A 57,671-nucleotide genomic window follows, 5' to 3' on the forward strand; every position below is an offset into this window, starting at 1 on the left:
TTTGAACATTCCAAGAGCGATGTTATTTCTTTAGAAAAGAAAAAAATCATTGATGGAAATATTTTTTCAGCTGGGACTATTTATTTTGACAAAGTAATGCTTCCAACAGATTCGCAGGAAGTCTTTATAGTTGATGATTCATCAATATTCTATGTCGTCGACGGACGACCTTCAGAAATTCAAGATGGCAAATGGCTAGTAAATATTGACGGTTTATATAGTATTAGACATATTGCCCGTATTCCAGGAAATAAGTTAAGGATCACCAATGATACCATCTCATTTGATTGTGATAAGAATGATATTACGCAATGTGGTCGTATAATTAAAACTATACTCTAACGGTGGCAACATGGAAGAACGTATTTTTAAAATCATTGAGATCATATTAACTTATGCTTCATGGCCTATATTAGTAGGTATTCTTTGTTTTCTTTTTCGCAGTCAGATAGCAAGTCTTTTTGAAAAAATACTTGTCTCAAAAAATCTCAAACTGAGTACACCAGTAGGTAATTTTGAAGGTGAATTCGAGGAATCGACTAAAATTCAAGACGAAGTAAAATCAACTGAACCAGAAAGCATTGAAACAAATAATAACCCCTCTAACTGGTGGTATTTGGATGTAACCAAAGCATTAAATGAAAATGACGAAGACAAAGCAAAGCAACTTTTTGAGGATTTTATCCAATTAAATAAAAACACTGTAGATTACAATTCAGAACATTCATTTTTTCTTTATAAGCTTTATGAACATAACCAATCTGAATCCGTACTCAAAGAAATTCAAAAAATAATCGAAGCAAATAACATTTATGAAGATAAAAGAAGTTATATTAACAGCTATATAATGTGTTTAGATTATACAGAGCAATACAAAAGAGCCATTGATTTTCTTGAAAAAGAAATAGAAAGAATCAGCGATCATAGAGGTAAGGTATATTTAACCATTCGATTATCTAAATTATATGTTTCAGATCTTGATTTATTAAGTGCAAAAAAAATAATTCTCCAAGCAATTAGTTATGCCTCTAACAACCAAAAAGAAAACCTCAACAATCAACTATATTCCTGTTATGTTCAATTAGCTGCCATTGAAAACAAAGCTGGTAATAAAATTCATGAGGCACTCTGTCTCGATAAAGCATTAGAATACGACCCAACTAATAAGGAAACTTTGTTCTCATCTGCTTACGCTTCAATTGGTTCAACACTTGATGCAATACAGATATCCAACTATAAGCAACTACTGAATCTTGAGCCAGAGCATGGTGCAGCGCTAAATAATTTAGGTGTCACAGCAGGAAATTTGAGTTTAAAAGGAATTTCGACTAATTTATGGAGTTCATCTAGCAAAGCTGGTTTTTCGCTAGCGATGGTTAATCTTGGCTTCATCTTGCTGGAATGTGGATATCTCAAAGCAGCAGAAGAAATGGCAAACGAGGCTTTGAAGGTTGAAAAACCTCATGAAAATGTTCATCAGTTGTTAACAAAAATAAATAAAGAAAAGGCTAGTGAAGAGAAAAAATGGAGTGAGGCAATAGCTTATTCCAAGAAATTACAAAAAGATCTTAGGTTATATGTTTATTATTATTACAATGAGCAAAGCCTCATTCCTAACATTGATTCATGGATTGATGGAAATGGTAAAGAAGTTAAATTAACAGTTATAGGTCAAATATATAAATTTGAATGGATGGATGAATCCCTTGAAATTAATTACACCGCTTCAAACACACACGGTACAGTCAGTGGATTCTATTCTAAAAAAATAAAAGAAGAGTCTCGCCCATCCCCACTTCTTGGGCTTAATCAAAAACAGAAATCAGTACAATGCTATGGTTATTTTGATGATAAAAACAACCACATGGTTATTTTTTCTCCAGAAATCAACGATGAAACCTATATAAATTTAAAACCGAAAAGGTAAAGTATGTTTGTTTAGCAAATAACAAACATTTGCACTGTATGTTTATACAGCTAAAATAACCTCTCACACTGTGGGAGGTTTAACTTGTCAATCAGAAAACAAGAAAACGGAAAATGGATATGCGAATGCTACCCCGCCGGGCGTAGCGGGCGACGTGTCCGTAAGCAGTTCTCCACCAAAGGTGAAGCATTGGCTTTTGAACGCCACACTATGGAAGAAACGGAGGCTAAGCCCTGGCTGGGTGAATCGGCAGACCGTCGGACGTTGAAAGATATCGTTGAACTCTGGTTCAAACTGCACGGCAAATCCCTTACCGCTGGCGAGCATGTTTACGACAAACTACTCTTGATAGTCGATGCCCTCGAAAATCCTCTCGCTACAGATCTAAGTCCCAAATTGTTCGCACATTACCGCGATAAACGCCTGACGGGTGAAATTTACTTTAGCGACAAGTGGAAGAAAGGTGCCAGCCCGGTAACTATCAACCTTGAGCAAAGCTACCTTAGCAGCGTTTTTAGCGAACTGGCCCGACTAGGTGAATGGACAGCGCCGAACCCTCTGGAGAACATGCGCAAATTCACCATCGCAGAAAAGGAGATGGCATGGTTGACGCATGAACAAATTACTGAGCTTTTGTACGACTGCAACCGCCAAAGCCTCCTGCTCGCTCTGGTCGTTAAAATCTGTCTGAGCACCGGAGCACGCTGGCGCGAAGCTGTGAACCTCACCCGCTCCCAGGTCACAAAGTACCGAATCACATTCGTCAGGACCAAAGGCAAAAAGAACCGCAGCATTCCGATCAGCAAAGAGCTGTATGAGGAAATAATTGCCCTGGACGGCTTCAAGTTCTTTACCGACTGCTATTTCCAGTTTTTATCTGTGATGGATAAAACCTCTATCGTGCTACCGCGCGGGCAGCTTACCCACGTCCTGCGCCACACGTTCGCTGCTCACTTTATGATGTCAGGTGGAAACATCCTTGCCTTGCAGAAAATCCTGGGTCACCACGACATTAAAATGACCATGCGCTATGCTCATCTGGCACCAGACCATCTTGAAACAGCCCTGCGATTCAACCCGTTGGCTACCCTGCCAAGTGGCGACAAAGTGGCGACAGCGGTTGGCAATACCCCGTAATCGTCACCTCTCACCACCAAACTAAATTATTGATTATCCTGCAAGTCTTTGTTTTTATTAACCCATTGACATAAATGGGTTTTTTGTTGCCTGAAATTTACCACATTTAAAATCAATCAATTACACGACCGCTTTCCCATGCCTGGCGACAAAATGGTGCCTGCGCTAAAACCGGTCGCAGAAATCTGAGTTCCTTCCCTCTGATGTTTTCGCCCTCTTCACTTCTGAACACCCTCGATTCCTGGTCGCAATCGCGACAAGACTGACTACGGCTATAATTAAAATTCCAACGACAGAAAATAATTTCGAATGTGCTTTTTCGGATATCGAAGTGATTGCATGTATAAAACGTACAACTGTTTCATATTGATAGCGTAAAAGGATTTAGACATGATTTTATTTCTCGTTTTTGTGCCCTTGTTAGCCTTACTTGCTCCTGTCCTGGCAGTCGTTCTGGTCCAAAAAAACAAAAAACATAAGACAGAGATTGATGCCCTGACAGTCAGCAATATAGCCCTTTCGAATCAATTAAGTGAGAGCCAGGAAAAGTTAGCGCAGGCCATACGTGAACTCTCTGAATGCGAAGAAAAAGCAGCCCCCGTGACCTTGCCCTAAAATCAGCGACTGCAACATAACCTGTTGCCCACCTGCGCCCGCTTGCATGATGCGGGTTATTGCCCATAATTTTGAATGGGCAGACGGGTGATGGGATAACGCAATGTTACTTGAAGGCAAAATCGCTGTCATTTTCGGGGGTAGCGGCGCAATTGGCAGCGCGGTTGCGCATGTAATGGCGCGTGAAGGGGCGCAGGTGTACCTTGGCGCACGCACCCAGACTCGCCTGGATCGTGTTGCAGGTGAAATCCGCGCCGCAGGAGGAATGGCCGGGACATTTACCCTCGACGTACTCGACGAACAGTCTACCCTGACGCACACGGCGCAACTGGCCCAGCAGGCCGGCGGCATTGACATCGTGGTAAACGCCACCGGCTTTAACCACAATCAGGGAAAAGGAATTACAGAATTATCACTGGCCGAATTCATGCAGGGTATAAGCCCGTTTCTGTCTGCATACTTCAATATATCCAAAGCGGTCATTCCCCATATGGGGGGTGAGCGTGCTGGAACCCTACTCACGGTCGTTGCCCCCGCAGGCCCGATGGCGGTGTCGGGTCACTCCGGTCACATTGTCGGTTGCGCAGGGACAGAAGCGTTCACCAGAGCGCTGGCCAGTGAAGTTAGCCCGAGAAATATTCGCGCTATCTGCGTGCGTTGCCATGCGATTGTCGATGCGGTACAGGCAGGCTCTTATACCCGCGACGTGTTTATGCCAAAGGCGCAGGCGATGGGATTATCCGTAGAAGAGTGGGTAGCGGGCGCGGCGCAAAGCACGATGCTCAAGCGGCTGCCAACACTTTCGCAAGTGGCTGAGGTGATGGCGTTTCTCGCGTCGGATCACGCAAGCGCGATGACCGCAACGGTGGTCAATATGACGGCGGGTGCAACGCTCGACGGATGAGGCAGCTGAAGTCGCCTCACTTCTCCCCTGCGATTCGCTTTACCATCACCAGAATATCTTCTCGCGCGAGCGGCGTGGTGTCTGTCACGAAATGTAGAGTCATACCTTCTAAAAATGCGTCCAGCGCACGGGCGGTAACAGGATCAAACCACTGCTCCAGAGTGCGCTGACTGCGCTGCATCCAGTTCTGCATCACCTGTTTTAAGGCTGGCTTACGGCTGGCAAATGCATACAGCTGGTACATCAGTTCCATGTTGTCCGGCGTTGTGACCCGTGAGCCGTAAATCATGTCGGTAATGGCATTGCAGGCACCCTGCGCATCATTCACTTCATCAAAAAAGGCCTGGTATTGCTGCGACATGCTTTCGGTAAAACCGCTAAACGCCTCCATCAGAAGATCATCGATGCCTGAAAAGTAGTAAGTCATTGACCCCAGCGGCACCTGCGCGATAGTGGCGATTTTGCGATGCGTCACGGTATGAAGACCATACGTCACTATCGCGTCCAGCGTGGCCTGAATGATTTTTTCTCGCCGGTTTGGATCGTTTGCACGTCGCACACTATTTCCTCTCATTCCATTTATGTACAAATGTACACAAAGTTGTTAGTGTTGTCTTCCTTCTTCTCTTTTTTGGCTTGAATTCATGACCGCCAGTTCATCACGCAGGGCATTAAGACGCCGAACCTGGGCTCTGTTTATGTTCTTTTTCATACCAGGGTTGCTGATGGCGTCCTGGGCGACGCGCACCCCCGCCATCCGGGACATTCTTTCTATTTCAACGGCGGAAATGGGGGCGGTACTGTTTGGTCTTTCGATTGGATCAATGAGCGGTATCCTGTGTTCGGCCTGGCTGGTGAAGCGATTTGGTACACGCAACGTTATTCAGATAACGATGTCATGCGCGGTTGTGGGAATGGCCATCCTCAGCATTGCGTTAGGGCTTACCTCCCCGCTGCTCTTTGCGCTGGGTTTAGGTGTTTTTGGTGCCAGTTTCGGTTCTGCAGAGGTTGCGATCAACGTCGAGGGCGCGGCGGTTGAACGCGAATTAAACAAGACCGTCCTGCCGATGATGCATGGCTTTTATAGTCTGGGTACGCTGGCAGGCGCCGGTGTGGGCATGACGTTGACCGCATTTGGCGTACCGGCCACAACGCATATTTTGCTGGCTGGCATGATAGCCATTGCACCTATTTTTATCGCCATTCGGGAAATCCCCGATGGCACCGGTAAAAACGCCGCAGATGGCACACACTCGGCTGAAAAAGGACTGCCCTTTTACCGGGATATCCAGCTGTTGCTTATTGGCGTAGTGGTACTGGCGATGGCATTTGCGGAAGGGTCCGCCAATGACTGGTTACCATTGCTGATGGTGGACGGGCACGGATTTAGCCCAACGTCCGGCTCTCTGATATACGCTGGTTTCACGTTAGGAATGACCGTTGGGCGCTTCACCGGCGGCTGGTTTATTGACAGATATAGCCGCGTGGCGGTAGTGCGCGCCAGCGCGCTAATGGGGGCAATCGGTATTGGTCTCATCGTCTTTGTAGATAGCGCCTGGGTGGCTGGTGTCTCTGTGGTTCTCTGGGGGCTTGGTGCCTCGCTCGGCTTCCCATTGACGATCTCTGCCGCCAGCGATACCGGCCCCGACGCCCCGACGCGCGTCAGCGTAGTCGCCACCACCGGTTATCTCGCCTTCCTCGTCGGGCCGCCCTTGTTGGGATATCTCGGCGAACATTATGGGTTGCGTAGCGCCATGCTGGTCGTTCTGGCATTGGTGCTGCTGGCGGCGCTGGTTGCTAAAGCGGTCGCTAAACCAGAAACAAAAACGCACACTGCGACGGAGAATGGTTAATGGGTATCAAGTTAATTGCGGTAGATATGGATGGTACTTTTCTGAGCGACCAAAAAACCTATAACCGTGACCGGTTTATGGCGCAGTATCAGCAGATGAAAGAGAAAGGGATCCGTTTTGTGGTCGCCAGCGGCAACCAGTATTATCAGCTCATCTCTTTTTTCCCTGACATTGCCCACGAAATCGCCTTCGTTGCGGAAAACGGCGGTTGGGTGGTGAACGAGGGAGACGATGTGTTCAACGGTAAATTGCCCAGCGCCGATTTTCATGCGGTGGTTGACCATTTGCTGACGCGCCCGGAGATGGAAATTATCGCCTGCGGTAAAAACAGTGCGTACACCCTGAAGCAGTACGACGATGCCTTAAAAGAGATGGCGGCGATGTACTACCATCGTCTTGAATTCGTCGATAACTTCAGCAATATCAACGATATTTTCTTTAAATTCGGCCTTAACATTTCCGAAGAGCGCATTCCTGAACTGCAGGCTGAACTGCACGAGGCTATCGGCGATATCATGGTGCCGGTGCATACCGGTTACGGCAGTATCGATTTGATAATCCCAGGCGTACATAAGGCCAATGGCCTGCGTCTGCTTCAACAACGTTGGGGTATCAACGATGATGAAGTCGCCGTCTTCGGCGATGGCGGTAACGATATAGAAATGCTGCGCCAGGCCGGTTTTAGCTATGCGATGGAGAATGCCAAAGAGGCCGTGGTCTCCGCCGCTAAGTACCGTGCTGGCTCAAACAACAAAGAGGGCGTGCTGGACGTGATTGAAAGGATACTCCGCAACGAGGCACCGTTCTCGCACTGATCGGCGAGCGCCCTGCTTTGCATGACCGACGTTTCAAACAGCCAGCCTGCCGGATCCCCTCCGACAGGCTGGTGATTATCCTTCTCGTGAAGCGCCTACCTGTTTATCTTTCAGGAAGATAAACATAAGGATCAGCCAGATAATCCCGTTTGCCAGATTAAACAGGCTAAACAGGCCGTTTCCACCGCCCAGATAAGCATATTTGCTCACCTCGATACCGACGGTAAAAATCAGCATCTGCAACATACCCATCGCGGCAGACACGGTGCCTTTGCTCATGTCGCTGGCAAACAGAGTCAAACGCACCAGCCCCGCGTTTGCCACGCCAATACCAAAGGCATAGATACTGAGGCCCGCCGTCATCCACAGATAGGCATGAGATGAGACGACCGTCGCCGCAGCCGCGAGAATCAGCCCCAGCATAATCGGCCAGCCGCCCATGATAATTAACGAACGAACCGTCCGTCTGGCCGTCAGACGCGCCAGCACCAGGTTCCCTGCGATGAGTGCGCCAAAAATAGGAACCTGTAGCAGACCATATTCATAACTGCTGAGCTGTTCGCCGCTAATGATAATAATGGGAGACTGTGCGATCCATGCCAGCAGAGGCAAACTGACAAATCCCAGCGCCAGCGCGCCTGCCACAAAGCGCACGTTCTTTAACACCAGATTGTAATCCCGCCACAACTCTTTCAGCGAGAGTTTTTCGCCTATCCGGGTTGCCGTTTCCGGCATGGCACGCTGTAAGCCGAAAAAGGCGAATGCCGCCAGTACGGCAAACAGAACGAACATGCCTTCCCACGGCAGCACATGCACCCACGCGGCCCCGACGAGAGGCCCCAGCAAGGGCGCAATCAGCGCCACGTTGGCCATCAGCGCGGTAATCTTAATGCACACCGCCTCTTCAAAAGATTCCTGAATCGCGGCATAACCCACGGCGCCGATGAAACACAGGCTTATCCCCTGCAAGAAGCGCAGAAAGGTAAATTGCTCAATGTTTTGCGCCAACAGTGTGGCAAGGCAGGTGACGATGAACCACACCACGCCCGCGAGCATCACCGGGCGACGGCCAATACGGTCCGACAGCGGCCCTAACAGCCACTGCAAAAACATGCCGCCCGCGAGATAGGCGGTCATTGATGTCGGCACCCAGTCAATTCCGGCCTGGTATTGTTCCACAACCGCCAGCATGCCGGGCTGGATCATATCGTTAGCGATATAGGTGGAGAATTCGTAGAGCACCAGACAGAGAGGGAAAAGCAATGCCTGACGACCGAGTCGGGCGCCAGAAGATAAACGGTTTTGCATGCAATCTCTTCACAAATGAAAAATCGCGCAAAGTGTAATGAAAGCGCGTCTGCGGATATAGCAAATTATGCGCGTTGACCGCAAATAGCGCACATTTTTACAGAATGTCGATTAGCATCTGTTTCCTTTAAGCTTAATTTAAGTTGCTACCGCTATGATGTTGTCGGAACTCTGTTAATTACCCTGAGATGACGCCTTTAAGACAATGCCGCTTTACGGTTTTTAGCAGGGCTTTTATTCTCAGCCAGGCACGGGTCATTTACATGGCTGTCCTTTATTCACCTCATTGCGCTAAGTCTGAATGTTATGCTGGAAAATATTAATACTTCGCTGTTCTCTTTGATCAACGCCACCCCCGATTCCGCACAGTGGATAATTGAACTCGCCATTTTCATTGCCAAAGATTTGATCAGTATTGTGCCGTTGCTGGCGATGATACTTTGGCTTTGGGGGCCGCGAGAGCAGGTCTGCGCCCAACGCCAGTTAATCATAAAGATGGCGATCGCCCTAGTAGTCAGTCTGGCCGTCTCCTGGGTCATGGGGCATCTGTTCCCACACGATCGTCCGTTTGTCGACCATATTGGCTATAACTTCCTGCATCATGCCGCAGATGATTCGTTTCCCAGCGATCACGGCACGGTGATTTTCACCGTTGCGCTGGCATTTTTGTTCTGGCACCGGATCTGGTCAGGTGCCGTGTTGATGGTGCTTGCAGTGACAATCGCCTGGTCGCGCGTTTACCTCGGCGTGCACTGGCCGCTGGACATGGTCGGCGGTTTACTGGTGGCGATGATCGGATGTCTGAGCGCACAGATGGTTTGGCAAAAATATGGCGCGTCGCTCTATCGCAGCCTGCAAACGTGCTATCGCATTTGCTTTGCGCTTCCCATCCGAAAAGGCTGGGTGCGTGACTAATCTTACCAAAAAAGAGTAGTATTAATCGCCCTGCGCCGTGCAGGGTGATGACTTAACTCTCCAGGGGAACTATGGAAACACGACGCGACGAGCGTATTGGTCAATTGCTGCAAGCCTTAAAGCGCAGCGATAAATTACACCTAAAAGAAGCCGCGACCCTTCTGGGCGTATCTGAGATGACCATCCGTCGCGATCTGAACAATAAAAGCGCGCCCGTTGTATTGTTGGGCGGTTATATCGTTCTGGAACCCCGTAGCGCCAGTCACTATTTACTCAGCGATCAGAAATCCCGTCTGGTCGAAGAAAAACGGCGCGCGGCGCACCTGGCAGCAAGCCTGATACAACCGCACCAGACGCTTTTTTTCGACTGCGGCACCACCACGCCGTGGATTATTGAAGCCATTGATAATGAACTTCCCTTCACCGCCGTTTGCTATTCGCTGAATACCTTTCTGGCGTTGCAGGAAAAACCATTGTGTCGCGCCATCCTGTGCGGTGGAGAATTTCACGCCAGCAATGCCATTTTTAAGCCGCTCAATTTTCAGGAAACCCTGAATAACCTGTGCCCGGATATCGCCTTCTATTCTGCTGCCGGCGTGCATGTCGGCAAAGGCGCAACCTGTTTTAATCTGGAAGAGTTGCCGGTGAAACAGTGGGCGATGTCGATGGCGCAGTACCACGTTCTGGTCGTGGATCACAGCAAATTTGGCAAAGTGCGACCGGCGCGAATGGGGGAACTAACCTGTTTTGATACCATCATCAGCGACTGCCGCCCGGATGATGAACTGGTCGATTACGCGAAAGCGCAGCGCATTAAACTCATGTATTGAGGCAATATTTACCGGATGGCAGCAAATGCCGCCATCCGACATTACGGGGATTACGCGAACCAGCTGCCAAACCATTGATGGAATTTCATCATCACAAAATCCCACATCCGGCTAAAGAATCCGCCCTCTTCCACCGCTTCCATCACCATCAACGGGCGCTGTTCAATGGATTTTCCGTTAAGCTGAAAGTCGATGGTGCCCACCACCTGGCCTTTCTTCAGCGGCGCCGTTAACTGCGGTTCAGTCAGGGTAAAGCTCGCTTTCAGATTTTTAAGCTGTCCACGCGGGATCGTCACCGAACCGCCTTCACCCGCCCCCAGGTTCACTTCGCTCTTATCGCCAAACCAGACGCGCTGCGTGACAAACGTGGCATCCGGTTTAATTGGCGTCACCGTTTCAAAAAAGCGGAAGCCCCAGGTCAGTAATTTCTCCGATTCATTAAAGCGAACACGGTCAGTTTTCGTCCCCAACACCACGGAGATCAGGCGCATATCGCCCTGTGTTGCGGAGGCAACCAGATTGTAACCAGCGCCTGCCGTTGTCCCGGTTTTCATTCCGTCGACATTCAGATTGGTACTCCACAACAGACGGTTACGGTTTGGCTGGCGAATTTTGTTAAACGTAAACTCTTTTTCTTTATGAATCGCGTACTCTTCAGGCACATCGTGGATCAAGGCTTTTCCCAGCAGGGCCATATCTCTGGCGGTACTGAACTGTCCTGGCGCATCCAGGCCGTGTACCGTCTGGAAGGTCGTATTGGTCAGGCCAAGTTTTTGCGCATACCCATTCATTAATCCGATAAACGATTCCTGGCTGCCAGCAACATAATCGGCGAGGGCAATACAGGCATCGTTACCGGACTGAATGATAATGCCTTTGTTCAGGTCAGAAACCGCCACCTGATCGCCAGGCTTAAGGAACATCACCGATGAGCCACGCAATGCCGGGTTTCCCGTCGCCCAGGCATCTTTCCCCACCGTCACCATGTCCGTCAGCTTGATTTTTCCGGCCTTCAGCGCCTGTCCGACCACGTAGCTGGTCATAATTTTAGTCAGACTGGCAGGGTCGAGTTTCTCATCCGCATTACCTTCAGCCAGCACTTTCCCGCTGGCGTAATCCATCAGGACCCATGCCCGCGCATCAACGCTCGGCGGCGCGGTTGTCTGCTCGGCCGCCTGCAAGGTCGGCGCAAAAAGGAATAATAGTGCTGAGCCCGCAGCAAGGCTGCGAAGAGAAAAGGAGTATTGCTTCATAAATGCCACCCGAGTATCCATTCCAAAAAAAACACGTTACATCACCGTGTTACAAGTTTGGTGAGTAATAACGCACTTGCGAGCTTAAAGAAACCGTAACCAGGTAAAGTTTTTAAAGTTTATGCAATAACGCCCCGCTACGCTGCATTCCACACGATTTTTTTACAGGCTGTTGCGTAAATATTAGCTTTATTTCACCATGTACTCGGTCAGACGCCGACGCAGCCCTAAGGCTGTCCAATCAAATTAAGGGGTTACTATGATTACGCTGTGGGGAAGGAACAACTCGACTAACGTAAAAAAAGTGTTATGGACGCTTGAAGAGCTGGAATTACCCTTTCAACACATTCTCGCCGGAGGTCAATTTGGCCTCAATCATGACGCTGAATATCTGGCCATGAATCCCAACGGTCTGGTGCCGCTACTGCGTGATGATGAAGCCAACCTTGTGCTGTGGGAATCCAATAGCATTGTGCGTTATCTGGCGGCACAGTACGGGCAAAACCGGTTGTGGGTAGACTCCCCGGCCCGACGCGCGGAAGGTGAAAAATGGATGGATTGGGCAAACCAGACATTGAGTCCGGCGCACCGCGTCATCCTGTTTGGGTTGGTCAGAACCCCGGTGGAACAGCGCGATCCTGCGGCCATCGACGCCAGTGCGAAAGTATGCGATGGCCTGTTTGGTATGCTTGACGACGCGCTGGCTACTCAACGCTGGTTCTCCGGTAACGAATTTGGCGTGGCCGATATCACCATCGCACCTTTCGTCTATAACCTGTTCAATGTCGGCCTGACCTGGACACCGCGTCCGAACCTTGAGCGCTGGTATCAGCAACTCAGCGAACGTCCGGCGTTCCGTAAAATCGTGAGGATCCCGGTCAGCTAAACGGCATCTGTCAGCGGGTTAGTCTGTGAGCCACAGGCTAACCCGGCGTCTGAGGGCATCACACGCTACGTTCGCGGACTCACTCTGAGTAATTCCCCGTCGGACTCATCGGTTAACACATATAAAAAGCCGTCTGGCCCGATGCGGACATCGCGAATGCGTTGTCTTCGCTCCCCCAGGATACGTCCATCTTCCGTCACCGTATTCCCATTGACCGTCATAACAATCACATTCTGCTCTTTTAACGCCCCAATGAAGAGTTTTTGCTGCCACTGCGGGAATCTGTCGCTGTTATAAAAAGCCATGCCACTGACGGCGGGTGAGTGCTTCCAGTAAAAAATCGGCTGCTCGGTCCCCGCCACTATCTCCCCTTTCGCTTCCGGGATTTTAAAACCACTGTAGTTAATTCCCCAGGTTGCCAGCGGCCAGCCGTAGTTTTTGCCTTTTTCCGGAATATTGATTTCGTCCCCGCCGCGGGGACCATGTTCATTCAGCCAGAGCGTATTGCTCCACGGGTTCATTGCCATCCCCTGCGGATTACGAATGCCATACGCCCAGATTTCAGGGCGGGCCCCATCTTTGCTGACAAACGGGTTATCGGGCGGGATTTTTCCCTGATCGGTCAGACGTACCACTTTGCCCTGCAATTTATCCAGTTCCTGTGCAGTAGGACGCTGATTATTTTCCCCTAAGCCAATAAACAGATGCCCTTTGCCATCAAACACCAGGCGTCCGCCAAAATGGTTTCCGGTGGAGAGTTTCGGCATTTGGCGAAAAACGGTCTGGAAGTTCTCAAGACGTTTCAGGTCTTCGCTGAGTCGCCCATACCCCACCGCCGTGCCCGCATTATCGTTTAGATCGCTTTCCGAAAAACTGAGCCAGACGCGGCGTGACTGTGCAAAGTCTGGTGCCAGCGCCACGTCCAGCAATCCCCCCTGCCCATGCGCCCACACTTTTGGCACTCCCGTCAGCGGATCGGAAAGCCCTTTGCCAGCTTGCCAGTGCCGCAGTTGGCCGCCTTTAAGCGTAATCAACATGCCGCGATTGTCGGGTAAAAAAGCCAGCGACCATGGGTGATCAAGTTTGGTTTGCAGCACGTCGACCCTGACTGCGGATGGCGCGGCATTGCCAAGCATTGAGAACAGCAATAATGGGAGTAACCAGCGATGAGATCGACGCATAACGCCTCCTGTAGGGCTATGCGTTAAAGCGTAGTCAGCGAGAAGACGTGCAGAATTATTTTTACAAAAACGGATGATAAGGGGGAGTTGCCTCCCCCCTGCTTAGACCTGTGCCAGCATGGAATGCGTTTTCAGGCACTGGATGCTGAGCGTCAAATTCGTCAGACAGTTTTCAAGTTTCTCTGCGTTGACGGAAATGAAAGTCGGACAATCATGATGCCCGCTCATAAGGCAGACGGCAGCGGCAGCTAATGCACCTTCAGCAAGATGCACTGCCTCCCATTCTTCTATATCCAGATGAAGTTTCTGCAGTCGTGATTTATCGTGAAGTTCTCGATTCAATTCAAAAAAGTTATCACGCAGACGATCACTTTCGCTGACTGACATGTAGCCTTTCGCTTTCCTCAACTGCAGATACGCGGCGAGATCGATTCGCGCGTTGATCAGCTTGTTAAGCAGAGCGGTTCTCAGTCTGCCAACGACCATACCTTGTTCCTCCTCTATCTACTCATGGTGCAACTTAATAGTATGGTCATTTTTTGAACACAATGATGCCTGAGATCAATAATTCACCATAAATTAACAAAATTTACATTGTATCTATAACCTTCATCTTGCCTGTGCTGAACGCCCGGTGAGATTGCGATACAATTTTTGCCCAGATCTCTGTAGAATCCCTGCCCTGACCACTCCAATAACTGAACAATTTTTAAGCTATGAGCAAAGTAACCCACCAGCCGAAAATCGGCTTCGTATCCCTTGGCTGCCCGAAAAACCTCGTCGATTCGGAGCGAATCCTGACTGAACTGCGTACCGAAGGCTATGACGTGGTGCCAAGCTACGACGACGCCGATATGGTTATCGTCAATACCTGCGGCTTTATCGACAGCGCCGTACAAGAATCACTGGAAGCGATCGGTGAAGCGCTGAACGAAAACGGCAAGGTGATTGTCACCGGCTGTCTGGGTGCGAAAGTCGATCAGATCCGCGAAGTTCACCCGAAAGTGCTGGAGATCACCGGACCTCATAGCTATGAGCAAGTGCTGGAACATGTTCACCACTATGTACCCAAACCGAAACACAATCCGTTCCTGAGCCTCGTACCGGAACAGGGCGTCAAACTGACCCCGCGTCATTATGCTTACCTGAAAATTTCTGAAGGCTGCAACCATCGCTGTACGTTCTGCATCATCCCGTCTATGCGTGGCGATCTGGTAAGCCGCCCGATTGGCGAGGTGCTGAGCGAGGCGAAACGTCTGGTCGATGCGGGCGTCAAAGAGATCCTCGTTATCTCCCAGGACACCTCCGCCTACGGCGTAGACGTGAAGCACCGCACCGGTTTCCACAATGGCGCGCCGGTCAAAACCAGCATGGTTGATCTGTGTGAAGAACTGTCAAAACTGGGTATCTGGACGCGTCTGCACTATGTCTACCCGTACCCACACGTGGATGACGTTATCCCACTGATGGCGGAAGGCAAAATCCTGCCTTACCTCGATATCCCGCTGCAGCACGCCAGCCCGCGCATTCTCAAGTTGATGAAGCGCCCTGGGTCTGTGGACCGCCAGCTGGCGCGCATCAAACAGTGGCGCGAAATCTGCCCGGAGCTGACCCTGCGTTCTACTTTCATCGTTGGCTTCCCTGGCGAAACGGAAGAAGACTTCCAGATGCTACTCGACTTCCTGAAAGAAGCGCGTCTGGACAGGGTTGGCTGCTTCAAGTACAGCCCGGTTGAAGGTGCGGGTGCCAATGAACTGCCGGATCAGGTGCCGGAAGAAGTAAAAGAAGAGCGCTGGAACCGCTTTATGCAGCTGCAACAGCAAATTTCTGCTGAACGCCTGCAGGAAAAAGTGGGCCGCGAAATTATGGTCATCGTGGATGAAGTCGACGAAGAAGGCGCAATTGGCCGCAGCATGGCCGATGCCCCGGAAATCGACGGCGCGGTTTACCTGAACGGTGAAACAAACGTGAAACCCGGCGATATCGTGCGCGTGAAAGTAGAGAACGCCGACGAATACGATCTGTGGGGTAGCCGCGTTTAACCCTTTGCGCCGCCTACAAAGCGGCGTGTACTGAGGATAAGCGGGCTCACCGCTCCCGAAGAAAGCCAGGTTTTAATGCCTGGCTTTTTTCATGCTGAGATGAAAAAGCCCGCACAGAGCGGGCTTCCGTCGTAAAGTAGGTATTGTGCGATCAATGTTTGTCAGACAGAACCAGACCTAGCTGATGTGACATATGTAGCTCATTTCGCTCCACAATTTCTTCAACCACCTTACCTTCATTGTTAAAGCGAAAATACGTCAGGCTTGTCCAGGTCACTTCCTTGCCCTCTACGTTAAACCCTTTCCAGGTGTTTGAGCCTTTTGCTACATGTGTTAGCGCTACGACGACCTGGTCGCCATCAACAATCTCTTTCTGAAAAGTCGTCACAATACTGTCGTACAGATCCGTGACATTTTGCGCAATCCCTTTTTAAAGACTTCCAGACCCACTAAAGGAGCAGGACAATCCGGGCGGTGGATCACCACATCTTCTGTGAAAAATTCACTGACACGCTCTACATCCTTCCCATCAACGCAGTATTTAAAATACGCTTTCACTACTTCGATATTCGTCATCATTAACCACCGTTATTTTAAGTATTCATAGCAGGAAAATACGCTACTCCAGCATACCAGGCTAAGACAAAAAATGAATGTAAGTGAATGTAAAATAAAAGAAATATGTCAGATGCTTAACATGCCACGCTGATTCTACTCATTGCATCGTCACACTTTCTCCTGGCATCTCAAAGACCTTTATTGTGATAATTCCCCTGCTCTCTATTTTGGACAGCTATGTGCCAGAAGCGGACGTTAATGCTTTGAGTGAATATGGAGAAAATGAGAGTCTTCACCTGTTGTCGTGGCTGTTATAGGATTTTGCTGTTTACCTAACAACAGGAGGAAACCACTTGAATAATGCTGCTGTTGTCATCAGAGATTACGCTTCTGCTTTTCCTGACCCTATACCTTTCGAATCCGCATCAAAAAATACACTTGGCGTACGATCTCGCACGGATGGGTTTCGAACCCCTTATAGATAAATTCAGTGCTGTCGGCAGATAGTCGTACGGGCTCAGGTCGGCTTTCGACCAAGCTGTACCGGGGCGGTTCAGCTCAGAATCGGGATGAGATAAGGGATCAAGTTTCGGTTCCAATACCATTTTGGCTACCCCATATGGCGGGTGAAATGGTCAGTTCCAGTATTCGTATTTCGCCGTCATCACGGCTTTATGTTTGTCCACATACTGTTTACCCGTCCGATCGACTGGGACGATCATGATATCCATATTGGCGCGTATGCATTCTCTATGCGAGTTCCACTCCTCGCACGTGGTCAGTTTTTTTTCGATGGTGAAATACGTCTGGGTCTTGCTCAGGGACAGCTCACGGCCCTCGTTATCATAGGCATACTCTTCTATGGTTGAGGGGGACTGGGTTTTGATCAGGCGATGATTGCCATCATAGCTGTATACAATCGTATTGTTGTCTATCGCCAAACTTCCTTTGTTTACCGCCCTTGCCAGCAACCCTGATGAATTGAAAACGTAGTCTATTGTGCCCACGGTGGTTTTGTCTTTATCTCCTGCTTTTGTGGCCGCGATAATCGAACGATTAACCGCGTGGCTGATAAATCCTTTATTGTTAAGCTGGTACATTCCCTCCAGTGTCTGCCGATATAGTTGTGTGGTCTTCTGACTGTTGTTATCGACTATGACCCCGTTTGCATCCAACTGGATGCGCCAGCCAAATTCCGTTCTATTCAGTTTAATTTCATTGGTAGCCGTGAAAACTGTTTTCGGGCCTGTTGAGGTTTTGACCTCTTTTATACTGCTGCCAATTAGCTCACCGCATTGACTGAAGTTGCTTTGAGCCGATGCGTGGAGATACCCATCAGGACTATCAATAGTGATTTCAACCGATTTGGGGATTTCTGTTCTTGTCTGCTGGCTCAGGAGGATGAAGTTGTTCAGTTTGTTTTTAGCGAAGGTTTCCGCTGTGCATTGTGCTGCATAAGTCTGGAATGTGCAGAGGGACAAGAGAGTAATAAACAGGTTTTTATTATTGAATGGCATTATTTGTTGTCCTCAGGAACCGATCAGTTATCTGAATGAACCATTTAGCTTGCCAGGAAAAGGGCTTTTTCTATGGCTCAGTTGAAATCGGGGATCGCCTCATCTGTATGTAGTGGCACAATAAACTGTGACTTTTGGCCCAACAATCGGCACGTCTCCCCAACCCGGGTGAAACAATGCGCGATTCCAGTCCGACTTGAGACGACTACGTCGTTGAAGGCGCTCACCATTACATGCAGCTGCGCCAATTGAAGAAAAGTTAATAAAAAAACTTAACGGCATTCCTTCTTTTTGTGCACGTTGCAATTGCCTGGATATTCAGGCTTGGTTACGTTGGCGAAGTTTTTGTTTCATTGGCTGCTCGTCTGGTTTTACTCACTTGTCAATCAATGGCTTCACTGTAATCTGGCGACATGCTTTGTACAAGAAGGTCCGCACTTCGCTCTGCGCAAACCTCTTGACGCTTTAGGCGGTCCGATTCTTGCCAGAAGCGGACAAGACATACACTATAACCTTCTTATTGATGAGTGAATGAGTTAGTCCAATTGACGTAATACTATTGACAAAATAGTGCGCTCTCTTAAGGTTGTTATCGCTCTATAAATCGAAAAAGTAAGATAGATAAGTAATGGTTTTTCAATCAGCCAATTTTCCAAAAGGGGCGACTGCAAATTTTTTTAACATTCCAATATCTGACCTGGTTGTTGCCATAATTTTTGACTATTTCATCGGAGTTTACTGACGTATCAGGAACGAAGTCCGCGGGCACCTGGACAACCTTGCTTCCCGAGGCTATATAGTAATATTTGCCAGCCTCTGGAATGAGTGAGGAGTGAGTACTTTGAATGAATCTTCCAGAGTTTTTGAGCTGCGACACAGAGTACAGGACATCTGGTTTTACCTTACTTATCACTATGTTCCCTTTAGCTTGAAAAACATTTGAGTCAAGTTCATAGCGGTCAGACATATCGTAGCAATTATCTTTGCTGTTCAGGGTGTAAGAACCCAGATAGATGGTTCCTACATTTCCTTCACGGTTAAGAACATACAACGTTGCAGCATCACTTCCATTGTAATTATCGTAATCAAGAGGTAATACTCTAGCACACCCTGTAAGCCCAACAGAGATAATTAATAAGGTTAGGGTTCTATTCAATTGACATGTTCCTCAACATGGGGGATGGCGAAAAATACTGTGTAAAGTATTAAAAATCGCAACTTCATAATCCCTTCTATACGAATTCCTGAGAATTATTTCTCTTCTCATTAGTTATCGGCTTTTATCGATGGAACTTTAGTGACCCAGGGGATTTTTATATAGATGCCAAGCATATGCGCATAATGACAGATTTGTCATGCACCAGAACTGATAATAGTTGGACTATAATCGTCATATGTAACCAGTTGTCACCTCCTTACTGGTGGGATGAAGTCTGTCAGACACAGCAGGTTGACGGACCACCGACCGGAACGGGTGTTAGGCCGGAGTAGACCAGTTTCATGAATTAATTTTCGATTCATCAAACCGGGTACAAGTCATTTATTCCGTCCCTATCAATTCAGGTGGCTAAAATTTTTTTGCCGTTAGCTCATAAATGGGGCGTTTTTGCGGGGGGGGGGTTAGCTCGAAGAAAATGCCTATCGGCTCAGAACTGCCTACACAATTCTGTTAAGAAAGATATTCTGACCCTGGTTCGCGTTGATCATGTAAAGAAAGCGTCACCGTTGCGTTTTCTTACTGATTACCTATATATGTAATTAACTAATGGTCATTCTGGCTACTCAAGGGTTCTTTAAAGAATCAACTGATGTGCCACAAATAATGCCGCATTCGACTACATTGGAATGTAATTCACAATAGGGAGTTGACCAGAGAATGATGACAGTACGAAAGGCACATCTGGAAGATGCAGCATTATTAAGTCAAATGGGTTATTCCAGCTACACTCACCACTTTGCCCACCTGTGGCATGAACACAATGAATTGCAGGCTTTTCTCTTTCAGGAGTACTCTCTTCCCGCATTGCAGAAGGAACTACAGAACAAAGCCAGTTGCTGGTTTATCGCAGAAGAGACTGCTCCGGTCGGATTCGCCAAAGTATCCTGGCACTGCCCCGTGGATGAAAACGGCCCGACAGGTACATTGCTGCATAAACTCTATCTGTTACCTGGTGAAACTGGCAAAGGCTACGGTGAGACTCTGCTTGCAGAAATAGTGCGTATGGCGCAATGCCGTGGTGAAACCTTTTTCTGGCTGGAAGTTTTAGATGCTAACCCGCGGGCGTACCGCTTTTACACCCGCCAGGGGTTAACACATATCAAAGATACAACGTTCAGCACCTCAACCCAGCAAAGCACATTGCATATCCTGGGTAAACGTATCTGAGGGATCTCCTTACCGTTAAATTCGGCCCGACGCCCCTACCCTTTAATCTTCGGATCCAGCGCGTCGCGCAGTCCATCGCCCAGCAGGTTAAACGCCAGCACCGTCAGGAAAATCGCGACCGCCGGGAACAACGCCACGTGCGGCGCAATCACCATATCCGCCCGCGCTTCATTGAGCATTGCCCCCCATTCCGGCGTCGGCGGCTGTGCGCCTAATCCGAGAAAAGACAAACTGGCCGCCGAGATAATCGAGGTGCCGATACGCATGGTAAAAAAGACCACAATCGAAGAGACCGTTCCTGGAAGGATATGGTTGAAAAGAATGGTGGCATCACTGGCGCCAATACTGCGCGCCGACTCAATAAACGTTTGCTGTTTTAACACCAGAGTATTCGCCCGCACCAGACGGGCAAACGCAGGAATGGAGAAGATCGCCACGGCGATAATCACATTGGCAATGCCGCTGCCCAGCACCGCCACCACCGCAATCGCCAGCAGAATGCCCGGAAAAGCAAACAGCACATCGCAGATACGCATGATCATTCTGTCCCACCAGCCCTCGTAGTAGCCCGCCAGTAAACCAAAGACCGTACCTATCGCCGCACCAATAAACACCGCAAATACCCCCGCCGCCAGGGAGATTTGCGCCCCAACCAGCACGCGACTGAAAATATCCCTACCCAGCGAATCGACGCCAAACCAGTGCAGCATGGAAGGTCCGTCATTAAGGCGGTCGTAATCGAAGTAATTTTCCGCATCGAACGGCGTTAATCCACGGGCAAAGATCGCCACCAGGATCAACATCAGCACAAATACACCGGCGATCATGGCCACACGCTGACGACGAAAACGCCGCCAGAACTCATGCCACGGGGTGCGAACCCTGTCCGGTTTCACCAGAGGCATGGCATTTAAAATCGCCTGACGGCGCCAGTTGAACAGTCGCATCCTTACTTGTACCTGATAGCCGGATTAATGGCAGCGTAGAGCACATCCACCACTAAATTGATAAGAATAAATTCCAGAGAAAACAGCAGGATCTCTGCCTGGATTACCGGATAGTCGCGCATTTCCACCGAGTCCACCAGCAGACGGCCAAGCCCCGGCCAGTTAAACACTTTCTCGACGACAATAGAGCCACCCAGCAAAAAGCCAAACTGTAGCCCCATCATGGTGACAACCGGGATCATGGCGTTACGCAGACCGTGTTTTAGCACAACCCAGGTTTCGCTCACCCCTTTCGCGCGGGCGGTACGCATGTAATCTTCACTGAGCACATCGACAAACGACGCGCGAGTGAAGCGCGCCATCACTGAGGCCACCGCCGCGCCAAGCGTGACAGACGGCAAAATGTAGTGCAGCCAGGTGTCTGCGCCGACCGTTGGCAACCAGCCCAGTTCGACGGAAAAGACCTGCATTAACAGCATGCCGAGCGCAAACGCCGGGAAAGAGATCCCCGTGACTGCCAGCGTCATGCTCACTCTGTCCGGCCAACGGTTACGCCAGACAGCGGCAATAATCCCGGCCGTCATCCCAAACATGACAGCCCAAACCATGCTGGTGATGGTCAGCCAAAACGTCGGCATAAAGCGGCTGGCAATCTCTTCTGAGACCGGGCGGCGGGAAACCATCGACGTCCCAAAGTCTCCCTGGAGAACGTGGGTGATGTAATGCCAGAACTGAACATGCAGCGGTTGATCAAGGCCAAGCTGCTGGCGCACCAGTTCAATCACCTGCGCATCGGCCTCCGGTCCGGCAATCAGCCGTGCCGGATCGCCGGGTAACAGATGGACAAATAAAAACACCAGCACCGCGACAATCAACAGGGTTGGAATTAACCCCAGCAGACGCTTGAGAACATAACTAAACATCAGACTCCCTGCGTCTGCCCCTGAACGTCAGGGGCAGAATATATGGCTTACTTCAAATCCGCATCTTCAAAACTGAAACCCGTGTCCGGCATGATCCAGAAACCGGTCAAATTTTTACTGTGTGCCGAAACCAGTTTTTCGACAACCAACGGCACCCACGGGGACTCTTTCCAGATGATGTCCTGCGCCTCTTTGTAGAGGCGCGCTTTCTCCGTCGGGTCATTGGTTTTCAACGCGTCCGCCAGATCGCTGTCGACCTGCTTATTGCTGTAGAACGCGGTATTAAACAGCGTTGGCGGCCAGTTTTGCGAAGCGAACAGCGGCGACAGCGCCCAATCGGCTTCACCCGTGGAGGCGGTCCAGCCGGTGTAGAACAGTCTTACCCCGCTCTCTTTCTGCCCTTTACCTTCCACTTCCGCCGCGCGCTGCCCAGCATCCATCGCCGTCACCTGCGCTTTAATGCCGACCTGCGCCAGCTGTTGCTGGGTAAACTGCAGCACTTTTTGCGCGGTACTGTGGTTATGCGATGACCACAACGTGGTGCTAAAACCATTCGGATAACCCGCTTCTTTTAACAGTTCGCGCGCTTTTGCCGGGTCGTACGGCCACGGCGTATAGCTTTGCGCAAACGCAATCGCCGGCGGCAGCACACCGGTGGCAGGCGTCGCATAACCGGCAAACGCCACTTTCACCAGCGCCTGACGATTAATGGCGTAGTTGAGCGCTTCGCGCACTTTGGCATTATCAAACGGTTTCTGCGTAACATTCATGCTGATGTAACGCTGCATAATAGAGGGACTGGCGACCAACTCCAGGTTTTTGTTTTTTTCCAGCAGAGCGGCCTGCTCGTATGGGATTGGGAAAGCGAATTGCGCCTCGCCCGTTTGCAGCATGGCCGAGCGCGTGTTGTTGTCCGCCACTGGCCGCCAGGTGATGCTGTCTAACTTCGGTAACCCTTGCTGCCAGTAACCGGCGAATTTCTTCACTTTGACGAAATCAGTCTGGTTCCAGGTATCCAGTTCATACGGGCCAGTACCGACCGGATGGAATCCAATCTCGTTACCGTATTTTTCCAGCGCCTTCGGAGAGATCATCGCCGTCGCCGGATGCGCCAGGATATTGATGAATGCAGAAAACGGTTGTTTCAGCGTGATGTTCACCGTTGCGGGATCCACCACCTCTGTTTTCGCGATGTTCTTGTACAGGTTATAGCGTTTGAGATGGCTTTCCGGATTGCTTGCCCTGTCCAGATTGGCTTTTACCGCCGCCGCATTAAAGTCGGTACCGTCCTGAAACTTGACTCCCTGACGCAGCTTCACGGTGTAGATCAAACCGTCGTCGGACACACTGTAGCTTTCTGCCAGCACATTTTTAAGTTTCATATCCTTATCAAGGCCAAACAGTCCCTGATAAAACGACTTCGCCACCGCCTGCGATAAGGTGTCATTCGCGTCATACGGGTCGAGCGTCGTGAAATTGGAGCCGACCGCCACCACAACATCTTTCGCCGCAAACGCAGGCGACGCTGTCAACGCCGAGGCAACGCCTGCTGCAACCAGCCAATTACGGGCAACAAATTTTGTCATATTATTCTCCTGAAACCCTGTGTGTCTGAATGTTATAAACGCGAAAGCGCATTTTCCGGCTGCACACGCGCAACGTAATGACCCGGCCCAACCAGCTGCAATGACACGGGCGTAATCTGCTCCCCACGCTTACGAATATTGCTGGGGATATCATCAGACAGCAGCACACGCTGTGGCCGATGTCGGGAAGGATCGGCCACCGGGACGGCCGCCATCAACTTCCGGGTATAGGGGTGTTGCGGATTCTCAAACAGGGCGCGGCGAGGGCCAATTTCCACGATTTGCCCCAGGTACATCACCGCTACGCGATGGCTGATTCGCTCAACCACCGCCATATCGTGGGAGATAAACAGATAAGCGATCCCCATCTCCCGCTGGAGATCGAGCAACAAATTGATGATCTGCCCGCGAATAGAGACATCCAGCGCCGAGACGGCCTCATCGGCGATGATCACTTTTGGATTGAGCGCCAGCGCGCGGGCAATGCAGATCCGCTGGCGCTGTCCCCCGGAAAACTCGTGCGGATAACGCCAGGCATGTTCCGGGCGCAAACCGACACGTTCAAGCAGCCAGGCCACCCGTGACGCTGCCGCATCGCCCTTTAGCACGCCATGAACACGCAGCGGCTCCATAATGGAGTATCCCACCGTCTGGCGAGGATCCAGCGAGGCATAAGGATCCTGAAAAATGAACTGGATATCCCGGCGCAGCGGCTGCAATTTGCCCGCCGGAAGCGTGTCAATACGCTGACCGTTGAAGGTAATTTCGCCGCGTTGCGATTCCACCAGCCGCAACAGCGCGCGTCCGGTCGTGGATTTGCCGCAGCCGGACTCCCCCACCAGCGAAAGCGTCTCCCCCGGCCAGAGATCAAAGCTGATATTTTCTACGGCATGGACTTCCCGGGTCACCCGGTTAAAGATGCCGCTTCGCAACGGAAAACGCGTCACCAGATTACGCACCTGCAAGATAGGTTCGCCTGCGACGACCGTATCCTGCGCTGTCTGCGGTTCGCGTTGTAGTGGTTCGCCTGGTGAAATAAGCGGGAAACGACGCGGAAACGCTTGTCCGCTCATCGCCCCCAGTTGCGGTACTGCCGCCAGTAACGCTTTGGTATACGGGTGTTGCGGCGCATGAAAAATCTGCTCAACGCTGCCGGTTTCCACGGCCTCGCCCTGATACATCACCAGCACCCGATCGGCGACGTCAGCCACCACGCCCATATCATGGGTGATAAAAATCACCCCCATCGACATATCCTGCTGTAACACTTTGATCAATTGCAGGATCTGCGCCTGAATCGTGACGTCCAGGGCCGTCGTCGGCTCATCCGCAATCAACACGGCCGGGCGACACGACAGCGCCATCGCGATCATCACACGCTGGCGCATACCACCGGAAAGCTGGTGCGGATAACGGGATAAAATGGCGTTTGCCTCGGGGATACGCACCTGGTCGAGCATCCGTTTGGCTTCCGCCATCGCCTCTTCGCGACTGGCGCCCTGATGCAAACGGATCGACTCGGCGATTTGCTCCCCCACCGTAAACACCGGGTTGAGCGAGGTCATCGGCTCCTGAAAGATCATGGCGATATCCGCACCGCGCACGCTCTGCATCTGAGACGCGTTTTGCTCACCCAGCTCAATCACCTGACGATTACGGCGACGCAGGAGCATTTCATCACACTGAATCTCTCCCCCGGCCTGCTCAATCAGGCGCATCAACGACAGCGCGGTGACCGATTTCCCCGACCCCGACTCGCCGACAATCGCCAGCGTCTCTCCACGCTTGAGGCGAAACGAAAGATTGCGCACCGCGCTAACGCGTTGCTGCTCTTGTGAAAACGCAATATTCAGATTGCTGACGGCCAGTACATCGCTGGCGTCCAGTTCATCACTGTGTGGCAACGGTGTCCCCTTTTTCCCGGTAGATCCCCGTGGTTGGTGTATCCCCGGCATATCCCCAGGCACGATACATGCCTTCGCAGTTAAACGGCAGGGCGACATTTCCTTCATGATCGATGGCGATTAATCCGCCGCTACCGCCCAGCGCCGGTAATTTTTCCATCACCACCCGCTCGCAGGCGTCGGCAAGGCTGAGTCCGCCGTAATCCATCAGCGCCGCAATATCGTAGGCCGCCAGCGTGCGGATAAACACCTCACCGGTTCCCGTACAGGACACCGCGACGCTGGCATTATTGGCATAGCACCCCGCGCCCACCAGGGGGCTGTCGCCGACGCGTCCAGGCAATTTATTGGTCATGCCGCCGGTTGACGTCGCCGCCGCCAGATTGCCGTATTGATCCAGTGCAACTGCACCGACAGTGCCCATTTTTTTCATTTCATCCAGCGGCGCGCCGCTGTGGTCGAGCGCCGTTTCGCCTGCGGCACGTGCCGCCAGCAACTGTTCGTAACGTTGGGGAGTCGAAAAAATATCGGGTGAAACACGGGCCATTCCCTGCGAAAACGCAAAATTTTCCGCCCCTTCACCGACCATCATGACATGCGGGCTATGCTCCATCACCAACCTGGCGGCAAGCACCGGATTACGCAACTGGCTCACCCCGGCGACGGCACCGGCTTTTAGCGTGTTGCCATCCATGACGCAGGCATCCAGTTCGTGGGTTTCATCCCGGGTAAACACCGCGCCAATACCGGCATTAAATAAAGGGCACTCTTCGAGCAAGCGCACCGCTTCCGTCACCACATCAAGCGCGTTTTCCCCCGCTTCGAGCATCCTTTGCCCTGCTTCAACAATATCGGACAGCGCCCGGATGTAGCGCTGCTCTTGCTCCTGGCTCAATTGCGCGCGGGAAATGGCGCCTGCGCCGCCGTGAATCGCAATGACTGCTTTGCCCATTTTTGTCGTCCATTAACGGTGGCACACACTTTTGCTATAAATATCAGAATTATTGTGAATTCTTCATTCGATTTTTGAATATAGAAAGATGCAAGCAGCATGTAAAGGTTAAGCCCGAGGTGGCATACAGTCTGCTGGCATTTTCTGACATAATAGACGGATTCGAATTTGCCCCGCAGGAGTATTTCCATGGAATTTACCGCCGGATTAATGCCGCTTGAATCGGCACTCACGCAAATGTTATCGCGCATTACCCCTCTTACTGCTGTCGAAACGCTGCCGCTGGTTCAGTGTTTTGGTCGCATTTTGGCAAACGACGTTGTCTCTCCCCTCGATGTGCCGGGGTTTGATAACTCGGCGATGGACGGCTATGCGGTTCGTTTAGGCGATCTGGACTCCGGTAAGCCTCTTCCTGTGGCCGGTAAAGCCTTTGCCGGGCAGCCTTTTCAGGGTGAATGGCCTGCACATACCTGTATCCGTATTATGACCGGTGCTCCCGTCCCGGCAGGCTGCGAAGCGGTGGTAATGCAGGAACAAACGGAACAAACGGACGAAGGTGTGCGCTTTACGGCGGAAGTCCGCGCCGGGCAAAACATTCGCCATCGCGGAGAAGATATTACCGCTGGCGCCACTGTGTTCCCGGCGGGAACGCGCCTGACCACTGCAGAACTGCCGGTACTGGCCTCGCTGGGCATCGCAGACGTTCCGGTGGTACGTAAAGTGCGCGTGGCGCTGTTCTCGACAGGTGATGAACTGCAACTGCCGGGTCAGCCGCTGAGCGACGGGCAAATTTATGACACCAACCGTTTAACGGTGCATCTGATGCTGGAACAGCTCGGTTGCGACGTTATCAACTTAGGCATTATCCGCGACGACCCGCACGCCTTACGCGCCGCATTTGTGGAAGCGGACAGCCAGTCAGATGTGGTGATAAGCTCCGGCGGCGTCTCCGTCGGCGAAGCGGACTACACCAAAACGATTCTGGAAGAGCTGGGCGAAATTACGTTCTGGAAGCTGGCCATTAAGCCCGGTAAACCGTTCGCCTTTGGCAAACTCAACAACAGCTGGTTCTGCGGTCTGCCGGGCAACCCGGTCTCCGCCGCGCTGACCTTTTATCAACTTGTTCAGCCACTGCTGGCCAAACTCAGCGGCAATACCGCTGGCGGACTGCCCGCGCGCCAGCGGGTGCGCACCGCCTCTCGTCTGAAGAAAACCCCCGGGCGTCTCGATTTTCAGCGCGGCGTGCTACAGCGTACCGCCGAGGGTGAACTGGAAGTCACCACCACCGGACATCAGGGTTCGCATATTTTCAGCTCCTTTAGCATGGGGAACTGCTTTATTGTGCTGGAGCGCGATCGCGGCAATGTTGAAGCGGGCGAATGGGTGGAAGTCGAGCCGTTTAACGCGCTGTTTGGAGGTCTGTAATGGCTGAACTCAGCGACCAGGAGATGATGCGCTACAACCGGCAAATCATTCTGCGTGGCTTCGATTTTGACGGGCAAGAAGCCTTAAAAGCGGCGCGCGTGCTGGTGGTCGGGCTGGGTGGACTGGGATGTGCGGCCTCGCAATATCTGGCAAGCGCGGGGGTTGGCAATCTGACGCTGCTCGATTTTGATACGGTGTCAGTCTCCAATTTGCAGCGTCAGACGCTGCACAGTGACGCGACGGTCGGGCAACCCAAAGTCGAATCCGCCCGTGACGCGCTGATGCGTATTAATCCGCATATCATTATCTCCCCGGTTAACGCCCTGCTGGAGGATGAAGCCCTCCATGCGCTGATCGCTGAGCATGACCTGGTGCTGGACTGTACCGATAATGTCACGGTGCGTAACCAGCTCAACGCGGGTTGCTTCGCCGCAAAAGTGCCGCTGGTTTCCGGCGCGGCCATCCGCATGGAAGGCCAAATTACCGTCTTCACCTGGCAGGACGGTGAACCTTGCTATCGCTGTCTGAGCCGTTTGTTCGGCGAGAACGCATTGACCTGCGTGGAGGCAGGCGTTATGGCGCCGCTGATTGGCGTGATTGGCTCGTTGCAGGCCATGGAGGCGATTAAATTACTGGCGCAGTACGGAAAGCCTGCCTCTGGCAAAATCGTCATGTATGACGCCATGACCTGCCAGTTCCGCGAAATGAAGTTGATGCGCAATCCGGGCTGTGAGGTGTGCGGGAAGTAAACAAGACCGGGTGAGCATAACGCCCACCCGGTATCTGAACTTACAGAGACGTCCGCCCAAAGGCTCCCTGCCAGTCGTGCTCAAATTTCTTCACCGCAGCATCCACCGCCGGCGAGCTGATCAACTGCTGGGCGACATCCAGTGGAAGAGTAATAGACTCACACCCTACCAACAGGCAATCCAGCGCCTGACGCGGCGTTTTGAAGCTGGCCGCCAGGACTTTAGCGTGCGGCGCATGCATGTGCAGCAGTTGCTGAAGTTCATTGACCGTCTGAATACCATCACCGCCCTGCGCATCGAGACGGTTCACGTACGGCGCAACGTAATCCGCTCCAGCCAGCGCTGCCAGCAGCCCTTGCGCAGCGCTGTAAACCGCCGTCCCCAGCGTTGGAATACCTTCGGATTTCAGCAATTTAATGGCGGCCAGACCTTCTGAGGTAACCGGGATCTTCACCACGATGTCAGGGATAATCGCCCGCAGTTGGCGCGCATCGCTGACCATTCCTTCTGCCGTGGTGGCCATCACCTGGGCAAACAAACGTCCTTTACCGCCCATCGCTTCATATAACTCAGGCAATAACACGTCCAGCGACGTTTTACCTGCGGCCACAATGCTGGGGTTGGTGGTGACACCCGCCAGCGGAAAAACGCGCGCCAGGGCTTTCACGGCATCGACATCAGAAGTGTCCAGATAGAGTTCCATAATCATTCCTCAAACTGTGAGATTTAGCATGGATTCACGATACCACGGCAAAACTGCTCGGTTAGTTGACTTGCGTCAATATAACTTTCATTCGAAAGTAATTTAATCTTTATACGAAACAAGAGGGCCGTTTTATGATTTTCAACATTCAGCGCTATTCCACTCACGATGGCCCAGGTATACGAACCGTGGTGTTCCTCAAAGGCTGCTCCCTGAGCTGCCGCTGGTGCCAGAACCCGGAGAGCCGCGCGCGTACGCAGGATCTTTTATACGATGCGCGTTTGTGCCTGGAAGGGTGCGATCTCTGCGCTCAGGCAGCCCCAGGTGTGTGCGAGCGTACGCTGAATGGCCTGCTGATCCACCGTGAGAAACTGAACGACGCCCATATCAATGCGCTCACCGACTGCTGTCCGACACAGGCGTTAACCGTGTGCGGCGAGATGAAAAGCGAGGAAGAGATCATGGCCACCGTGTTGCGCGATAAACCCTTTTACGATCGCAGCGGCGGTGGAATTACCCTCTCCGGCGGCGAACCGTTTATGCAGCCGGAACTGGCGGCCGCGCTTTTCAAAGCCAGCCATGATGCAGGCATTCATACTGCCGTTGAAACCTGCCTGCATGTGCCCTGGAAATACATTGCGCCCTCGTTACCGAATATCGATCTGTTTCTGGCAGACCTGAAGCATGTTGCCGACGCGCCGTTCAAACAATGGACCGATGGCAACGCCGCCCGGGTGCTGGAAAATCTGAAAAAAGTGGCTGCCGCAGGGAAAAAAATCATTATTCGCGTGCCGCTGATTCAGGGCTTTAATGCCGATGAAGAGGCGATAAAAGCCATTACCGATTTTGCCGCCGACGAACTGCACGTCGGTGAAATCCATTTTCTGCCCTACCACACGCTGGGCATCAACAAATACCACTTACTCAGTCAACCCTACAACGCCCCAGACAAACCGCTTGATGCGCCTGCGCTGCTCGACTTTGCGCAACAGTACGCCAGCACGAAAGGTTTGACCGCGACTTTACGAGGATAATTCCCATGACCACACTGAAACTGGATACACTCAGCGACCGCATCAAGGCACACAAAACTGCGCTGATCCATATTGTGAAACCGCCGGTATGTACCGAACGCGCCCAGCACTACACCGAGATGTACCAGCAGCATTTGAATAAGCCTATCCCGGTTCGTCGTGCTCTGGCGCTGGCGCATCATCTGGCGGAACGTACCATCTGGATCAAACACGACGAGCTGATCATCGGCAACCAGGCAAGTGAAGTCCGCGCTGCGCCTATCTTCCCGGAATACACCGTCTCGTGGATTGAAAAAGAGATCGATGACCTCGCCGATCGTCCGGGTGCGGGTTTTGCGGTCAGCGAAGAGAACAAACGCGTGCTGCATGAAGTCTGCCCCTGGTGGCGCGGACAGACCGTTCAGGATCGCTGCTACGGCATGTTTACCGATGAGCAAAAAGGTCTGCTGGAAACGGGGATCATCAAGGCCGAAGGCAACATGACCTCCGGCGATGCGCATCTGGCGGTCAACTTCCCGTTGGTGCTGGAAAAAGGGCTCGATGGCCTGCGCCACAAAGTCGACGAACGTCGTTCCCGCATTAACCTCACCTGTCTGGAAGATCTGCACGGCGATCAGTTCCTCAAAGCAATTGATATCGTTCTCGACGCGGTGAGTCTGCACATCGAGCGCTTTGCCGACCTGGCGCGCGAAATGGCGGCCACCGAAACGCGCGAAAGCCGCCGCGACGAACTGCTGGCCATGGCGGAAAACTGCGATGTGATCGCTCACGAACCACCAAAAACCTTCTGGCAGGCGTTGCAACTGTGCTACTTCATCCAGCTCATTCTGCAAATTGAGTCTAACGGCCACTCCGTCTCGTTCGGTCGTATGGACCAGTACCTCTATCCGTACTACCGTCGCGACGTCGAGCTGAACCAGACGCTGGATCGCGAGCACGCCATTGAGTTGCTGCACAGCTGCTGGCTGAAACTGCTGGAAGTGAACAAAATCCGCTCTGGCTCCCACTCCAAAGCGTCTGCCGGTAGCCCGCTGTATCAGAACGTCACCATTGGCGGTCAAAATCTGGTTAACGACCAGCCGATGGATGCGGTTAACCCGCTCTCTTATGCCATTCTGGAATCCTGTGGTCGTCTGCGTTCAACGCAGCCAAACCTCAGCGTGCGCTACCACGCCGGGATGAGCAATGACTTCCTCGACGCCTGCGTACAGGTGATTCGCTGTGGTTTTGGGATGCCGGCCTTTAACAACGACGAAATCGTTATTCCGGAATTTATTAAACTCGGTATCGACCCGCAGGACGCCTACGACTACGCGGCAATCGGCTGCATCGAAACCGCCGTTGGCGGCAAATGGGGTTACCGCTGCACCGGGATGAGCTTTATTAACTTTGCGCGCGTGATGCTGGCGGCGCTGGAAGGCGGTCGTGACGCCACCAGCGGGAAAGTCTTCCTGCCGCAGGAAAAAGCGCTCTCTGCCGGTAACTTCAACAATTTCGACGAAGTGATGGAAGCCTGGGATACCCAGATCCGCTACTACACCCGTAAATCGATCGAAATTGAGTATGTGGTCGATACCATGCTGGAAGAGAACGTACATGACATTCTCTGTTCGGCGCTGGTCGATGACTGCATCGAGCGGGCGAAAAGCATCAAGCAAGGCGGCGCGAAGTATGACTGGGTTTCGGGTCTGCAGGTGGGTATCGCCAACCTGGGCAACAGCCTGGCCGCAGTGAAAAAACTGGTCTTTGACCAGGGTGCGATTGGTCAACAACAGCTGGCGGCGGCACTGGCTGACGATTTCGAGGGGCTGACCCACGAACAGTTGCGTCAGCGTCTGATCAACGGCGCGCCGAAGTACGGTAATGATGATGATAGCGTCGATACTCTGCTGGCCCGTGCTTACCAGACCTATATCGACGAACTGAAACAGTACCATAACCCGCGTTACGGTCGTGGCCCGACGGGCGGCAACTACTACGCCGGTACGTCGTCTATTTCTGCCAACGTGCCTTTTGGCGCCGCGACGATGGCAACGCCGGATGGCCGCAAAGCCCACACGCCGCTGGCGGAAGGTGCAAGCCCCTCTTCCGGGACTGACCACCTTGGCCCCACGGCGGTGATTGGCTCCGTCGGCAAACTGCCGACCGGCTCCATTCTTGGTGGTGTGCTGCTTAACCAGAAGTTGAATCCAGCCACCCTGGAAAACGAGTCCGACAAGCAGAAGCTGATGATCCTGCTGCGCACCTTCTTTGAAGAGCACAAAGGCTGGCATATTCAGTACAACATCGTTTCGCGTGAAACCTTGCTGGAAGCGAAAAAGCACCCGGACCAGTATCGCGACCTGGTCGTGCGTGTAGCAGGCTATTCCGCCTTCTTCACCGCGCTCTCTCCGGATGCCCAGGACGATATCATCGCCCGTACTGAACATATGCTGTAAACAGACGATGGCATAAAAGTTGTTGGCCGGATTAGGCGTTCACGCCGACATCCGGCAGCCACTCCTCACGATTGCCGGATGGCGCTGACGCTTATCCGGCCTACAGCGTCTGTACCCCCTCCCACTTTCATTCGAAATTAAATTTGTGCTTCAGGTCACATTGTTATTAGAATGTTGCTAGTCGCAGTAATATTCTGGAGAGCAATGTATGACCGTAAAAGTTATCGTCACCGATATGGACGGGACTTTTCTCGACGACGCCAAGCAGTACGATCATGCGCGTTTTATGGCGCAGTATCAGGAACTGAAAAAACGCGATATTGAATTTGTCGTCGCCAGCGGCAATCAGTATTACCAACTCATCTCCTTCTTCCCCGAACTCAAAGATGAAATCTCTTTTGTCGCCGAAAACGGTGCGCTGGTTTTTGAGCATGGCAAACAGCTGTTTCACGGCGAATTGACCCGCCATGAGTCGCGCATCGTGATTGGTGAATTGTTAAAAGATAAACAGCTCAATTTCGTCGCCTGTGGTTTGCAAAGCGCGTACATCAGCGAAAACGCCCCCGACGCCTTTGTGGCGCTGATGTCAAAACACTATCACCGCCTGAAACCGGTGAAGGATTATCACGATATCGACGACGTGCTGTTTAAATTCTCACTGAATTTACCGGATCAGCAGATCCCTATGATGATCGACACGCTGCATACCGCGCTGGACGGTATTATGAAACCGGTCACCAGCGGATTCGGCTTTATTGATCTGATCATTCCGGGTCTGCATAAAGCCAACGGCATTAGCCGCCTGTTAAAACGCTGGAATTTGTCACCGCAAAATGTGGTCGCCATCGGTGACAGCGGCAACGACGCGGAAATGCTGAAAATGGCGCGCTACTCCTTCGCCATGAAGAATGCCGCAGACAGCATCAAAGCCCTCTCTCGCTATGCCACTGACGATAATAATCACCAGGGCGCGTTGAATGTTATTCAGGCCGTACTGGATAAAACCGCCCCGTTCAATGAATGAATCAGCAATCTGGAGCGTTGTGATTTAATGCCGGTTGGTTCAGCACTGACCAACCAAAAAGCAATAAGGCATTTACCCTGCAGATTCAACATGCTGGTTTTGCGAAGGGTTCCGTTCACTTTATGTTCCTCGCTTCTCTGGCATTTTCATGTCCCGTGAACGGGTTAAGGGAGCTATCGCTGCTCCCTTAACAATCCCGGCTCCCGGCAGGAAAATTGCCGCTTCGCGGTGTACCTCCGCTTATTCCTCCAGGCTACCGGGTCGGGCGCGAGGTAACGTCCCTGTAAAACGCGCCCTGAACCCGCATCCCTGCGGGTTCCCCGGCCTTACGGAAACACGTCGGCAATTTTCAGCCGGACTCTCCCCACACCTGACCACCTGAGTTTTTGGTTAAACAGCCAAACGGAAATCACTGAAAGTCAGAATGCGGAAGCGACACCACGGTCCGGCTGAAAATCGATGAGACGTTGACGACTGGCCGGGACGGCCCGCAGGGAGGCAGCGGTGAGTCACCCTTCACCAGAGTAAAAGGTTCTCCCTAATTCCTGAACTCCCCCTCTTAGCGCATTGCGCTCAAATTTTTCTTCCTCACTCAGCATTCTTTTCACACTGTCGAAAATTTCAACTTGCATTAACTTATTTTTAACTTAAAGTATCACTTGTAAGTTATATTTCTTTCGAATGAAAGTTTAAGTGAGGTGTTTATGGCTCTTACCTTTACCAGCGATACGTTACCCGCCGACCACAAATCCGCTATCCGGCAGATGAAGAAAGCGCTGCGAGCACAAATCGGTGATGTTCAGCAGGTTTTTGACAAGCTCAGTGATGTGATTGCAACCCGCGTGGCGGACATTAATGCGCGTAAAGCACGCGACGAAACTGTCTGGCCTGAACTCACTTACGCTGACATGAAAGCAGGTCGCATCACAGGCGCCCAGCGAGAAGAGATTAAACAACACGGCTGCGTGGTCATTAAGCGGCATTTCCCGCGGGAACAGGCGCTGGACTGGGATCAGTCGATGCTCGACTACCTGGATCGCAACCATTTTGACGAGGTGTATAAAGGTCCGGGCGATAACTTTTTCGGGACACTGTCCGCCTCCCGACCGGAAATTTATCCGATCTACTGGTCACAGGCGCAAATGCAGGCGCGTCAAAGCGAGGAGATGGTTAACGCCCAGTCGTTCCTCAACCGTTTGTGGACCTTTGAAAGCGACGGTAAGCAGTGGTTTAACCCGGATGTGAGCGTTATCTACCCGGATCGTATTCGCCGCCGCCCGCCGGGAACAACCTCAAAAGGTCTCGGCGCGCATACCGATTCTGGCGCCCTGGAACGCTGGCTGCTCCCTGCGTATCAACAGGTCTTCGCGCAGGTGTTTGGCGGCAATGTCGATCAGTACGATCCGTGGAACGCTGCGCACCGTACCGACGTGGAAGAGTACACCGTGGAGAACACCACCAAATGTTCAGTGTTCCGTACTTTCCAGGGCTGGACCGCGCTTTCCGATATGTTGCCCGGCCAGGGATTGCTGCACGTGGTGCCGATCCCGGAAGCGATGGCGTATGTCCTGTTACGCCCTCTGCTGGATGATGTTCCGGAAGATGAACTGTGCGGCGTCGCGCCAGGCAGAGTATTGCCCATTTCTGAACAATGGCATCCGTTGTTAATTGAAGCGTTAACCAGCATTCCGCAACTGGAAGCCGGTGACTCCGTCTGGTGGCATTGCGACGTCATTCACTCCGTGGCCCCCGTCGAAAATCAGCAAGGCTGGGGTAACGTGATGTACATCCCCGCCGCGCCTTTGTGCGAAAAAAATCTGGCTTACGCGCACAAAGTCAAAGCAGCACTGGAGAAAGGCGCCTCGCCGGGCGACTTCCCCCGCGAGGATTATGAAACCAACTGGGAAGGACGCTTTACGCTCGATGATTTGAATATTCACGGTAAGCGCGCGCTGGGTATGGCTTAATCGTCATACAGCCCTTCTCTCTCGACGGCGGTGCGTCGTTTTCCCTGACGTATCCGCCGGACAGATTCGCGTATTGCCAGCGAACCATTGAGCAACAGCGTACCGACCGGAGCATCGGGGCGCATAAGCCGCTGCTGGAGCATATGCACGGCCTCTATTGCCAACGCATCGCGCGGGACATGAACGGCAGTTAAGAGAACATCCTGAATCGTCGCCAGATTAAATCCGTCGATACTCATTACCGAGACATCCTGCGGCACACGCAACCCCTGCTTTTGCAGCGCGCTGATCGTCCCTGCGGCCATAAAATCACCGCCCACCAGAAACGCTGTCGGTAGCGCTTTGGCTGGCGTGTGCTTCAACCATTCGCTTACCTGCAGCTCCGTTTCTTTCGCGCTGAAACTGGGCACCACCAGCAAATCGCGTTGATCATTAAACGTCAGATTATGCGACTGCCAGGCATCGCGAACGCCCGCCAGCCGAAGTTCCATCGTGTAACGACGAAGACAGAACACGTTCATGATTTCCCGGTGGCCCATCTCAAACAGATAGTCAGCCGCCAGCTCGCCAATCGCGCGATGGTCAGGCGCGACCGCAGGCAAACGCTGTCTTCTGTCGCGACAGTTGATCAACATACAGGGTTTCCCGACATCCACCACCAGATCATGAATATGCGGATCATCGATACCCAGCAGCATGACTGCCTGCGTTTCCGGCTCGTTAATACGCGTCAGAAAAAGCTGGGCATCGCTGTCCAGCTCTTCCAGCGCGCAATAGCGTAGCCTGACCTCATGGGAAGCCAGCCCTTTACTTAAACTTTGGAGCACCCGGTAGTAAAAGATGTCGGACCGCTCATCAAACGCCCGTTGTGGCGCAAAAACCAACAGGTTATTGAGCAGCAGCCGCCCCGCCGCCATACCGTCCATCACTCCCAGTTCCCGCGCGCAGGCCAGTACCTTACTGCGTGCTTTTTCACTGGTGTTGGCCTTCCCCGCGAGCACCCGGGAAACGGTGCTGATGGAGAGCTGCGTACGGGCGGCAATTTCGGCGATTTTGAGCCTTTTATCCATTTTGTGATCTCGCTCCATCGGGCAAATGAAAAAATTTTCATAACCCTGAGATTAAGCAGTAACGGGTGTCCGGCGCATCATGACAAATAAAAGACAATCGTTATGAGAAAGCTTGCACAAAATCCGCTATTACCCACCTCTTTTCTCCCTTAAGGTGAATTTGTTACACCACTCCCATACTAGTTGTATGTCAGCTTTAGACTATAAAACAGATACATATCAAATCGATACAAATCTGTATGACAACTGGAATGAATTTTCCCTATATCGTCCGTCTTGTGGAGAAAGAAATGAGTCAGGACATTAACAACACAGTTACGGCAAGCAAAACCCGCCGTGTCATGAAAAACTTGCGCTGGTACATGCTGGTGCTGTTTTTACTTGGCGTCACGGTTAACTACATCACGCGAAACTCGTTAGGTATTCTGGCCCCGGAGCTCAAAGACAGTCTGGGTATTACCACCGAACAATATTCCTGGATCGTCGGCGCCTTCCAGCTCGCTTACACCCTTTTCCAGCCCCTGTGCGGCTGGCTGATTGATGTGATCGGTCTGAAGCTCGGCTTTATGATCTGCGCCTGTTTGTGGGCCATTGCCTGTATCGCTCACGCTGGCGCCGGGAACTGGCTGCATCTGGCGATTCTGCGCTTCTTTATGGGCGGTGCCGAAGCCGCTGCCACCCCGGCCAACGCCAAAACCCTTGGCGAATGGTTTCCGAAAACCGAACGCCCGATTGCCGCAGGTTGGGCAGGCGTGGGGTTCTCAATTGGTGCGATGTTAGCGCCGCCAATTATTTACTTTGCCCACGCTTCTTTTGGCTGGCAGGGTGCATTTATGTTCACCGGCGTGCTGGCGCTGCTGTGGGTGATTCTGTGGTGGGCGTTCTACCATAACCCGGAAAAACACCCGAATCTCGGCAAGGACGAGCTGGCCTGGATCAAGCAGGACAACGAGCCCGCGCCCGTAAAACAGCCCTTCTTCACCGCGCTGAAAGGCGTCGCTAAAAACAAACGTTTTTATGGTATTGCCATCCCGGCATTTATGGCAGAACCGGCATGGGCAGTGTTCAGTTTCTGGATGCCGCTCTACTTCGCCAAAGAATACAATATGGATCTCAAGCAGATCGCCTTATTTGCCTGGCTGCCGTTTCTCGCCGCTGATCTGGGCAGCGTGGCAAGTGGCTATCTGACCAAACTCTATACCCGCCTGTTCGGCTACTCACGCGTTAACTCAACCATCGCCAGCTCCGTCACCGGCGCATTTATGATGATTTCGCTCGCCGCGGTGGCGATCACCCGGGATCCGATTGTTGCCGTGATCCTGATGTCCATCGGCGGCTTCGGGCATCAGATCATCTCCTGCATGCTGAGTGCGCTGGTCGTGGAGTCATTTGATAAAGGTCAGATGGCGACCGTCAACGGCATGCGCGGTTCGGCGGCGTGGATCGCCAGTTTCCTGTTCTCCCTTTTGATTGGTGTTACCGCTGACAAAATCGGCTTTAACCCACTCTTCATCGCCATGGGCTTCTTCGACCTGATTGGCGCTATTTTCCTGGTGGCATTTATTGCTGAACGTCGCGCCAAGCGCGCTTGATAGTGGATGTATTGCATATGAAAACCCTGAAGAACTGGATCGTTGATAAGCAATCAGCGCATCATCTGGAGCTGCTGGTGGATAACCAGCACCGCGTATGCCTGTATGTACTGGAAGAGAATCTGTTCCGCGTACTGATTAAGCGTAAAGGCGCGCTGGCGCTGGACAGAACCTGGAGCATCGCACCTAAGCAAGATGTGCCCTGGGAGGGGCGCCATCGCGATGACCTCAGCGGCTTTAGCTGCCCGGCGTGGATTCTGGATCAGCAGGACGAAACCGTGACGATCAGCACTGAACAGCTGCGCGTCACCGTCCACCAGCCGCTGTGGCTGGAGTGGCATTATCGCGATGAGGCGGGCGACTGGCAGCCGCTGGCGAGCGATCGCAGCACCAGCGCCTATCTGCTGAACGCCCACGGCGACGGCGTGGCGCACTACCTGAGCCGCCGGAAAGATGAGCGCTTTTACGGGCTGGGTGAGAAAGCCGGTAATTTACAGCGCAACGGTAAACGCTATGAGATGCGCAATTTGGATGCGATGGGCTATAACGCCGTCAGCACCGACCCGCTGTACAAACATATTCCCTTCACCATCACCCGCCGTGATGATGTGAGCTACGGTCTTTTTTATGACAACCTGAGCAGCTGCTGGCTGGATCTGGGTAATGAAATTGACAACTATCACACCGCGTATCGCCGCTGGCAGGCGGAAGCCGGTGATATCGATTACTACATGTTTACCGGCAAGCGGGTGCTGGACGTGACCAAAGCGTTTGTGCGTCTGACAGGAAAAACGCTGTTCGGACCGAAGTGGAGTCTGGGCTATAGCGGTTCGACTATGCACTACACCGACGCGCCGGATGCGCAAAACCAGCTGATGAACTTTATTCGCCTGTGCGAAGAACACGCGATTCCGTGCGATTCATTCCAGCTTTCTTCCGGCTACACCTCGATCAACGGCAAGCGCTACGTCTTCAACTGGAACTACGACAAAGTGCCGCAGCCGAAAGTAATGTCCCGCGCGTTCCATGACGCAGGACTGAAACTGGCGGCCAACATCAAGCCGTGCTTGTTGCAAGACCATCCGCGTTATAGCGAAGTCGCTGAAAAAGGTCTGTTCATTCGCGATTCAGAAACGAATGCGCCGGAACGTTCCAGCTTCTGGGACGATGAAGGGTCTAATCTCGATTTTACCAACCCGCAGACTATTCAATGGTGGCAGGATGGCGTGACGACCCAGTTGCTGGAGATGGGTATCGACTCGACCTGGAACGACAACAACGAGTTTGAAGTGTGGGACGGCGAAGCCCGCTGTCACGGTTTTGGCCAGGAAATCGCCATTAAGCACATTCGCCCGGTGATGCCTCTGCTGATGATGCGCGCCTCTATGGAAGCCCAGCAGCGCTTTGCCCCGGAAAAACGCCCGTATCTGATCTCGCGCTCCGGCTGCGCCGGGATGCAGCGCTACGTCCAGACCTGGAGTGGCGACAACCGCACCAACTGGGACACGCTGCGCTACAACACAAGAATGGGGCTGGGGATGAGCCTTTCCGGTCTGTTTAACGTCGGCCACGACGTGGGCGGTTTCTCCGGCGACAAACCGGATGCAGAACTGTTCGTGCGCTGGGTACAGAACGGCGTGATGCACCCACGCTTTACCATTCACTCGTGGAATGACGACCATACGGTCAATGAGCCGTGGATGTACCCCGGAGTGACGCCCGCCATTCGCAGTGCGATTGAGCTGCGTTATCGCTTAATGCCCTATTTTTATACCCTGCTCTGGCAAGCTCATGCCGACGATGAGCCGATGCTGCGCCCAACGTTCCTCGACCATGAGCATGATGAGCAAACCTTCGAAGAGTGCGACGATTTCCTGCTTGGCCGCGATATTTTAGTCGCCAGCGTAGTTGAAGAGGGCCAGCGCCAGCGCCGCATCTGGTTACCGGATAACGAAACAGGCTGGTACGATTTTTACACTCACGAATGGTTCTCTGGCGGCCAGTGGATTACCCGCGATGCCCCACTGGAAAAACTGCCGCTGCTGGTACGGGCAGGCGCCGGTTTACCGCTGAGCGAACGCATCACCCACGTCAGCGCAGAGAAAGACACTACGCGCGAACTGAAACTCTTCCCCGTGAAGGGCACAGACACGACGACCGGTATGTTGTTTGAAGATGATGGCGAGAGCTGGAATTATCAGCAAGGCAATGCGCTGTGGCTCGCGTGGGAGATGCGTTGCAGCGCCAACGCGATCCATGTGAACTTCACCCGTAAAGGCCACTATCAGCCTGCGTGGCACAAACTGGCCGTTACGCTGGCGGGCAACGACCCACGCGCCGTGTTTATCGATGGCAAAGAAGTTTCACGGGACGATGCGCATTTTTGCCTCTCCACCTCCACATTGCAGTGACATCAACGGTGAGTTCCATCTTGTACGGTGCTTACCTGTCAACAGAGACGCCCACGACGGGCGTCTTTGGGAGAGTCGGACATGAATGGACCCCTTCACGGAGTTTTTATGAACAAGACTATCTTAGCTGTCGTTGTCTCGCTTGCCGCCTTCACCGCCCCTTCAACCTTTGCCGCCGAAGGCTTCAAACCCAATTACGATGAAAACAAAACAGGCTCCTTGTCGCTGCCGCAGGCAATTCCGGCGGGCACAAAGGATGCCAGACTCACATGGGAAACAACGCGGCGTAGTGAAATTTTAAATCTGTTTCATGACAACGTGTACGGCAAAACTTTCACGTTTAAGCAGGTGAAAGTCATAAAAACATCGGCAAAACATCCCTTAACGCTTTCCAAAGGCTATTGGCAGACGGTGGATTTATCGCTGGACGGTCGGCCTGCGCAATTGCTGATATATATGCCTGATTCTGCCAAACCGGTGCCGGTGTTCGTCGGGTATAACTTCTGCGGCAACCACGCGGTAACGTTCAATCCTGCGCTGCCTGTTTCCACGCAATGGGCGAACCCGCTGGTCTGTGGCAACAAAGTCGACCCCACACAGGTCACGACGCTGCACAATACCTTCACCCCCGCCTCGCGCGGCGTGCGCGCCTATCGCTGGCCATTCAATGACATCGTGTCGCAAGGCTTTGGTGTCGCCACCCTGTATTATGGTGACGTCGTTGCCGATAACCCTGCTGATTTTAAACGCTTTATTCAAACCAGCCGTCCCGGCGAAGCGGTGGGCGACTATTCCGCGATTGGCGTCTGGGCCGGCGGTTTAAGCGCCGTCGCGGATTATCTGCAAACCCGTAAGGATGTCGACAGCGACCGTCTGGCGGTCATCGGTCATTCACGGTTGGGCAAAACGGCACTCTGGGCAGGCGCCAGTGATGTGCGTTTTCGCTACGTCATCGCCAACAACGCCGGTGAAGGCGGCGCGGCGCTGGCACGCCGTAACTATGGCGAAACGCTGGCGTCAATCACCACCGATTTCCCGCACTGGTTCTCGGCCAAATACGCGAGCTATGCCAATAACATTGATGCGTTACCCGTAGACCAGCATATGTTGATCGACCTGATCGCCCCCCGCCCGGTGTATGTCGCCAGCGCGAAAGAGGATCAATGGTCGGATCCCAAAGGCGAGTTTTTATCTGTCGTGGCCGCCAAAAGCGTCTATCGGCTTTATACCGATGATATTTTCACGACCGACCAACAGCCAAAAACAGGACAGCCGTTACACAGTCGTCTGAACTATCACTATCGGGAAGGGGTTCACGATCTCTTTCATTACGACTGGCAGCAGTATCTGGACGTCGGTAAGAAATATTTGCAGGAAGAAACGACAGTGTCGAAGAGCTAAGTATGGGGTTTGCACCTTCCCCTGACCACAAGCCGGGGGAAGGTCTCAGGAAAAATGCCCAATGTTGCATTGGGCATTGCTCAGGCAGTATTAGAGCCTGATTATTCGACGCCTTTGCTACGCAGATAATCTTCGTAGTTACCGGTGAAGTCGATCACGCGTTCCGGCGTAATTTCGATCACGCGGGTTGCCAGCGAGCTAACGAATTCGCGGTCGTGAGAAACGAAGATCAGCGTGCCCTGATACATCTCCAGCGCCATGTTCAGCGATTCGATAGATTCCATATCCAGGTGGTTGGTTGGTTCATCCATCACCAGAATATTTGGTTTCTGCATCATCAACTTACCGAATAGCATGCGCCCTTTTTCACCACCGGACAGCACCTTAGCGGGCTTTTTGATATCGTCCTGGCTGAACAGCAGACGACCAAGGAAGCTACGAACAACTTGCTCGTCGTCACCTTCCTGTTTCCACTGACTCATCCATTCGAAAACAGTCAGATCGTTTTCGAACTCATATTCGTGATCCTGCGCGTAGTAGCCAATTTGCGCATTCTCAGACCATTTAACGGTGCCATTATCCGGCGCCATGTCACCTACCAGCGCTTTCAGCATGGTCGATTTACCCACGCCGTTCGCCCCCAGGATGGCAACCTTCTCGCCCACTTCCAGCAGCAAATTGAAGTTTTTAAACAGCGGACCGTTATCAAAACCTTTGGCCAGCGCTTCCACTTCCAGCGCGTTACGGAACAGTTTCTTATCCTGTTCGAAACGGATGAACGGGTTCTGACGGCTGGAAGCCTTCACTTCGTCGAGCTTGATCTTATCAATCTGACGCGCACGTGACGTTGCCTGACGCGATTTCGAGGCGTTGGCGCTAAAGCGGCTAACGAAGGACTGCAGATCGGCAATCTGCGCTTTCTTCTTGGCGTTATCGGCCAGCAGACGTTCACGCGCCTGGGTTGCCGCTGTCATGTACTCGTCATAGTTACCGGGATAAACACGCAGCTCGCCGTAATCCAGATCCGCCATGTGCGTACAGACCATGTTCAGGAAGTGACGGTCGTGCGAGATAATGATCATGGTGCTGTCGCGGTCGTTCAGCGTCTGCTCCAGCCAACGAATGGTGTCAATGTCCAGGTTGTTGGTCGGTTCATCAAGCAACAGAATGTCCGGGTTTGAGAACAGCGCCTGCGCCAGCAGCACACGCAGCTTCCAGCCGGGAGCGACTTCGCTCATCGGGCCGTAATGCTGTTCTACCGGAATACCAACACCCAGCAGCAGTTCACCCGCGCGGGATTCGGCAGAATAGCCGTCCATCTCGCCGTATTTCACTTCCAGATCGGCCACTTTATAGCCGTCTTCTTCGCTCATTTCCGGCAGCGCGTAGATGCGATCGCGTTCTTGTTTCACTTCCCACAGTTCAGCGTGGCCCATGATCACCGTATCCAGTACAGTGAACTCTTCGAACGCAAACTGATCCTGACGCAGCTTACCAATACGCTCATTGGGATCGAGGGAGACGTTACCCAGCGTCGGCTCAAGGTCGCCGCCGAGGATTTTCATAAAGGTGGATTTACCGCTACCGTTCGCGCCAATCAGGCCGTAACGGTTGCCGCCGCCAAATTTGACGGAAATATTTTCAAACAGCGGCTTACTGCCGAACTGCATGGTGACGTTGCTGGAAACTAACACTGGCGTATCCTGAGAAAAATATGTGACAAACCGCATATTATGCCACAAGTCTTAAATAAGATCGCGTATTGTCAGGAGCAGGAACGCAGAACAAAAGGTCAGATCAAGGGAAAAATGTGATTTCGTACACATCTGATTTCCCTGTGAACCCGAATGCACATATAATGCGCTCCCAACACTACAGAATTCTCAACCCAATAGCCTGCCTGGCACTGAATCTCGCATAAATGAATATGAATATGAAATTGACAACGTTTTTCGCGGCGGCACTCGCAGTTGTTGGCTTTTGCAGCACTGCTTCAGCCGTTACGTATCCACTACCGACAGACGGTAGCCGGGTGATTGGCCAAAACCAGGTCATCACTGTCCCGGAAGGCAACACCCAGCCGCTGGAATATTTTGCAGCCCAATACCAGATGGGTCTTTCCAACATGCTGGAAGCGAACCCTGGCGTGGATACCTTCCTGCCGAAAGGCGGTACGGTGCTGAACATTCCGCAGCAGCTGATCCTGCCGGATACCGTGCATGAAGGTATTGTCATCAACAGTGCTGAAATGCGTCTGTACTACTACCCGAAAGGCACCAACACCGTTATCGTGCTGCCGATTGGTATTGGCCAGTTAGGTAAAGATACGCCGATCAACTGGACCACCAAAGTGGAACGTAAAAAAGCAGGCCCGACCTGGACGCCGACGGCAAAAATGCACGCCGAATACCGTGCTGCGGGTGAACCACTGCCTGCGGTCGTACCTGCCGGTCCGGATAACCCGATGGGTCTGTACGCCCTGTACATTGGCCGTCTGTATGCCATCCACGGTACTAACGCCAACTTTGGTGTTGGTTTGCGCGTGAGCCACGGTTGTGTGCGTCTGCGTAACGAAGACATCAAATTCCTGTTTCAGAATGTGCCGGTCGGTACGCGCGTTCAGTTCATTGATGAACCTGTGAAAGCTACCACCGAGCCAGACGGCAGCCGCTACATTGAGGTGCATAACCCACTGTCGACCACTGAAGCTCAGTTTGAAGGCGGTGAGATCGTGCCGATTACGCTGAACAAGAGCATTACGAGCATCACCGGTCAGCCTGACGTCGATCAGTCCGTCGTTGAACAGGCGGTACAGAACCGTTCTGGTATGCCGATTCGTCTGAACTAATTCCATGAAAAAGGCCCGATAGCGCTATGCTTATCGGGCCTTTAACACGCCAGCCAACATCCTGCTTAAGCGCTATCTCAACAGCAACAATCCATACCCTACCAACGCCGCCCATACCAACATCGGTAACGAATACAAATGGAAACGCCACCAGATGCGTCGGTCGTTTGCCATGCGTAAAGCAATCAGATTTGCCAGTGAGCCCGGTAACAGACCGAAACCGCCGACATTAACAGCCCATGCCAGCAACAGCGTAGGCGGTACATAGTTCAACAGTAAAATCGTCGTGGGCACGTTGCTGATAAATTGCGACAGTCCAATAGCCGTCAACCAAAGTCCCGGTCCGGAAAGCGTGCCGATATTGCCTGAAATCGCCTGCAACGCGGGAAGTTGGGTTAATAAATGCACGTCGATAAACATCGCCATAAACACCAGCAGCAACGTCCAGTCAACGCTAAGCACTACCCGGCGCGCCAGTACCACAAACCCTGCCGCCACAATTGCCAGGCCCCACAGCTCCTGCTTCAGCTCCAGCGCAGTCAGAAAGACAATGTACAACCCGAAACAACTCCACACCAGCCGCGGCTGCCAGTCTGGCGAGCGCGTCCCGGTATGGTATTGCAGCGCTTTCGCCGGAAAACAGAACCAGCACAGCACCAGCAAGGTCAGCATCATTGCGACAGCGAGCGGCAGCATCTGCCAGGTAAAGGCGGTAAATGAGAGGCCAGAACGTCCCCACAACAGAATATTTTGCGGGTTGCCAATGGGGGTGAGCAGTGAACCGGCATTCACCGCCAGCGCTTCAAAAATGATCAGCCGATTAACCGGAATCGCGCACAGTTTTTTGAGGGTAATGGTGAGAGGGACTACGATAAACAACGCCACATCGTTGGTCAGAAACGTCGACAACCCTGCGGCCGCCAGCACCATGAACATCGCCAGACGACGCTCTGTGGCAAACCGGCGGGTCATTCGGCGCCCCAGCACATCGAAGTAGCCGCTCAGCTCAACCCCTTTTGTCAGCAGCATCAAACCGCTGAGGGTAATAATGGTATGCCAGTCAATGGCAGCGAGCCAACGACGAGGCGCAAACGGTACACAAAAACTTAAGCCAATCCCAATAATCATCAACAACTGAAAAAAGCGATCGCGCCTGAGCGCGCGCAAAAAGGGAAGACTCATTCAGATGCGGTTCCGTTCTTTTGTGTAAACAGTCGAAAAGCCTCCAGCGTTTCCTGACTCACGTGATGCTCCATTCCCTCTGCATCCCGGCGCGCGATATCCGCACTCACACCCAGCACCAGCAGAAAATTTTCAACGATCTGATGCCGCTCACGGGTCTCTTGCGCCAGTTTCTCCCCTTCCGGGGTCAGGAACACCCCTCGCCAGGGGATCATTTCAATCAGCCCGACCGAGGCCAGCCGTTTAAGCATTTTGGCGACGGTGGGTTGCGAAACACCGAGTCGGGCCGCCATATCGACCTGACGCGCCTCCCCGACCTCGATGATTAAGTCGGAAATCAGCTCGATATAGTCATCAATCAGTTCACGACGGTGCGCTTCCCTGACCTGACGAAACCCCTCGACATGCTCCTCGACATTCACTAATTGCGTCACTTTTTTTGTTGTTGGCGTACCTGCGCGACGACTCATTCTGCTTCCCCATGACTGTGACGTGTTGACTGTATCTGATGTAAGAGAAGTCATTGTAAACCAGAGTTGTCCTGGCACAAAAAATTAACGTTTTAGCAATAGCTATATAATATAGCTTTGATTTATTAAAAAAACACATTAAAAACAATGAGTTATCATAATACAATGACAGAAATGACTCAAAATCGTCTCAAGCATTCTAACAGACATGAACCCTCAGTCATCCTCAAGGTCAATTTCAAACTTGTATGCGCAATGTTATATTGGTTATCATTTAGTAGGTAATTAAACAAGGGATGTTTATGATAATTTGCAAGTTAAGTGAGAATCATATTTGATTCATCTAATCAGGTTAAAAAATGCAGATGAAATCAGCAACATTATAGGGGCTAATAATGAGCGAAAATGTAGAGTGCACAAGCAGAAATATCCCTCTTCCAATTCAAAGAGAGGTTAGACAACGCTGTGGTTTCGGATGTGTGATTTGTGGGTTACCACTTTATGAATATGAACATATGGAAGAATGGGCAACAGTAAAAAGACATGTAGCGGAAGAAATAACCCTTCTATGCGATCAACACCATAAAGAAAAGACCAACAGGTTGTTACCTAAAGAAGTTGTATATCGAGCAAATGCCAATCCCTTTAACCTAAAAAATGGAGTATCAAAACCATACAATCTTCATTTTTATGGGGATGAAATGAAAATTAAAATTGGAACAAATATATTTAGCAGGAAAGTGCGCAAAGAGGAAGCTTTCACCGTAATGGTTCCAATAATGGTTGATGGAATACCAATATTAGCTTTTATAATACAAGATAACCATATACTACTGAATGTGAATTTATTTGACAGAACTAACGACCCTCTACTCAAAATAGAAAATAATCAATTGGTTTATAATGTATCCACTTGGGATATTCAATTAATTGCCACTACTTTAACCATTAGAGAAAAAGCAAGAAAAATATTATTAGAATTAGAGTTCCTACCTCCAAATAAGATAGAAATAAAGAAAGGAAGTTTATTTTGTAACGGCGTGGAATTTAAAATCAATGGTGATAACGTAGTAATAAATGACGCTGGAATCTTTGGCGGAAATGAAATTCAGTGTGATATAGGCATTGCTATAGGAAAGCGTAGTCATGACAAAGGGACGTCTGCATTAACTCTGGCAATAAATAGAAATTAACCCTACATGAATTTACATTTTCTACCGTATTTAATGAGCCGATGCCTCCTCAATTCGGCTCATTTTATAATTAAATCAATTTTTTCTTAGTACATTTTTTTCAGATTACCTGACATGTGCATATCCAACAACCCAATGATATGCTTATCTTTTCTATATTTCCCAGCCTAGCCTATCAGCACACAGGAGGCTTTCCTTTTTCATCTAAATACAATTTTATATCTATATATCAATCAGTTAAGTTACATCTCAACATTTTAAATGTTCTCCTATTACTGAAAAATGCTGAAATTCTTTTCATTCTTTTCAGTTTGCCCCTAGCCGCAACGCCCCAGCAGTGGCGCGGGCTGGTGAGGTCGTTTGTAAAAAATTCGGACTGAAAAAACTTTGCGATCCAGAAACCGCAGGCGGGTGCGGTGTAGTGCCGTTTTTGTCTGCGACACATTTATTTTGTCAGGCTGTCACGCGCTCAGTGGCTCGCTGCTCGCACGATCTGCATTGGGTGTTGCGGTGAGTGTTATTCCGGGCGTGCCTCTTATACGGCGGCATATTGCTTCTGGTGGGATATCCCCTTTAAGAGATAGACACGCCTTTATCCCCGCAAGGGGATAGGGACGCAAAAAAGCCCGCTTATGCGGGCTGTGGGGTTACTGGCCGATGACGGGTGAATATTTCTTACTGAGGCTTTCCGCCTGGCTTCCGGTGCTTCTGATATCGCCCGCGTTTAATGGGGTGCCTGTGTTGCTGTGCGTATGGCTGGCGGTTTGCTCTGCCAGCTCCTTAACCACATCCAGCGTGTCCAGCATCAACTGTGCCACGTTTATGCTCTGCGACCCTATCCAGACTACGGGGGCAATGATTTCCTGTTTTACTGCCGCCACGCTCTGGCGTATCTGGCCAATCTTCTCGATCAGGTTTTTACCCGTTGTGACGCTTTTAACTCCGGCAACCTCTGTTTCATCGTTACCGCCGATGCTGGCCACCCGGTTATTAACTGCCTGGCTGTAATCCCCGGTGCTGATTTGCTGGATTGCCCCGGCCATCAGTCTGGCCGTTCCAACTACAGTTAAACTGTCTGCGGCCTTAATCGTCGTTTCGCGGCTAATCAGCTCCCGGCTCTCAGTGTCCGCTTTGATGGCTCGCGCCATAGAGGTTTCGCTGATGGTCTGGTCTGTCTGCCTTACCCAGTCCCCCGCCTGCGTCACCCGCTGTGATACTTCCGCCCGCTGCTGCTGCAACTGCTCGCCGGGCTGAATATCCGGGAGGCTGGTTCCGTCTGGTACGGTCTGCCGGATAAAGGGCTTATCCGGCCTTCCGCCCGTAAAGCCCACCTCCACCATTGTTCCTTCTGGCGGAAACTGGAACATCCCCGAATCATTACCGGCCATAGGCACAGGCAGCGGAACGGCTGCGTAAACTGGCGTGTTCTGGTCAGGATTCCCGTCCGCGTCCAGCAGTTGAACATCGACGGCATAGCGTGGCCTGAACGGATCGGAGAAATTGCCGCTTTTCACCGTTTCGCTGGGTGCCACCACCCTGGCGAACTTCGGCACATGTAGCCCCGATGCCAGCTCCGGATAATGGCTTTCAATCTGCCGCTGTAACGGTGTTTTTTGCAGTGGCTTTCCGGTTGCCCGGTTGCGTGGTGTCCAGGTGATGGCCATCGTGTCATTGGTCAGATGAACCTTAGTCACGCGCTCGCCGTTCATTTCCACCCCTGGCCGCAGGCTCTGAATCAGTGGAACAGTCATCGAATTACCACCCGCTGCGCCCTGGCTGAATTCTGCCGCAATATCGATCGGCCGCCCGGCAAAAAGCGCCTTTTCCGCGCCTCCGATATACACACCACCATCCGGCAGCTGGTACCAGACATAATCAGCAATGCCAAAGGCTTTACCCAGGTTATCCAGCAACTGATATCCCGTGCCGCTGTGTGCGAAATGAGGGATCGGACGGTCTGAATAATCTGCACCCGGAACGCTGAAAGTTAACCCGCTGTGCTCCGTTAACCAGCTGGCCACGCTGCGTAAGGTCGGATGCTGGAATGAGCATGGCCACATACGTTCAAACACGCCAACCAGCTCACGCACAAACAGGCGCTGAAACCCATTTTCAGCTGGCTGGGAGCGCTCCACATACCCGGTGAACCAGCGCAGCACCAGATCCGGATATCTGACTATCTGTGACCCGCACCAGGATCACATCCCAGTCAATCCCCGGCTGGCGCTCCAGTAGCTCCACATAACCAATGCCCAGGCGGTCAAATATATTGATAAAGCCCTCAACCGAACCCGCATCACGCGCGTTGATGAAGGCATACGCCACACGCTTGCGGAACAGCTTTAGCGGCTCACCATCAAAGCGGGTAATGTCCCGGTCATAGGCCAGCAGGTTCAGCAAGGCTGGCGAACAGGTCAGCGGATCAAACTGGTTCAGTGGCCAGGTAATCCACCCGTAAACCTCAGCCCAGAAACGCTGCGCGGTTTTGAGTAACTTTTGCGGCTCGCCGTTACGCATCCAGGAGGGAAGCACCATCCCGGCCAGCTTTTTCATAAATTCATTCATTTTCGATTCTCACCACCAGTGACTTCAGGCGCGGCACATTAAGTTCACTGGTGATATCGTGCAGGGAAAATTCCAGTGATTCAGGTAGCGCAAAGCTTTTATGGATTTCGCGCCCCAGCTGGGAGAACGAAAACCGCGAATATGGCCACGTCTTCCTTACGTCAAAATCAGCGTTTTCCCGGAAGGCGCAGCGGATCATGTTTTCAATGCCTTCCCGCAAGGCTTTCGTTTCGTCATCACTTAAATTGCTCAGGTTGCTGACGTACACCGTGACGGCCAGATCGTGAAGCGTTTCTGGCATGGGATAACACTGCATATCATCACCATGCCCGTGATGGCCTTGCGTATTGATGTAATCATTAACGGCATCCACGAACGGCGCGGAGACAGCATCCCATCCAGTAAACGCGCATCCTCGGTGTAATCCGTAATGGCTAAAAGCTCGTCACAGGTTAAACGGTGCGGCTGCGCTGGGTTCAATTTGTTGCGCAGGATCTGCGGCCTCATACCAACGGCTGCGGCCACATCTTCCAGATTGTGTTCAATCGCAAATGCTCGGCAAGCCGCATCAAAGTGCGCATGTTTGGAAGTCTGGTAATCAAACATTGTTTGCCTCTCCCTAATCCGTAGGATGGATTACGCATTAAGCGAAATGTCACATTCGCTTAAAGCCTGAATGGTGAGCGCGGCCATATTGACTTCAACTAGGCCTTTCTTTTGCTTCCCCTTCGGCTTGATAGGTAATTTCCCGTATTCGATCAGGTTCCTAGCGGTTTCTTTGTTGGTGCCAGTGCGGCGGCAATACTCGTCTAAGGGCAGGTATGGTTCCGGGATGATGATTGTAATGTTCGGACGCATAAGGCAAACTCCAAGTTTCACCGATACGGCAATATCGGTTTTTGTTAGTCAACATCTACTTGAGAGGGAAGATTATGTAGATTTTATCTAGATGTCAATTACAGATAGATATTTTCTACATTTGAGCTAACTATGGCAAGATTTAGACTAGACCCCGAAACGGACAGCGCGCCTGTTTTAGATCGCGTACTGGAAGCCTATGGCTTCACTCAGAAACTTCAGCTAGCAGAACTATTGGGCATTGCCTCCAGTTCCATGTCATCTAGGTATAAACGTGGTGGTCTTCCAGCCGACATAATGATCAAGTGCATGGCAGAAACTGGCGTTAATCTGGAATGGTTGGCTACCGGACAAGGTAAAAAGTTTGAAGATGATGAATTAGACATCCTCAGAGTACCTCGGCGTAAAATTGTCGATGGACAGCTTTATGACGCGGGCATCTTGATGCTGGATAAGGTCATGTTCTTACAAGGGAAGCCCATTCCTGAAAACCCGGCCTGTATACTTGATGGCTCCAATCAGTACATCGTTGAACAGAGTTTCACAGAGGTTTATGACGATGATTGGTTAGTCGAAATCGAAGGGAAAACGAGCATTAGAACCCTTACGCGGATTCCAGTACGAAAAGTCAGAGTAAGCGGTGTCGGGATGGCTTTTGATTGTGGAATTGATGACATAAAAATCATTGGCCGTGTAGTTCTGACGATTAAATAAAATGAGTGTTCGTAAACTTTCTACAGGCGAATGGATTGCCGACTTCTATACCGTCAACCGCAGCAATGGTAAGAACGGGAAGCGTATACGTAAAAAATTTGCCACAAAGGGAGAAGCCTTAGCATTTGAGAACCACACGCTTCAAAAAGTAGACAGTGCACCCTGGCTGGGTGAAGGGAAAGACAAACGGACTCTAATCGACCTGATCACAATGTGGTATGAGCGCCACGGCGTAGCCCTGCGTAATGGTCAAAAGCGTAAAGATGCCATGACCTGGGCAGCGGAGTGCATGGGATTCCCGCTGGCCACAGAGTTTAATGCCCAGCTATTTACAGCATACCGCGCTAAAAGGCTTGATGGGCATTATGCCCGCACCAACCGTGTTTCTAAGGTTTCACCTAAAACAATGAATCTTGAACACGCTTATTTTCTGGCTGTGTTCAATGAACTGAAACGGATCGGTGAATGGTCAGCCCCAAACCCACTGGAGAACGTCAGACAGTACCGCACTGATGAAATTGAAATGGCCTTCCTCACTGCTGAAGAAATTGATCGGCTTTTGTTGGAATGCAAGCGCAGTAAAGTGAGTTACTTAGAGTTAGTTGTAAAAATCTGCCTGGCTACTGGGGCAAGGTGGAATGAAGCCGCAACACTGAAGAGCTCACAAATTGCTGGCGGCAAAGTAACTTTCGTAAAAACAAAGGGGAAAAGAAACAGAACTATTCCCTTAGATGATGAACTTCTAGCTGAAATACCTGAAACGAAAGGCGCTCTGTTCCCTAAGCCCTGCTATAACGCTTTCCGTTCTGCGTTAGAACGTGCTGGTATTGAATTGCCAGCCGGTCAACTTACCCACGTACTACGCCATACGTTTGCCAGCCACTTTATGATGAACGGCGGAAATATACTGGTTCTGCAAAAAATCCTCGGCCATGCCGATATCACTATGACAATGCGTTATGCGCATTTCGCTCCAAGCCATCTTGAGGACGCTGTGCGACTCAACCCCTTAAAATGTCGCAAAATTGTCGCGACAACTTAGAAACACTGCCAAATACTAACGATTATTAACCAATGTAACTCATTGATAACATTATAACTTATTGTTTTTTATAGATAGATGATGCTTTATAATATAGCCTGTGCTATATCTGTATGTAATACAGTCATCCCTCAAGGATTGATGGGATCGAGAAGTCAGGAGGTTTATATGAACGAATTCAAGAGGTGCATGCGCGTGTTTAGTCACTCTCCCTTTAAGGTACGGTTAATGCTGATCTCAATGCTGTGCGATATGATCAACGGCAAACCAGAGCAGGGTAAACCCTCCTCACACTAACGCGGCGTCGCGGTACGCCGCATCATTTTCTTCTCTCCACTACAGATCATTTTATCGTTTCAGCACAAATACCCCTTCTTTTTGTCTGATTTGCTATCCCCTTCGCAAAACATTTTCGCTGTAGTAGTTGACCTAAACATGAGCAAGTTCTATCTTCTTGCAGCCCTGCATATATTGCGGCACGCAGATACCCTCTTCACGCACTCTCAGGCAGGCATTAACCCTTTGCGCCAGGGTAAGCACATGGCGTTTTTGTAATAGTGGCATATGAATTTAACCCTCAAAGACTCGCTTATTGCCCGCAGCCGGGTCATTACCCCGTGGACGGCCTTTTACTTTTTACAATCTTTGCTGATTAACCTCGCACTGGGTTACCCCTTTAGCCTGCTTTATAGCGCAGCCTTTACCTGCATATTGCTGCTGCTATGGCGCAGCGCGCCGCGTACGCAAAAGGTATTGGTCGGCGTGTGTTCACTGATCGCCGCAATGTATTTCCCGTTCGGTCAGGCATACGGTTCGCCCAACTTTAATACCTTGCTGGCGATGCATTCGACCAACGTGGAAGAGTCGGCCGAGATCCTGACGATCTTCCCGTGGTACAACTACCTGGTGGGCGTCTTCATTTTTGCGCTGGGCGTGATTGCTATTCGCCGCAAAAAAGAGACCGAAAAGAAGCCCTGGAATACGCTCAACAGCCTGTGCCTGCTGTTTAGCGTCATCACGTTCTTTGTTACCCCCGTACAAAACCTGGCATGGGGCGGCGTCTTTAAACTGAAAGATACGGGTTACCCGGTATTCCGCTTCGTCAAAGACGTTATCGTCAATAACAATGAAGTGATTGATGAAAAGGCGCGGATGGCGAAACTGGCCGGGATGAAGGACACCTGGACTGTGACGGCGGTCAAACCCAAATACCATACCTATGTGGTGGTGATTGGCGAAAGTGCACGCCGGGACGCGCTGGGGGCGTTTGGCGGTCACTGGGATAACACCCCCTTCGCCAGCACGGTCAACGGCAATATTTTTATGGATTACGTTGCTGCGAGCGGATCCACACAAAAATCGCTTGGCCTGACGCTTAACCGTGTGGTGGACAATCAACCGCAGTATCAGGATAACTTTGTGACGCTGGCCAACCGCGCCGGTTTCCAGACATGGTGGTTCTCTAATCAGGGGCAAATTGGCGAGTACGACACCGCTATCGCCAGTATTGCGAAACGTGCTGACGAAGTGCATTTCCTGAAAGACGGCAACTTTGAAGCGAACAAAAATGCGCGTGACGAAGCGCTGTTAAAAATGACCGCCCAGGTACTCGAAACCGAGCATACGCAGCCGCAGCTTATTGTCCTGCATTTAATGGGATCTCATCCGCAAGCCTGCGATCGTACGCAAGGTAAATACGCGGAATTCGTGCAGTCAAAAGAGACATCCTGCTATCTCTACACCATGACGCAAACTGACGACCTGCTACGCCAGCTGTACGACCAGTTGCGCAATAGCGGCAGCAGTTTCTCGATGGTCTATTTCTCCGATCACGGTCTGGCGTTTAAAGAGCGCGGAAAAGAGGTGCAATATCTGGCGCATGATGATCAGTTCCAGCAGAACTTCCAGGTGCCGTTTATGGTGATCTCCAGCGATGATAAAACCCACCGCAAAATCAAAGCGCGCCGTTCCGCTAATGACTTCCTGGGCTTTTTCGCACAATGGACCGGGATCAGCACAAAAGAGATCACTACCAAATACCGTTTCATCTCTGAGCAGAAAGCCGGGCCTACCTTCATTACCAACTTCAAATTACAGAAGGTGGATTACAACCACCTTGGCACTGACATCTTCGACACCAAATCGTGATAACCGAACGGGGGGATGAGATATCCCCCCGTCGCTTTCGCCATTTTCAGACAAAAAAAATCCGCCCCAAGAGGCGGATTTTTCATATCACCGTAGTGATTAGAAGCGGTAACCAACACCCGCGATCCAGGTACCAACATCAACGCTACGAATACGGCTCTGCTCGTAGGAGAAGTCCAGAGCAACGTTTTCGATCGGGTTGAACTGAACACCGGCACCGTAGGAGAAACCGTAGTCACTGGTGTCGTGTTTGTCAGTCGGTAAATTCGTTTCCTGGAATTTACCGTAGCCAACACCCACTACACCGTAGATGCTTGCCCAGTCGTTCAGACGGTAAGCCGGACCAGCGGTGAGGCCGTAATACTGGGTTTTGTTGTAATCGCCTGCACTGTTGGTACGACTTTTTTCGGTGTAGGTGAAGGAACCAATTACGCCCAGCGGGTTGTTGTCCTGCTCGTAACGATACTTCAGGTTAAAACCGCCCATTTTGTTGGCCTGGCCCTGAGCATCGCTCTGAGCGTAACCACCAGTAACGGTAGAAGTAGCAGCTACAGCAGTACCTGCGGAGATAGCCAGTACAGCGGCCAGTGCTGAAAGACATGCAATTTTTTTCATAACCACCTCAAATGTGCTTCAAGTAAATCCTAAGCTTTAAATATATCAAATATTGATGAGAAACTCTTTGCGATTCGCGATGTCTAACGAAGCCTTTCATGTAACAGAACGTTTCCAAAGCTCGCTATCCCTTTCAAATAACATCACTTTTCCGCATGATTGCACCATTATTACGCGCAAAATATGGCACGTTCATCCAGATTAATCCTAATCACGCAGATTATTAATCCATCAACAAACACCCATTTTACGGATTTTCTGGATTTTTTTTTCAACGAATACTCAACCGCCAGAGGGTTATTTCCTTTACACTCCCCCTTTTACTTTTCTACACACTTATTGACAGGAGAAAGGATGCCGGGGTCGTCACGAAAAACGCCAGTCTGGTTACCCATCTTGGTTTTACTTATTGCCATGTCCTCTATTCAAAGCGGGGCTTCACTGGCGAAAACGCTATTCCCTATCGTTGGCGCGCCGGGCGTTACTGCGCTGCGCCTTGCGTTGGGTACGTTAATCCTCATCGCGTTCTTTAAACCCTGGCGTTTGCGTTTTGCAAAAGAACAGCGCCTTCCTCTGGTGTTTTATGGACTGTCGCTGGGGGGAATGAACTACCTCTTTTATCTGTCGATCCAGACGGTACCGCTGGGTATCGCCGTTGCGCTGGAATTCACCGGTCCCCTTGCGGTGGCCCTGTTTTCTTCACGACGTCCTGTAGATTTTATTTGGGTGGCGCTGGCCGTCCTCGGACTGTGGTTTCTGTTACCGCTGGGGCAGGACGTGTCTCATGTTGATCTCACCGGCGCGTTACTGGCGCTTGGGGCAGGCACCTGCTGGGCGGTTTATATTCTCACCGGACACCGCGCGGGAGAGGAGCACGGTCCCGCCACCGTTGCAGTCGGCTCGCTAATTGCTGCAATGGTTTTTGTCCCGCTTGGCGTCCTCCAGGCGGGTGATGCCCTGTGGCACTGGTCGATTATCCCAATAGGCCTGGCTATTGCTGTCCTTTCCACAGCACTGCCCTACTCGCTGGAGATGATTGCGCTGACACGCCTGCCCACGCGCACCTTTGGCACGCTGATGAGTATGGAGCCTGCCCTGGCCGCCGTTTCCGGGATGATCTTCCTGGGAGAGACGCTGACGTGGGTACAGACGCTGGCCTTATGCGCCATCATTGCGGCATCCATGGGTTCAACGCTCACCCTGCGCCGCGAAACCAAAATAGAGCAAGTCGATATTAATTAACGTCGCCGTTCTGCATGATGTGCATCATCATGCAGAATATTCTCCCCTGCTGAACCGTCTGATATCCTTTTATTTTTGGCGTTCTCGTTGGCATATTTATTCTCATTTTCATTCCCCGCTTAAAATAAGTAACAAATACGCAACATGAAAATCATCTATTTGATTTTTATCAATTTTTATATTTCCCACCATCAGCACTATTAATGCAATAGGCACAACCAAAAAAGCAGGGGTTAAATCTGCTGCTATACTTAGTTTCGTTAATTACCTGGGACACAAAACATCAAGAGGATATGAGATTATGAGTACCGCTAAATTGGTAAAAACGAAAGCGTCTAATCTGCTTTATACCCGTAACGATGTCTCTGACAGCGATAAGAAAGCGACAATCGAGCTGTTGAATCGTCAGGTGATCCAGTTTATTGACCTGTCACTGATAACCAAGCAGGCCCACTGGAACATGCGCGGCGCCAATTTCATTGCCGTACATGAAATGCTGGATGGCTTCCGTACCGCATTGACCGATCACCTTGATACAATG

General features: G+C 51.4%; 50 protein-coding genes and 4 pseudogenes (2 of these 54 only partly in view). 29 read left to right on the forward strand and 25 right to left on the reverse strand.

The genetic code is table 11. The annotated features are described in order from the left end of the window. The 5 genes from JM656_RS14195 to JM656_RS14215 all read left to right on the forward strand — a co-directional run. A protein-coding gene (locus JM656_RS14195; RefSeq protein WP_203358344.1) for a phage repressor protein CI crosses the window boundary here: on the forward strand, nt 1-342 show its 3' portion. It extends 216 nt beyond the left edge of the window; 342 of the gene's 558 nt are visible here — the last part of the coding sequence; its start codon lies beyond the left edge, outside the window; the stop codon is at nt 340-342. A gap of 10 nt (nt 343-352) precedes the next feature. Next, a complete protein-coding gene (locus JM656_RS14200; protein WP_203358345.1) occupies nt 353-1,927 on the forward strand; it encodes a lipopolysaccharide assembly protein LapB in 1,575 nt (524 codons plus the stop codon). An 84-nt stretch (nt 1,928-2,011) separates the two neighbouring features. Further along, on the forward strand, nt 2,012-3,064 hold the full coding sequence (locus tag JM656_RS14205; RefSeq protein ID WP_203358346.1) for a tyrosine-type recombinase/integrase: 1,053 nt from the start codon (nt 2,012-2,014) through the stop codon (nt 3,062-3,064). Nucleotides 3,065-3,454: 390 nt separating this feature from the next. Beyond that, nucleotides 3,455-3,679 (forward strand): hypothetical protein, encoded by a 225-nt coding sequence (locus tag JM656_RS14210; RefSeq protein ID WP_203358347.1) that lies wholly within the window; start codon nt 3,455-3,457, stop codon nt 3,677-3,679. A 103-nt stretch (nt 3,680-3,782) separates the two neighbouring features. Further along, a complete protein-coding gene (locus JM656_RS14215) occupies nt 3,783-4,583 on the forward strand; it encodes an SDR family NAD(P)-dependent oxidoreductase (protein ID WP_203358348.1) in 801 nt (266 codons plus the stop codon). A gap of 16 nt (nt 4,584-4,599) precedes the next feature. Here the strand turns inward: JM656_RS14215 and JM656_RS14220 are convergent, their stop codons facing one another. Continuing rightward, a complete protein-coding gene (locus JM656_RS14220) occupies nt 4,600-5,157 on the reverse strand; it encodes a TetR/AcrR family transcriptional regulator (protein WP_203358349.1) in 558 nt (185 codons plus the stop codon). A 70-nt stretch (nt 5,158-5,227) separates the two neighbouring features. Here JM656_RS14220 and JM656_RS14225 point away from each other — a divergent pair, with 70 nt between their 5' ends. Together JM656_RS14225 and JM656_RS14230 are read left to right on the forward strand one after the other, a co-directional pair. Next, nucleotides 5,228-6,436: an MFS transporter gene (locus JM656_RS14225; RefSeq protein ID WP_203358350.1), complete on the forward strand. Its 1,209-nt coding sequence runs from the start codon at nt 5,228-5,230 to the stop codon at nt 6,434-6,436. Continuing rightward, complete coding sequence (locus JM656_RS14230) at nt 6,436-7,251, forward strand: Cof-type HAD-IIB family hydrolase (protein ID WP_203358351.1); 816 nt, start codon at nt 6,436-6,438, stop codon at nt 7,249-7,251. The genes JM656_RS14225 and JM656_RS14230 overlap by 1 nt, the downstream gene beginning before the upstream one ends. Nucleotides 7,252-7,326: 75 nt before the next feature. On the opposite strand, the gene JM656_RS14235 is transcribed toward JM656_RS14230, so the two are convergent. After that, complete coding sequence (locus tag JM656_RS14235) at nt 7,327-8,559, reverse strand: MFS transporter (RefSeq protein WP_203358352.1); 1,233 nt, start codon at nt 8,557-8,559, stop codon at nt 7,327-7,329. A gap of 306 nt (nt 8,560-8,865) precedes the next feature. Here JM656_RS14235 and ybjG point away from each other — a divergent pair, with 306 nt between their 5' ends. Beyond that, on the forward strand, nt 8,866-9,474 hold the full coding sequence (gene ybjG / locus JM656_RS14240; protein WP_203358353.1) for an undecaprenyl-diphosphate phosphatase: 609 nt from the start codon (nt 8,866-8,868) through the stop codon (nt 9,472-9,474). Between the two features lie 71 nt (nt 9,475-9,545). Continuing rightward, nucleotides 9,546-10,304: a DNA-binding transcriptional repressor DeoR gene (deoR, locus tag JM656_RS14245; protein ID WP_203358354.1), complete on the forward strand. Its 759-nt coding sequence runs from the start codon at nt 9,546-9,548 to the stop codon at nt 10,302-10,304. Nucleotides 10,305-10,354: 50 nt separating this feature from the next. On the opposite strand, the gene dacC is transcribed toward deoR, so the two are convergent. Continuing rightward, a complete protein-coding gene (gene dacC, locus JM656_RS14250) occupies nt 10,355-11,557 on the reverse strand; it encodes a serine-type D-Ala-D-Ala carboxypeptidase (RefSeq protein WP_203358355.1) in 1,203 nt (400 codons plus the stop codon). A 259-nt stretch (nt 11,558-11,816) separates the two neighbouring features. Here dacC and JM656_RS14255 point away from each other — a divergent pair, with 259 nt between their 5' ends. Further along, nucleotides 11,817-12,443, forward strand: coding sequence for a glutathione S-transferase family protein (locus tag JM656_RS14255; protein WP_203358356.1), 627 nt, complete (start codon nt 11,817-11,819; stop codon nt 12,441-12,443). 65 nt (nt 12,444-12,508) lie between these two features. Here JM656_RS14255 and JM656_RS14260 read toward each other — a convergent pair whose 3' ends face one another. Next, nucleotides 12,509-13,624 carry a PQQ-dependent sugar dehydrogenase gene (locus tag JM656_RS14260; RefSeq protein WP_203358357.1) on the reverse strand — a complete coding sequence of 372 codons (1,116 nt, stop codon included), beginning with the start codon at nt 13,622-13,624 and terminating at the stop codon, nt 12,509-12,511. Nucleotides 13,625-13,726: 102 nt separating this feature from the next. Further along, the gene (gene bssR, locus JM656_RS14265; protein ID WP_203358358.1) at nt 13,727-14,110 is read right to left on the reverse strand and encodes a biofilm formation regulator BssR; all 384 of its coding nucleotides are present in this window, start codon (nt 14,108-14,110) and stop codon (nt 13,727-13,729) included. A 230-nt stretch (nt 14,111-14,340) separates the two neighbouring features. On the opposite strand from bssR, the gene rimO reads away from it, so the two are divergent. Beyond that, nucleotides 14,341-15,666 (forward strand): 30S ribosomal protein S12 methylthiotransferase RimO, encoded by a 1,326-nt coding sequence (gene rimO / locus JM656_RS14270; RefSeq protein ID WP_203358359.1) that lies wholly within the window; start codon nt 14,341-14,343, stop codon nt 15,664-15,666. 151 nt (nt 15,667-15,817) lie between these two features. On the opposite strand, the gene JM656_RS14275 is transcribed toward rimO, so the two are convergent. The 4 genes from JM656_RS14275 to JM656_RS14290 all read right to left on the reverse strand — a co-directional run bounded on the left by JM656_RS14275 (nt 15,818) and on the right by JM656_RS14290 (nt 18,897). Then, nucleotides 15,818-16,054 carry an ester cyclase gene (locus JM656_RS14275; RefSeq protein ID WP_203358360.1) on the reverse strand — a complete coding sequence of 79 codons (237 nt, stop codon included), beginning with the start codon at nt 16,052-16,054 and terminating at the stop codon, nt 15,818-15,820. Next, nucleotides 16,051-16,245: a nuclear transport factor 2 family protein gene (locus JM656_RS14280; RefSeq protein ID WP_203358361.1), complete on the reverse strand. Its 195-nt coding sequence runs from the start codon at nt 16,243-16,245 to the stop codon at nt 16,051-16,053. Before JM656_RS14280 ends, JM656_RS14275 begins: the two co-directional genes overlap by 4 nt. 614 nt (nt 16,246-16,859) lie before the next feature. Further along, the gene (locus JM656_RS14285) at nt 16,860-17,741 is read right to left on the reverse strand and encodes a hypothetical protein (RefSeq protein ID WP_203358362.1); all 882 of its coding nucleotides are present in this window, start codon (nt 17,739-17,741) and stop codon (nt 16,860-16,862) included. Nucleotides 17,742-18,381: 640 nt separating this feature from the next. Beyond that, the gene (locus JM656_RS14290) at nt 18,382-18,897 is read right to left on the reverse strand and encodes a hypothetical protein (RefSeq protein WP_203358363.1); all 516 of its coding nucleotides are present in this window, start codon (nt 18,895-18,897) and stop codon (nt 18,382-18,384) included. Between the two features lie 720 nt (nt 18,898-19,617). Here JM656_RS14290 and JM656_RS14295 point away from each other — a divergent pair. After that, the gene (locus JM656_RS14295) at nt 19,618-20,127 is read left to right on the forward strand and encodes a GNAT family N-acetyltransferase (RefSeq protein WP_203358364.1); all 510 of its coding nucleotides are present in this window, start codon (nt 19,618-19,620) and stop codon (nt 20,125-20,127) included. A gap of 35 nt (nt 20,128-20,162) precedes the next feature. On the opposite strand, the gene gsiD is transcribed toward JM656_RS14295, so the two are convergent. From gsiD to iaaA, 5 genes are read right to left on the reverse strand one after another with little or no spacing between them, the layout of a single operon-like run. Beyond that, nucleotides 20,163-21,074: a glutathione ABC transporter permease GsiD gene (gene gsiD / locus JM656_RS14300; RefSeq protein WP_203358365.1), complete on the reverse strand. Its 912-nt coding sequence runs from the start codon at nt 21,072-21,074 to the stop codon at nt 20,163-20,165. Between the two features lie 2 nt (nt 21,075-21,076). After that, the gene (gene gsiC, locus JM656_RS14305) at nt 21,077-21,997 is read right to left on the reverse strand and encodes a glutathione ABC transporter permease GsiC (protein WP_192611691.1); all 921 of its coding nucleotides are present in this window, start codon (nt 21,995-21,997) and stop codon (nt 21,077-21,079) included. Between the two features lie 47 nt (nt 21,998-22,044). Next, nucleotides 22,045-23,583: a glutathione ABC transporter substrate-binding protein GsiB gene (gsiB, locus tag JM656_RS14310; protein ID WP_203358366.1), complete on the reverse strand. Its 1,539-nt coding sequence runs from the start codon at nt 23,581-23,583 to the stop codon at nt 22,045-22,047. Nucleotides 23,584-23,615: 32 nt separating this feature from the next. Next, complete coding sequence (gene gsiA, locus JM656_RS14315) at nt 23,616-25,487, reverse strand: glutathione ABC transporter ATP-binding protein GsiA (RefSeq protein WP_203358367.1); 1,872 nt, start codon at nt 25,485-25,487, stop codon at nt 23,616-23,618. Next, complete coding sequence (gene iaaA, locus JM656_RS14320; protein ID WP_203358368.1) at nt 25,474-26,439, reverse strand: beta-aspartyl-peptidase; 966 nt, start codon at nt 26,437-26,439, stop codon at nt 25,474-25,476. The genes gsiA and iaaA overlap by 14 nt, the downstream gene beginning before the upstream one ends. Nucleotides 26,440-26,628: 189 nt before the next feature. Between iaaA and moeA the strand changes: the two genes are divergently transcribed. Both moeA and moeB read left to right on the forward strand, forming a co-directional pair. Further along, nucleotides 26,629-27,864 (forward strand): molybdopterin molybdotransferase MoeA, encoded by a 1,236-nt coding sequence (gene moeA, locus JM656_RS14325; RefSeq protein ID WP_203358369.1) that lies wholly within the window; start codon nt 26,629-26,631, stop codon nt 27,862-27,864. Continuing rightward, complete coding sequence (gene moeB / locus JM656_RS14330; protein WP_203358370.1) at nt 27,864-28,613, forward strand: molybdopterin-synthase adenylyltransferase MoeB; 750 nt, start codon at nt 27,864-27,866, stop codon at nt 28,611-28,613. Before moeA ends, moeB begins: the two co-directional genes overlap by 1 nt. A gap of 40 nt (nt 28,614-28,653) precedes the next feature. Here the strand turns inward: moeB and fsa are convergent, their stop codons facing one another. Further along, nucleotides 28,654-29,316, reverse strand: a complete 663-nt coding sequence (gene fsa / locus JM656_RS14335; protein ID WP_203358371.1) for a fructose-6-phosphate aldolase — start codon at nt 29,314-29,316, stop codon at nt 28,654-28,656. 134 nt (nt 29,317-29,450) lie between these two features. On the opposite strand from fsa, the gene JM656_RS14340 reads away from it, so the two are divergent. The 4 genes from JM656_RS14340 to JM656_RS14355 all read left to right on the forward strand — a co-directional run bounded on the left by JM656_RS14340 (nt 29,451) and on the right by JM656_RS14355 (nt 35,779). Further along, nucleotides 29,451-30,350, forward strand: coding sequence for a glycyl-radical enzyme activating protein (locus tag JM656_RS14340; protein ID WP_203358372.1), 900 nt, complete (start codon nt 29,451-29,453; stop codon nt 30,348-30,350). 5 nt (nt 30,351-30,355) lie between these two features. Then, a complete protein-coding gene (locus JM656_RS14345) occupies nt 30,356-32,788 on the forward strand; it encodes a glycyl radical protein (protein ID WP_203358373.1) in 2,433 nt (810 codons plus the stop codon). A gap of 208 nt (nt 32,789-32,996) precedes the next feature. Further along, entirely contained in the window at nt 32,997-33,812 is an 816-nt protein-coding gene (locus JM656_RS14350) for a Cof-type HAD-IIB family hydrolase (RefSeq protein ID WP_203358374.1), read from the forward strand. 704 nt (nt 33,813-34,516) lie between these two features. Beyond that, on the forward strand, nt 34,517-35,779 hold the full coding sequence (locus JM656_RS14355) for a DUF1479 domain-containing protein (RefSeq protein ID WP_203358375.1): 1,263 nt from the start codon (nt 34,517-34,519) through the stop codon (nt 35,777-35,779). On the opposite strand, the gene JM656_RS14360 is transcribed toward JM656_RS14355, so the two are convergent. Next, on the reverse strand, nt 35,776-36,849 hold the full coding sequence (locus tag JM656_RS14360; RefSeq protein WP_203358376.1) for a LacI family DNA-binding transcriptional regulator: 1,074 nt from the start codon (nt 36,847-36,849) through the stop codon (nt 35,776-35,778). The genes JM656_RS14355 and JM656_RS14360 overlap by 4 nt on opposite strands. Before the next feature lie 290 nt (nt 36,850-37,139). On the opposite strand from JM656_RS14360, the gene JM656_RS14365 reads away from it, so the two are divergent. From JM656_RS14365 to JM656_RS14375, 3 genes are all read left to right on the forward strand, one after another. After that, nucleotides 37,140-38,441, forward strand: coding sequence for an MFS transporter (locus tag JM656_RS14365; protein WP_203358377.1), 1,302 nt, complete (start codon nt 37,140-37,142; stop codon nt 38,439-38,441). Nucleotides 38,442-38,458: 17 nt separating this feature from the next. Beyond that, entirely contained in the window at nt 38,459-40,852 is a 2,394-nt protein-coding gene (locus JM656_RS14370) for a TIM-barrel domain-containing protein (protein ID WP_203358378.1), read from the forward strand. A gap of 108 nt (nt 40,853-40,960) precedes the next feature. Beyond that, on the forward strand, nt 40,961-42,253 hold the full coding sequence (locus tag JM656_RS14375; protein ID WP_203358379.1) for a hypothetical protein: 1,293 nt from the start codon (nt 40,961-40,963) through the stop codon (nt 42,251-42,253). A gap of 101 nt (nt 42,254-42,354) precedes the next feature. On the opposite strand, the gene JM656_RS14380 is transcribed toward JM656_RS14375, so the two are convergent. Next, nucleotides 42,355-43,947, reverse strand: a complete 1,593-nt coding sequence (locus tag JM656_RS14380) for an ABC-F family ATPase (protein ID WP_203358380.1) — start codon at nt 43,945-43,947, stop codon at nt 42,355-42,357. A 233-nt stretch (nt 43,948-44,180) separates the two neighbouring features. Here JM656_RS14380 and ldtB point away from each other — a divergent pair, with 233 nt between their 5' ends. Next, a complete protein-coding gene (ldtB, locus tag JM656_RS14385; protein ID WP_203358381.1) occupies nt 44,181-45,101 on the forward strand; it encodes a L,D-transpeptidase in 921 nt (306 codons plus the stop codon). 72 nt (nt 45,102-45,173) lie between these two features. On the opposite strand, the gene JM656_RS14390 is transcribed toward ldtB, so the two are convergent. Both JM656_RS14390 and mntR read right to left on the reverse strand, forming a co-directional pair. Further along, on the reverse strand, nt 45,174-46,283 hold the full coding sequence (locus JM656_RS14390) for an anion transporter (RefSeq protein ID WP_203358382.1): 1,110 nt from the start codon (nt 46,281-46,283) through the stop codon (nt 45,174-45,176). After that, nucleotides 46,280-46,753, reverse strand: a complete 474-nt coding sequence (gene mntR, locus JM656_RS14395) for a manganese-binding transcriptional regulator MntR (protein WP_203358383.1) — start codon at nt 46,751-46,753, stop codon at nt 46,280-46,282. The genes JM656_RS14390 and mntR overlap by 4 nt, the downstream gene beginning before the upstream one ends. Before the next feature lie 395 nt (nt 46,754-47,148). On the opposite strand from mntR, the gene JM656_RS14400 reads away from it, so the two are divergent. After that, nucleotides 47,149-47,946, forward strand: coding sequence for a hypothetical protein (locus JM656_RS14400; RefSeq protein WP_203358384.1), 798 nt, complete (start codon nt 47,149-47,151; stop codon nt 47,944-47,946). A 647-nt stretch (nt 47,947-48,593) separates the two neighbouring features. On the opposite strand, the pseudogene JM656_RS14405 reads toward JM656_RS14400, so the two are convergent. The 5 genes and pseudogenes from JM656_RS14405 to JM656_RS14425 all read right to left on the reverse strand — a co-directional run. Then, a pseudogene (locus JM656_RS14405) lies at nt 48,594-50,123 on the reverse strand (hypothetical protein); the annotation flags it as partial. Continuing rightward, nucleotides 50,113-50,511: pseudogene (locus JM656_RS14410) on the reverse strand (phage tail protein); the annotation flags it as partial. The pseudogenes JM656_RS14405 and JM656_RS14410, both read right to left, overlap by 11 nt. Continuing rightward, nucleotides 50,504-50,896 (reverse strand): annotated as a pseudogene (locus tag JM656_RS14415) (hypothetical protein); the annotation flags it as partial. The pseudogenes JM656_RS14415 and JM656_RS14410, both read right to left, overlap by 8 nt. Before the next feature lie 2 nt (nt 50,897-50,898). After that, nucleotides 50,899-51,117: pseudogene (locus tag JM656_RS14420) on the reverse strand (phage regulatory CII family protein); the annotation flags it as partial. 30 nt (nt 51,118-51,147) lie between these two features. Next, nucleotides 51,148-51,369, reverse strand: a complete 222-nt coding sequence (locus JM656_RS14425) for a hypothetical protein (RefSeq protein ID WP_001247709.1) — start codon at nt 51,367-51,369, stop codon at nt 51,148-51,150. 132 nt (nt 51,370-51,501) lie between these two features. Between JM656_RS14425 and JM656_RS14430 the strand changes: the two genes are divergently transcribed. The 4 genes from JM656_RS14430 (at nt 51,502) to JM656_RS14445 (ending at nt 55,273) form a co-directional block, all read left to right on the forward strand. After that, nucleotides 51,502-52,083 carry a phage repressor protein CI gene (locus JM656_RS14430; protein ID WP_203358385.1) on the forward strand — a complete coding sequence of 194 codons (582 nt, stop codon included), beginning with the start codon at nt 51,502-51,504 and terminating at the stop codon, nt 52,081-52,083. Between the two features lies 1 nt (nt 52,084). Further along, nucleotides 52,085-53,125, forward strand: a complete 1,041-nt coding sequence (locus tag JM656_RS14435) for a tyrosine-type recombinase/integrase (protein WP_203358386.1) — start codon at nt 52,085-52,087, stop codon at nt 53,123-53,125. A gap of 168 nt (nt 53,126-53,293) precedes the next feature. Next, a complete protein-coding gene (gene mntS, locus JM656_RS14440) occupies nt 53,294-53,422 on the forward strand; it encodes a manganase accumulation protein MntS (RefSeq protein ID WP_203358387.1) in 129 nt (42 codons plus the stop codon). Between the two features lie 267 nt (nt 53,423-53,689). Next, a complete protein-coding gene (locus JM656_RS14445; RefSeq protein WP_203358388.1) occupies nt 53,690-55,273 on the forward strand; it encodes a phosphoethanolamine transferase in 1,584 nt (527 codons plus the stop codon). A gap of 99 nt (nt 55,274-55,372) precedes the next feature. On the opposite strand, the gene ompX is transcribed toward JM656_RS14445, so the two are convergent. Beyond that, the gene (ompX, locus tag JM656_RS14450) at nt 55,373-55,888 is read right to left on the reverse strand and encodes an outer membrane protein OmpX (RefSeq protein ID WP_192611671.1); all 516 of its coding nucleotides are present in this window, start codon (nt 55,886-55,888) and stop codon (nt 55,373-55,375) included. A 354-nt stretch (nt 55,889-56,242) separates the two neighbouring features. Between ompX and rhtA the strand changes: the two genes are divergently transcribed. Further along, a complete protein-coding gene (gene rhtA / locus JM656_RS14455) occupies nt 56,243-57,130 on the forward strand; it encodes a threonine/homoserine exporter RhtA (protein ID WP_203358389.1) in 888 nt (295 codons plus the stop codon). A gap of 301 nt (nt 57,131-57,431) precedes the next feature. Then, a protein-coding gene (dps, locus tag JM656_RS14460) for a DNA starvation/stationary phase protection protein Dps (protein WP_162383360.1) crosses the window boundary here: on the forward strand, nt 57,432-57,671 show its 5' portion. The gene runs 264 nt beyond the window's last position; only the first 240 of its 504 coding nucleotides appear in the window; the start codon lies at nt 57,432-57,434; its stop codon lies beyond the right edge, outside the window.

This window comes from Citrobacter sp. R56, assembly GCF_016811995.1.
Classification (GTDB): domain Bacteria; phylum Pseudomonadota; class Gammaproteobacteria; order Enterobacterales; family Enterobacteriaceae; genus Citrobacter_D; species Citrobacter_D enshiensis.

What these genes read in the sequence shown, in the direction of transcription:
- JM656_RS14200 (WP_203358345.1), top strand. Translation starts at nt 353, where the DNA reads ATGGAAGAACGTATTTTTAAAATCATTGAGATCATATTAACTTATGCT.
- JM656_RS14210 (WP_203358347.1), top strand. Translation starts at nt 3,455, where the DNA reads ATGATTTTATTTCTCGTTTTTGTGCCCTTGTTAGCCTTACTTGCTCCT.
- JM656_RS14215 (WP_203358348.1), top strand. Translation starts at nt 3,783, where the DNA reads ATGTTACTTGAAGGCAAAATCGCTGTCATTTTCGGGGGTAGCGGCGCA.
- JM656_RS14220 (WP_203358349.1), bottom strand. Translation starts at nt 5,157, where the DNA reads ATGAGAGGAAATAGTGTGCGACGTGCAAACGATCCAAACCGGCGAGAA.
- JM656_RS14225 (WP_203358350.1), top strand. Translation starts at nt 5,228, where the DNA reads ATGACCGCCAGTTCATCACGCAGGGCATTAAGACGCCGAACCTGGGCT.
- JM656_RS14230 (WP_203358351.1), top strand. Translation starts at nt 6,436, where the DNA reads ATGGGTATCAAGTTAATTGCGGTAGATATGGATGGTACTTTTCTGAGC.
- JM656_RS14235 (WP_203358352.1), bottom strand. Translation starts at nt 8,559, where the DNA reads ATGCAAAACCGTTTATCTTCTGGCGCCCGACTCGGTCGTCAGGCATTG.
- ybjG (WP_203358353.1), top strand. Translation starts at nt 8,866, where the DNA reads ATGCTGGAAAATATTAATACTTCGCTGTTCTCTTTGATCAACGCCACC.
- deoR (WP_203358354.1), top strand. Translation starts at nt 9,546, where the DNA reads ATGGAAACACGACGCGACGAGCGTATTGGTCAATTGCTGCAAGCCTTA.
- dacC (WP_203358355.1), bottom strand. Translation starts at nt 11,557, where the DNA reads ATGAAGCAATACTCCTTTTCTCTTCGCAGCCTTGCTGCGGGCTCAGCA.
- JM656_RS14255 (WP_203358356.1), top strand. Translation starts at nt 11,817, where the DNA reads ATGATTACGCTGTGGGGAAGGAACAACTCGACTAACGTAAAAAAAGTG.
- JM656_RS14260 (WP_203358357.1), bottom strand. Translation starts at nt 13,624, where the DNA reads ATGCGTCGATCTCATCGCTGGTTACTCCCATTATTGCTGTTCTCAATG.
- bssR (WP_203358358.1), bottom strand. Translation starts at nt 14,110, where the DNA reads ATGGTCGTTGGCAGACTGAGAACCGCTCTGCTTAACAAGCTGATCAAC.
- rimO (WP_203358359.1), top strand. Translation starts at nt 14,341, where the DNA reads ATGAGCAAAGTAACCCACCAGCCGAAAATCGGCTTCGTATCCCTTGGC.
- JM656_RS14280 (WP_203358361.1), bottom strand. Translation starts at nt 16,245, where the DNA reads ATGATGACGAATATCGAAGTAGTGAAAGCGTATTTTAAATACTGCGTT.
- JM656_RS14285 (WP_203358362.1), bottom strand. Translation starts at nt 17,741, where the DNA reads ATGCCATTCAATAATAAAAACCTGTTTATTACTCTCTTGTCCCTCTGC.
- JM656_RS14295 (WP_203358364.1), top strand. Translation starts at nt 19,618, where the DNA reads ATGATGACAGTACGAAAGGCACATCTGGAAGATGCAGCATTATTAAGT.
- gsiD (WP_203358365.1), bottom strand. Translation starts at nt 21,074, where the DNA reads ATGCGACTGTTCAACTGGCGCCGTCAGGCGATTTTAAATGCCATGCCT.
- gsiC (WP_192611691.1), bottom strand. Translation starts at nt 21,997, where the DNA reads ATGTTTAGTTATGTTCTCAAGCGTCTGCTGGGGTTAATTCCAACCCTG.
- gsiB (WP_203358366.1), bottom strand. Translation starts at nt 23,583, where the DNA reads ATGACAAAATTTGTTGCCCGTAATTGGCTGGTTGCAGCAGGCGTTGCC.
- iaaA (WP_203358368.1), bottom strand. Translation starts at nt 26,439, where the DNA reads ATGGGCAAAGCAGTCATTGCGATTCACGGCGGCGCAGGCGCCATTTCC.
- moeA (WP_203358369.1), top strand. Translation starts at nt 26,629, where the DNA reads ATGGAATTTACCGCCGGATTAATGCCGCTTGAATCGGCACTCACGCAA.
- moeB (WP_203358370.1), top strand. Translation starts at nt 27,864, where the DNA reads ATGGCTGAACTCAGCGACCAGGAGATGATGCGCTACAACCGGCAAATC.
- fsa (WP_203358371.1), bottom strand. Translation starts at nt 29,316, where the DNA reads ATGGAACTCTATCTGGACACTTCTGATGTCGATGCCGTGAAAGCCCTG.
- JM656_RS14340 (WP_203358372.1), top strand. Translation starts at nt 29,451, where the DNA reads ATGATTTTCAACATTCAGCGCTATTCCACTCACGATGGCCCAGGTATA.
- JM656_RS14345 (WP_203358373.1), top strand. Translation starts at nt 30,356, where the DNA reads ATGACCACACTGAAACTGGATACACTCAGCGACCGCATCAAGGCACAC.
- JM656_RS14350 (WP_203358374.1), top strand. Translation starts at nt 32,997, where the DNA reads ATGACCGTAAAAGTTATCGTCACCGATATGGACGGGACTTTTCTCGAC.
- JM656_RS14355 (WP_203358375.1), top strand. Translation starts at nt 34,517, where the DNA reads ATGGCTCTTACCTTTACCAGCGATACGTTACCCGCCGACCACAAATCC.
- JM656_RS14360 (WP_203358376.1), bottom strand. Translation starts at nt 36,849, where the DNA reads ATGGATAAAAGGCTCAAAATCGCCGAAATTGCCGCCCGTACGCAGCTC.
- JM656_RS14365 (WP_203358377.1), top strand. Translation starts at nt 37,140, where the DNA reads ATGAGTCAGGACATTAACAACACAGTTACGGCAAGCAAAACCCGCCGT.
- JM656_RS14370 (WP_203358378.1), top strand. Translation starts at nt 38,459, where the DNA reads ATGAAAACCCTGAAGAACTGGATCGTTGATAAGCAATCAGCGCATCAT.
- JM656_RS14375 (WP_203358379.1), top strand. Translation starts at nt 40,961, where the DNA reads ATGAACAAGACTATCTTAGCTGTCGTTGTCTCGCTTGCCGCCTTCACC.
- ldtB (WP_203358381.1), top strand. Translation starts at nt 44,181, where the DNA reads ATGAATATGAAATTGACAACGTTTTTCGCGGCGGCACTCGCAGTTGTT.
- JM656_RS14390 (WP_203358382.1), bottom strand. Translation starts at nt 46,283, where the DNA reads ATGAGTCTTCCCTTTTTGCGCGCGCTCAGGCGCGATCGCTTTTTTCAG.
- mntR (WP_203358383.1), bottom strand. Translation starts at nt 46,753, where the DNA reads ATGAGTCGTCGCGCAGGTACGCCAACAACAAAAAAAGTGACGCAATTA.
- JM656_RS14400 (WP_203358384.1), top strand. Translation starts at nt 47,149, where the DNA reads ATGAGCGAAAATGTAGAGTGCACAAGCAGAAATATCCCTCTTCCAATT.
- JM656_RS14425 (WP_001247709.1), bottom strand. Translation starts at nt 51,369, where the DNA reads ATGCGTCCGAACATTACAATCATCATCCCGGAACCATACCTGCCCTTA.
- JM656_RS14430 (WP_203358385.1), top strand. Translation starts at nt 51,502, where the DNA reads ATGGCAAGATTTAGACTAGACCCCGAAACGGACAGCGCGCCTGTTTTA.
- JM656_RS14435 (WP_203358386.1), top strand. Translation starts at nt 52,085, where the DNA reads ATGAGTGTTCGTAAACTTTCTACAGGCGAATGGATTGCCGACTTCTAT.
- mntS (WP_203358387.1), top strand. Translation starts at nt 53,294, where the DNA reads ATGAACGAATTCAAGAGGTGCATGCGCGTGTTTAGTCACTCTCCCTTT.
- JM656_RS14445 (WP_203358388.1), top strand. Translation starts at nt 53,690, where the DNA reads ATGAATTTAACCCTCAAAGACTCGCTTATTGCCCGCAGCCGGGTCATT.
- ompX (WP_192611671.1), bottom strand. Translation starts at nt 55,888, where the DNA reads ATGAAAAAAATTGCATGTCTTTCAGCACTGGCCGCTGTACTGGCTATC.
- rhtA (WP_203358389.1), top strand. Translation starts at nt 56,243, where the DNA reads ATGCCGGGGTCGTCACGAAAAACGCCAGTCTGGTTACCCATCTTGGTT.